This window comes from Blautia sp. HCP28S3_G10, assembly GCF_052065235.1.
In the GTDB taxonomy this organism is placed as follows: Bacteria; Bacillota; Clostridia; order Lachnospirales; family Lachnospiraceae; genus Blautia_A.
Genome location: NZ_JBQHUL010000003.1, coordinates 112,253 through 169,923 on the forward strand (window position 1 = coordinate 112,253; position 57,671 = coordinate 169,923).

At 41.3% G+C, this 57,671-nt stretch carries 48 protein-coding genes and 1 pseudogene (2 of these 49 running past the window's edge); 43 read left to right on the top strand and 6 right to left on the bottom strand.

Going from position 1 to position 57,671, the window contains the following annotated elements:
• From ACTNB8_RS02765 to ACTNB8_RS02805, 9 genes are all read left to right on the top strand, one after another.
• Positions 1–97 carry the final stretch of an ADP-ribosylglycohydrolase family protein gene (locus tag ACTNB8_RS02765; protein ID WP_441052081.1) on the top strand. Its footprint begins 1,997 nt before the window's first position, so 97 of the gene's 2,094 nt are visible here — the last part of the coding sequence; its start codon lies off the left edge, out of view; its stop codon occupies positions 95–97.
• Between the two features lies 1 nt (position 98).
• Complete coding sequence (locus tag ACTNB8_RS02770) at positions 99–986, top strand: carbohydrate kinase family protein (RefSeq protein WP_441052083.1); 888 nt, start codon at positions 99–101, stop codon at positions 984–986.
• Positions 976–1,887 (top strand): nucleoside phosphorylase, encoded by a 912-nt coding sequence (locus ACTNB8_RS02775; RefSeq protein WP_441052085.1) that lies wholly within the window; start codon positions 976–978, stop codon positions 1,885–1,887. Before ACTNB8_RS02770 ends, ACTNB8_RS02775 begins: the two co-directional genes overlap by 11 nt.
• Positions 1,888–1,919: 32 nt before the next feature.
• Complete coding sequence (locus ACTNB8_RS02780) at positions 1,920–3,059, top strand: SIS domain-containing protein (RefSeq protein WP_441052087.1); 1,140 nt, start codon at positions 1,920–1,922, stop codon at positions 3,057–3,059.
• Between the two features lie 21 nt (positions 3,060–3,080).
• Positions 3,081–3,494 (top strand): secondary thiamine-phosphate synthase enzyme YjbQ, encoded by a 414-nt coding sequence (locus tag ACTNB8_RS02785; RefSeq protein ID WP_441052089.1) that lies wholly within the window; start codon positions 3,081–3,083, stop codon positions 3,492–3,494.
• A gap of 18 nt (positions 3,495–3,512) precedes the next feature.
• On the top strand, positions 3,513–4,460 hold the full coding sequence (locus tag ACTNB8_RS02790; RefSeq protein ID WP_441052091.1) for a nucleoside hydrolase: 948 nt from the start codon (positions 3,513–3,515) through the stop codon (positions 4,458–4,460).
• Between the two features lie 13 nt (positions 4,461–4,473).
• Positions 4,474–5,583 carry a nucleoside 2-deoxyribosyltransferase gene (locus ACTNB8_RS02795; RefSeq protein ID WP_441052093.1) on the top strand — a complete coding sequence of 370 codons (1,110 nt, stop codon included), beginning with the start codon at positions 4,474–4,476 and terminating at the stop codon, positions 5,581–5,583.
• Positions 5,584–5,792: 209 nt separating this feature from the next.
• On the top strand, positions 5,793–6,494 hold the full coding sequence (deoD, locus tag ACTNB8_RS02800) for a purine-nucleoside phosphorylase (RefSeq protein WP_441052095.1): 702 nt from the start codon (positions 5,793–5,795) through the stop codon (positions 6,492–6,494).
• A 43-nt stretch (positions 6,495–6,537) separates the two neighbouring features.
• Complete coding sequence (locus ACTNB8_RS02805) at positions 6,538–7,707, top strand: phosphopentomutase (RefSeq protein WP_441052097.1); 1,170 nt, start codon at positions 6,538–6,540, stop codon at positions 7,705–7,707.
• A gap of 57 nt (positions 7,708–7,764) precedes the next feature.
• Here ACTNB8_RS02805 and ACTNB8_RS02810 read toward each other — a convergent pair whose 3' ends face one another.
• Complete coding sequence (locus ACTNB8_RS02810; RefSeq protein ID WP_441052099.1) at positions 7,765–9,738, bottom strand: GGDEF domain-containing protein; 1,974 nt, start codon at positions 9,736–9,738, stop codon at positions 7,765–7,767.
• A 402-nt stretch (positions 9,739–10,140) separates the two neighbouring features.
• Between ACTNB8_RS02810 and ACTNB8_RS02815 the strand changes: the two genes are divergently transcribed.
• The 6 genes from ACTNB8_RS02815 (at position 10,141) to ACTNB8_RS02840 (ending at position 16,063) form a co-directional block, all read left to right on the top strand.
• Complete coding sequence (locus tag ACTNB8_RS02815; protein WP_441052101.1) at positions 10,141–10,614, top strand: DUF2284 domain-containing protein; 474 nt, start codon at positions 10,141–10,143, stop codon at positions 10,612–10,614.
• A gap of 100 nt (positions 10,615–10,714) precedes the next feature.
• Positions 10,715–11,362 carry an L-rhamnose mutarotase gene (locus tag ACTNB8_RS02820; protein WP_441052103.1) on the top strand — a complete coding sequence of 216 codons (648 nt, stop codon included), beginning with the start codon at positions 10,715–10,717 and terminating at the stop codon, positions 11,360–11,362.
• A 14-nt stretch (positions 11,363–11,376) separates the two neighbouring features.
• Positions 11,377–12,210: a carbon-nitrogen hydrolase family protein gene (locus ACTNB8_RS02825; RefSeq protein ID WP_441052105.1), complete on the top strand. Its 834-nt coding sequence runs from the start codon at positions 11,377–11,379 to the stop codon at positions 12,208–12,210.
• Positions 12,211–12,350: 140 nt separating this feature from the next.
• On the top strand, positions 12,351–13,853 hold the full coding sequence (locus tag ACTNB8_RS02830; protein ID WP_441052107.1) for a S1C family serine protease: 1,503 nt from the start codon (positions 12,351–12,353) through the stop codon (positions 13,851–13,853).
• Between the two features lie 271 nt (positions 13,854–14,124).
• Complete coding sequence (locus ACTNB8_RS02835) at positions 14,125–15,090, top strand: nucleoside hydrolase (RefSeq protein WP_441052109.1); 966 nt, start codon at positions 14,125–14,127, stop codon at positions 15,088–15,090.
• A gap of 13 nt (positions 15,091–15,103) precedes the next feature.
• The gene (locus ACTNB8_RS02840) at positions 15,104–16,063 is read left to right on the top strand and encodes an exonuclease domain-containing protein (protein ID WP_441052111.1); all 960 of its coding nucleotides are present in this window, start codon (positions 15,104–15,106) and stop codon (positions 16,061–16,063) included.
• On the opposite strand, the gene ACTNB8_RS02845 is transcribed toward ACTNB8_RS02840, so the two are convergent.
• Positions 16,046–17,284 carry a D-alanyl-D-alanine carboxypeptidase family protein gene (locus ACTNB8_RS02845; protein ID WP_441052113.1) on the bottom strand — a complete coding sequence of 413 codons (1,239 nt, stop codon included), beginning with the start codon at positions 17,282–17,284 and terminating at the stop codon, positions 16,046–16,048. The two genes, ACTNB8_RS02840 and ACTNB8_RS02845, sit on opposite strands and share 18 nt — an antisense overlap.
• Before the next feature lie 880 nt (positions 17,285–18,164).
• On the opposite strand from ACTNB8_RS02845, the gene ACTNB8_RS02850 reads away from it, so the two are divergent.
• The 3 genes from ACTNB8_RS02850 to ACTNB8_RS02860 all read left to right on the top strand — a co-directional run bounded on the left by ACTNB8_RS02850 (position 18,165) and on the right by ACTNB8_RS02860 (position 24,176).
• Positions 18,165–18,302, top strand: a complete 138-nt coding sequence (locus ACTNB8_RS02850) for a hypothetical protein (protein WP_441052115.1) — start codon at positions 18,165–18,167, stop codon at positions 18,300–18,302.
• 172 nt (positions 18,303–18,474) lie between these two features.
• Entirely contained in the window at positions 18,475–21,627 is a 3,153-nt protein-coding gene (gene ileS / locus ACTNB8_RS02855) for an isoleucine--tRNA ligase (protein ID WP_441052117.1), read from the top strand.
• 92 nt (positions 21,628–21,719) lie between these two features.
• A complete protein-coding gene (locus tag ACTNB8_RS02860; RefSeq protein WP_441052119.1) occupies positions 21,720–24,176 on the top strand; it encodes a glycogen/starch/alpha-glucan phosphorylase in 2,457 nt (818 codons plus the stop codon).
• A 179-nt stretch (positions 24,177–24,355) separates the two neighbouring features.
• On the opposite strand, the gene ACTNB8_RS02865 is transcribed toward ACTNB8_RS02860, so the two are convergent.
• A complete protein-coding gene (locus ACTNB8_RS02865; protein ID WP_441052121.1) occupies positions 24,356–25,276 on the bottom strand; it encodes an AraC family transcriptional regulator in 921 nt (306 codons plus the stop codon).
• 241 nt (positions 25,277–25,517) lie between these two features.
• On the opposite strand from ACTNB8_RS02865, the gene ACTNB8_RS02870 reads away from it, so the two are divergent.
• From ACTNB8_RS02870 to ACTNB8_RS02880, 3 genes and pseudogenes are all read left to right on the top strand, one after another.
• Positions 25,518–26,753 (top strand): galactokinase, encoded by a 1,236-nt coding sequence (locus ACTNB8_RS02870; protein ID WP_441052123.1) that lies wholly within the window; start codon positions 25,518–25,520, stop codon positions 26,751–26,753.
• A 149-nt stretch (positions 26,754–26,902) separates the two neighbouring features.
• The gene (locus tag ACTNB8_RS02875; RefSeq protein ID WP_441052125.1) at positions 26,903–27,973 is read left to right on the top strand and encodes a glycosyltransferase; all 1,071 of its coding nucleotides are present in this window, start codon (positions 26,903–26,905) and stop codon (positions 27,971–27,973) included.
• Positions 27,974–28,041: 68 nt separating this feature from the next.
• Positions 28,042–28,509: pseudogene (locus tag ACTNB8_RS02880) on the top strand (collagen-like protein); the annotation flags it as partial.
• 96 nt (positions 28,510–28,605) lie between these two features.
• Here the strand turns inward: ACTNB8_RS02880 and ACTNB8_RS02885 are convergent.
• Positions 28,606–29,346: a lysophospholipid acyltransferase family protein gene (locus ACTNB8_RS02885; RefSeq protein WP_441052127.1), complete on the bottom strand. Its 741-nt coding sequence runs from the start codon at positions 29,344–29,346 to the stop codon at positions 28,606–28,608.
• A 140-nt stretch (positions 29,347–29,486) separates the two neighbouring features.
• Between ACTNB8_RS02885 and ACTNB8_RS02890 the strand changes: the two genes are divergently transcribed.
• The 9 genes from ACTNB8_RS02890 (at position 29,487) to ACTNB8_RS02930 (ending at position 38,266) form a co-directional block, all read left to right on the top strand.
• Positions 29,487–29,891 (top strand): protease complex subunit PrcB family protein, encoded by a 405-nt coding sequence (locus ACTNB8_RS02890; protein WP_441052129.1) that lies wholly within the window; start codon positions 29,487–29,489, stop codon positions 29,889–29,891.
• 119 nt (positions 29,892–30,010) lie between these two features.
• Complete coding sequence (locus tag ACTNB8_RS02895; RefSeq protein ID WP_441052131.1) at positions 30,011–31,567, top strand: DUF3794 and LysM peptidoglycan-binding domain-containing protein; 1,557 nt, start codon at positions 30,011–30,013, stop codon at positions 31,565–31,567.
• 125 nt (positions 31,568–31,692) lie between these two features.
• Positions 31,693–32,562, top strand: coding sequence for a 4-(cytidine 5'-diphospho)-2-C-methyl-D-erythritol kinase (gene ispE / locus ACTNB8_RS02900; protein ID WP_441052133.1), 870 nt, complete (start codon positions 31,693–31,695; stop codon positions 32,560–32,562).
• Between the two features lie 38 nt (positions 32,563–32,600).
• Positions 32,601–33,290, top strand: a complete 690-nt coding sequence (locus ACTNB8_RS02905; RefSeq protein WP_441052135.1) for a GntR family transcriptional regulator — start codon at positions 32,601–32,603, stop codon at positions 33,288–33,290.
• Positions 33,291–33,449: 159 nt separating this feature from the next.
• The gene (locus tag ACTNB8_RS02910; protein ID WP_441052137.1) at positions 33,450–34,946 is read left to right on the top strand and encodes a spore germination protein; all 1,497 of its coding nucleotides are present in this window, start codon (positions 33,450–33,452) and stop codon (positions 34,944–34,946) included.
• The gene (locus ACTNB8_RS02915; RefSeq protein ID WP_441052139.1) at positions 34,943–36,607 is read left to right on the top strand and encodes a GerAB/ArcD/ProY family transporter; all 1,665 of its coding nucleotides are present in this window, start codon (positions 34,943–34,945) and stop codon (positions 36,605–36,607) included. The genes ACTNB8_RS02910 and ACTNB8_RS02915 overlap by 4 nt, the downstream gene beginning before the upstream one ends.
• A gap of 89 nt (positions 36,608–36,696) precedes the next feature.
• Positions 36,697–36,936 (top strand): hypothetical protein, encoded by a 240-nt coding sequence (locus tag ACTNB8_RS02920; RefSeq protein ID WP_441052141.1) that lies wholly within the window; start codon positions 36,697–36,699, stop codon positions 36,934–36,936.
• 34 nt (positions 36,937–36,970) lie between these two features.
• Positions 36,971–37,792 (top strand): glutamate racemase, encoded by an 822-nt coding sequence (murI, locus tag ACTNB8_RS02925; RefSeq protein WP_441052143.1) that lies wholly within the window; start codon positions 36,971–36,973, stop codon positions 37,790–37,792.
• Between the two features lie 27 nt (positions 37,793–37,819).
• Positions 37,820–38,266: a DUF1934 domain-containing protein gene (locus ACTNB8_RS02930; protein ID WP_441052145.1), complete on the top strand. Its 447-nt coding sequence runs from the start codon at positions 37,820–37,822 to the stop codon at positions 38,264–38,266.
• Positions 38,267–38,317: 51 nt separating this feature from the next.
• On the opposite strand, the gene ACTNB8_RS02935 is transcribed toward ACTNB8_RS02930, so the two are convergent.
• Positions 38,318–38,761, bottom strand: coding sequence for a hypothetical protein (locus ACTNB8_RS02935; RefSeq protein WP_441052147.1), 444 nt, complete (start codon positions 38,759–38,761; stop codon positions 38,318–38,320).
• A gap of 380 nt (positions 38,762–39,141) precedes the next feature.
• Between ACTNB8_RS02935 and ACTNB8_RS02940 the strand changes: the two genes are divergently transcribed.
• From ACTNB8_RS02940 to ACTNB8_RS02990, 11 genes are all read left to right on the top strand, one after another.
• Positions 39,142–40,524: a polysaccharide deacetylase family protein gene (locus ACTNB8_RS02940; RefSeq protein WP_441052149.1), complete on the top strand. Its 1,383-nt coding sequence runs from the start codon at positions 39,142–39,144 to the stop codon at positions 40,522–40,524.
• A gap of 17 nt (positions 40,525–40,541) precedes the next feature.
• Positions 40,542–41,855, top strand: a complete 1,314-nt coding sequence (gene tig, locus ACTNB8_RS02945) for a trigger factor (protein ID WP_441052151.1) — start codon at positions 40,542–40,544, stop codon at positions 41,853–41,855.
• Positions 41,852–42,955 (top strand): N-acetylglucosamine-6-phosphate deacetylase, encoded by a 1,104-nt coding sequence (nagA, locus tag ACTNB8_RS02950; protein ID WP_441052153.1) that lies wholly within the window; start codon positions 41,852–41,854, stop codon positions 42,953–42,955. Before tig ends, nagA begins: the two co-directional genes overlap by 4 nt.
• Positions 42,956–43,107: 152 nt before the next feature.
• Positions 43,108–44,403, top strand: a complete 1,296-nt coding sequence (locus ACTNB8_RS02955; RefSeq protein WP_441052155.1) for a polysaccharide deacetylase family protein — start codon at positions 43,108–43,110, stop codon at positions 44,401–44,403.
• Positions 44,404–44,598: 195 nt separating this feature from the next.
• Positions 44,599–46,485, top strand: a complete 1,887-nt coding sequence (gene glgB / locus ACTNB8_RS02960) for a 1,4-alpha-glucan branching protein GlgB (protein WP_441052157.1) — start codon at positions 44,599–44,601, stop codon at positions 46,483–46,485.
• A 161-nt stretch (positions 46,486–46,646) separates the two neighbouring features.
• A complete protein-coding gene (locus ACTNB8_RS02965; protein WP_441052159.1) occupies positions 46,647–46,880 on the top strand; it encodes a polya polymerase in 234 nt (77 codons plus the stop codon).
• Between the two features lie 283 nt (positions 46,881–47,163).
• Complete coding sequence (locus tag ACTNB8_RS02970) at positions 47,164–48,276, top strand: CobW family GTP-binding protein (RefSeq protein ID WP_441052161.1); 1,113 nt, start codon at positions 47,164–47,166, stop codon at positions 48,274–48,276.
• Between the two features lie 14 nt (positions 48,277–48,290).
• Positions 48,291–49,241: a TIGR03943 family putative permease subunit gene (locus tag ACTNB8_RS02975; RefSeq protein WP_441052163.1), complete on the top strand. Its 951-nt coding sequence runs from the start codon at positions 48,291–48,293 to the stop codon at positions 49,239–49,241.
• Between the two features lie 12 nt (positions 49,242–49,253).
• Positions 49,254–49,832 (top strand): aminoacyl-tRNA hydrolase, encoded by a 579-nt coding sequence (gene pth / locus ACTNB8_RS02980; RefSeq protein WP_441052165.1) that lies wholly within the window; start codon positions 49,254–49,256, stop codon positions 49,830–49,832.
• Positions 49,829–53,143, top strand: a complete 3,315-nt coding sequence (gene mfd, locus ACTNB8_RS02985; protein ID WP_441052167.1) for a transcription-repair coupling factor — start codon at positions 49,829–49,831, stop codon at positions 53,141–53,143. Before pth ends, mfd begins: the two co-directional genes overlap by 4 nt.
• Before the next feature lie 111 nt (positions 53,144–53,254).
• Positions 53,255–54,700, top strand: coding sequence for an FKBP-type peptidyl-prolyl cis-trans isomerase (locus ACTNB8_RS02990; protein ID WP_441052168.1), 1,446 nt, complete (start codon positions 53,255–53,257; stop codon positions 54,698–54,700).
• Between the two features lie 50 nt (positions 54,701–54,750).
• On the opposite strand, the gene ACTNB8_RS02995 is transcribed toward ACTNB8_RS02990, so the two are convergent.
• Positions 54,751–55,920: a DUF4317 domain-containing protein gene (locus tag ACTNB8_RS02995; RefSeq protein ID WP_441052170.1), complete on the bottom strand. Its 1,170-nt coding sequence runs from the start codon at positions 55,918–55,920 to the stop codon at positions 54,751–54,753.
• Between the two features lie 351 nt (positions 55,921–56,271).
• On the opposite strand from ACTNB8_RS02995, the gene ACTNB8_RS03000 reads away from it, so the two are divergent.
• Together ACTNB8_RS03000 and ACTNB8_RS03005 are read left to right on the top strand one after the other, a co-directional pair.
• Positions 56,272–57,273: a substrate-binding domain-containing protein gene (locus tag ACTNB8_RS03000; protein WP_441052205.1), complete on the top strand. Its 1,002-nt coding sequence runs from the start codon at positions 56,272–56,274 to the stop codon at positions 57,271–57,273.
• Between the two features lie 81 nt (positions 57,274–57,354).
• On the top strand, positions 57,355–57,671 hold the beginning of the coding sequence (locus ACTNB8_RS03005) for a sugar ABC transporter ATP-binding protein (protein ID WP_441052172.1). The gene runs 1,189 nt beyond the window's last position; the window shows 317 of its 1,506 coding nt (coding positions 1–317); the start codon lies at positions 57,355–57,357; its stop codon lies off the right edge, out of view.

The following is a 57,671-nucleotide window of genomic DNA, read 5'->3' on the forward strand; positions in this document are numbered from 1 at the left end:
AACCACTAATGATGATACTTACTCATGTGGTGGGGCAGGTTTTACCATTTCCAGAGGAACCATGACCTGTGACAGCTTTATCGTACAGGGAGAATGAGATGAAATATATAATTGCTTCAACAGCAGTAACAGATGAGATTCATTTTGCTGACGGAAAAAGAGTGGAAAAAGTGGCCGGAGGTGCCGGAATCTATGCACTGTGCGGCGTGAAACTCTGGTGCGATGATGTAATGCTTGCCACAGGAGTAGGCGCGGATTTTCAGGGAATTTATGGTAAATGGTATGAAAAAAACCATATATCAATGGAGGGACTGATCATTAAAGATGAAAAAACACCTCACACAGTGATCAATTATTTTGAAGACGGTGAGCGTGAGGAGATCCCGCTTTATGGTGCAGACCACTACAAAAAGATTGAGACAGTACCGGAAGATCTGAAACCATACTTTGAAAGCGCAAAAGGAATTTATATTTTTAAAAACAGTAACGCCGAATACTGGAAAAAAATCATCGAATATAAGAAGAATTCCAGTACAAAGGTCATGTGGGAGATTGGAAGTGACGCAACCTGTCCGGAAAATTATCAGAATGTAAAAGATATTGCAAAGCACATGGATGTTTTTTCCATTAATCTTACAGAATCCAGAAACATGATGGGAAAAGATGATCTGGAAGAAATCATAAAAGAATATCAGAGTTTTGATATTCCGCTGGTTTTCCTGAGAAGAGGGGCGGCCGGAGCAGTGATGATAACATCTGAGGAAGTAACTTATGTACCTTCTCAGAAGAATGTAAATGTTGTTGATCCAACAGGTGGCGGAAACAGCTCTTCAGGAGCAGTTCTCTATGGTTTCTGCGAGGGATTTTCGCCGGAAAAATGCGGGATCATGGGAAGTATCTCCGCAGCAATGTGCCTTGGACAGTACGGGGTACCGGAAAAAATAACAGAAGAGATGAGACAGGAGGCGCTGAGCCGTGTTAAGTGACAAAATAAGACAGAAAGAATCTATAAAAGAGATTCATGAAAGATACAGCTATTACAACAATGTTCCGGAAAGAGGTCTTGTGATAAATAAAAGACCGGCGATGACGCAGATCGACCACGAAAAAGTCGGAGATTATGTACTTCTGACTGTCCGTGATCCACTGTGTGCATATGATGAAGACCCTGCAAAGAAGATAGCAGGACGTCTGGAAAATGCTGAACTGATCGGAAATTCAGGAATGTTTACCAGTTACAGTGGAACATATAAGGGGGCGAAGATCACTGTGGTAAGCGGTGGAAGCGGCTCTCCTGAAATGGAACTGATCCTTTATGATTTCATGGAATATACAGATGCGAGCACTTTTCTGAGAGTTGGTGGTTCCGGTGGTATAGGTGATGATGTTCGTCCGGGAGATGTTGTTATCGCAAGCGGTGTTGCAAGAGAAGAAGGAATGACGAAAGCCTATGTTCCGGCAGCTTATCCTGCAGCAAGCCATTATGAAGTTGTTGCGGCTATGGTACAGGCAGCGGAGACTCTGAAAGCACCGTATCATGTAGGAGTAACTTTATCTGTGGACAGCGACTTTGTTGGTGGTGGAAGACCAGGTGTAGGCGGTTACATGCAGCCATGGAATATTGAAATTGCAGGGATTTATAACCGTGCCGGAATCCTGAATGGCGACAGAGAATCAGCGGCTATTGTCACACTGTCAGCACTGTTCGGAAGACGTGGAGGTTCCATCTGTTCTGTTGCAGATAATCTTTGTACAGGAGAGAAATTTGAGGCAGGCGGCGGCCATAATTATGCGATTGATATTGCACTTGAAGGCTGCGCTGTACTGAACAAAATGGATCAGAAAAAACGTGAACTGGGAAAAAACAACTGGTTTCCGGAAATATAAAGTTAAGAAACAGAGAGATGAGGAAAACAATAATGAGTAAATATGATAATGCAATGAGCCGTCAGGTTGAAAGTCTTCCGGATCTTATTGAACAGCAGTATGAAGATCTGGAACCAAAAACACGAACAGTGCTTTCTTTCCAGGAGATTTTTAATATTCAGAGAATCGTTCTTACAGGCTGTGGAGATTCCTATGCAGCAGCAATGGCTACAAAACATGCATTTGAAATGCTGACTTCTATTCCGACAGAAGTTGTACCTGCCATTGAGCTGAGTCGTTTTTACTGCGAAAAACATATGGGTATTGACTGTCGTAATCCACTTGTGATCTCAGTAAGCAATTCCGGAACAGGTGCAAGAGTTTCCGAAGCAGTACAGAGAGCAAGAAAATATGGCTGCTATGTACTTGGTGTGACAGGGAATCTGGATTCTCCGCTTGCAGAATATTCAGACAAAGTGCTGGAGCTGGATATTCCGGGATTTGAAAGTGCACCTGGAACAAGGAGTTATCTTGTAAGTGTTATGTCTCTTCTGCTTCTGGCAATCCGATGGGCTGAGGTATGCGGAAAACTGACCCAGGATCAGGCAATGGATTACCGCATGGACATCAGAAATCAGGGAAAACTTCTGAGAGAACTTCTTCCGGAGATGGAAACAAAATGTGAGAAGCTTGCAGAAGAATGGAAAGATTTCCCGTGCTACGATTTTATCGGAGCAGGTTTTGATTATGCTACAGCATGGTTTGGACAGGCCAAAATTCTTGAAGCAACCGGAAAATTTGCAATGCATATCAACTCTGAAGAATGGTTCCATCTGAACTTCTTTGCGAGAGATGCAAAACATATGGGAACAGTCGTAGTTGCCAATACTACAAATCCGGCTATGAGCAGAAATCGTGAACTGCTGAAATATGCGAATGAACTTCACAGACCGCTTGCCGTTATCACAGACGGAGATGCTGCTGACTTCAATAATGAACCTGCAGAATACATCAAAGTTCCGGCACCGAAATATCCGATCTCGATGCCACTGACGCATTTTGTGCCTGTATGCCTGCTGGCAAGTTATATTTCTGTACTGATCGGCGAGAAATATGGAAGAGGATGCGAAGGTGACTGGTCATTCTGTGATGGCGGCTATTGCGTAAAAAACAGTGAGATCATTGTGAAATAGGGAAAAGGAGAGCATTGCAAAATGGCAGTTTTAAAAAATATAAAAATCTCAACAACTTATAATGAAGTACATGACATCACAGCAGATGTAAAAAAAGTAGTAGAAGAAAGCGGAATCCAGGAAGGAATCTGCATTGTCCACAATATGCATTCTACTGCCGGGCTTGCAGTTTTTTCTCCGTGGGATCCGGACGGATTTGTTGACCTTGATGAAGAGATCAGAAGACTGGTGCCTACCAGAATTGATTTCAAACATCAGCATGATACACCACAGGATGCAGCAGGTCATATCAAGTGTGCTTTACTGGGAGTAACAGAGACATTTATCGTACATAATGGAAAATTACTCCTGGGTGGTTCCCAGGGAATCTATTTCCTTGAATTTGACGGACCGAGAAACCGTGAATTTTATGTAAAAGTAGTTGAAGACAAATAAAAGAGGGAGGATATTTATATGAAGAAAATAATTCTTGACTGTGATCCGGGTATGGATGATTCCATGGCGATCATTATGGCTGCAAAATCTCCGGCAGTTGATCTGCTTGCTGTAACAGCAGTAAACGGAAACTATCCGGTAGATGTAACAAGTACAAATGCAAGAAAGATCATGGAACTTCTTGACATCACAGATATTCCGGTAGCAAGAGGAATGGAAAAACCGATCGTAAGAGAATCACCGAAAGATCCTTTTACACATGGAGTTGACGGACAGGCAGAAAACTTCCTTCCGGATCCGAAGCTTCCGTTAAGTGAGAAACATGCAGTAGATCTGATCATTGATCTTGTAAAAGAGAACCCGGGTGAGATTACTCTGGTTGCAACAGGCCCTATGAGTAATGTTGCCATGGCTATCACAAAAGCTCCGGAAATCAAACCGATGATCAAAGAAATTGTTGCTATTTCAGGTGCATTTGGATTAAATAAGTACGCATTTTTAAATGCGACAGGTGATACTCCGCAGAGTGAATGGAATGTTTATGTAGATCCTGAGGCTGCAAAAATTGTTTATGAGTCAGGTATTCCGCTTGTTGCACTTGGACTTGATGTAGCTACATATTTTGATGTCAATTTCACAGATGATGATATAAAACTTCTGGATGAAAGCGACAAAAAAGAAGCAAAATTCCTTCGTCAGGCGATTCGTTATAATGGAAACAGAGGATTTGATGCATACTGTACAGTAATTGACTGTATGGCAGTTGCGTATGCAATTGATCCGACACTGGTAGAGACAATGAAAGTCAGAGTTGGTGTAGAAACAAAAGACGGACTTACCCTTGGAATGACTGTCGTTGACAGAAGACATCATTTCGTATGGGAACAACTTCCGCTGATCGAGATTGGCTGCAATGCAGATTATGGACGATTCCTGAAATTACTTCTGGGATTGGTTCTGGAATAGGAGAGAAATACAGATGTACAGATATCAGCATGGTTTATTCAAAAAAGAAGCAATTTATATAGCAGGTCCGGAATGCTTTTATACTTATGGATATGATGCGCTTGCGGCAATGAAGGCACGTGCACATGCACTGGGATTCGGTGTTACACTGCCGAATGACCATCCTCTTGATATGGAAAATCCTGACAAACAGAAAAGAGCAGACAGTATTTTCGCAGATCTTGACAAGGTAATGAAAGAAACAACTGTCATTATTGCAGACCTGGAAGCATATCGTGGAGCAGAGCCGGACAGTGGATCTGTATATGAACTGGGAATGGCATATGCAAAAGGGGCAAGATGTTACGGATATACAAGGGATAAGAGAAGTCTTGCAACAAAGAATCAGCAGTCGTATCTGAAAGACGGAAAAGTATATGACGAACGTGGAAATATGATGCCGTATGCGGAGCTGCCTTTTTCACCTACGATCATTGGTTCAACCAAGATCGTAGAAGGTGATTTTGATGACTGTCTGAAAATGCTCATGACAGATATTGAGGAAGAATATAAATTCAAAGCAGGACGTGCTGTTCTGACGGATCATTCCCGCCATGTGACAGAAAAAGATAAAAAGAGACCACTGATCTATTTGTCCGGTTTTGAAAGATATGATGCAGATGGAGTGGAAGTTTTTGAAAAAATGAAAGAAATCTGTGCAGAATATGGATATGAAGCAATCTCCCCACTGGATCATGCACCGGGAGTTATGGACACAGACTCTGATAATCCATATATGAAAGCCATGAATTTATTTGACAGATTCCAGCAGCATGTAAGAAATTGTGATATTATTATAGCAAACCTGAATGACTATCGTGGATATGAGATCAATAATGATGTTGCTTTTGAATGTGGTATGGGATTTGAACTTGGCAAGAAGCTTTACGGTTACATGGATAACACAGATAAGCTGACCAACCGCATTCCTAGTCTGGGTGCAGACAGAGAGTATCGTGACCAGACAGGAAGTAACGTGGAAGATTTTGATTATCCTGCAAACCTTATGTTTGGAAGTTCAATGAAGATTTTTGAAGGCAAATTTGAAAGTATCATCAAGAAAGTCATTGAGGACGTGCAATAAAAGTCCTGGACGGCAGCCATGAATGAACTATGCTTGCATAGGTGAATTCATGGATATCGGACAGGTTAAACCTCATGAGTAAGTATGGCGATAGCCAGGATTACGAATGAGGTGGGCAGTTGTGGGAGTGCTATCAGCACGAAGCAACTGACCTTTTATTCATAGTAATGTCGCTGACAGGCGACATGTCCTAAAAGGAGGAAAATTTTATGAGTACACCACATAATAATGCCAGTGCAGGAGAGATTGCCGAAAAAGTACTTCTTCCGGGAGATCCCATGCGGGCAAAGTTTATCGCAGAAAACTTTCTTGAAAATGCCGTATGTTACAATGAAGTACGTGGTATGTATGGATTTACAGGCATTTATCGCGGCGAAAAAGTATCTGTTCAGGGTACAGGAATGGGAATGCCCTCCATGCATATTTATGCCAGTGAACTGATGCAGGTATATGGTGCGAAGAAACTGATCCGTGTTGGAACCTGCGGAAGCTTCAGAGAAGGAATCAATCTGAAAGATGTGATCATTGCAATGGCATCTACAACAGATTCCGGTATGAATAAAGACCGTTTCGGAAATATTTCCTTTGCACCGACAGCAAGCTTCAGACTTCTGAAAGCAGCATATGATAAAGCAGAAGAACTGAAGGTAAAAGCTGTGGTAAGTAATATTTTTACAAGTGATAAATTCTATGATGACCGTGGAAAAGAAAAAAATGCTCTTCTTGCATCTTATGGTGTGGCAGCAGTTGACATGGAAACCTGCGAACTTTATACACTGGCAGCAAAACATGGAGTGGATGCACTGACAATGCTTACAGTCAGTGATAATCTTCTGACAGGAGAGAAATGTACTGCTGAAGAAAGACAGACAACATTTAATGACATGATACGTGTGGCACTGGAGATTTAAACTGGTGCATATAAATGATTTTGGGCAGCTGGAGGAGGATATTATGAAGCGGCGTGTTTTTTTGGTCGTGCTGGACAGCTTTGGCATCGGATATGAACCGGATGCTGCTGATTTTGGGGATGTTGGCAGTAATACACTGTCATCTGTCATAAAGTCTGAGTTTTATCATACACCAAATATGAAGAAGCTTGGTTTCTTTAATCTTGACGGTGTTGAAGTTGGGGAAAAAGAGGAGAATGTGGCAGGAGCTTATGGAAGGATGCGTGAGAAATCCAGAGGAAAAGATACAACAGTGGGACATTGGGAAATTGCCGGCCTTGTGTCGGAAAAACCTCTTCCAACTTATCCGGACGGATTTCCGAAAGAAATTCTGGATGAATTCAGTGCGCAGACAGGGCGTAAGGTTCTGTGCAACAAACCATATTCTGGTACAGAGGTTATCAAAGATTATGGAAAAGAGCAGGTAGAGACAGGAGCACTGATCGTCTATACTTCAGCAGACAGTGTGTTCCAGATCGCAGCTCATGAAGATGTGGTACCTCTGGAAGAATTATATGACTGCTGCAGGATCGCAAGAAAAATCCTGGTGGGGGAACATGGAGTCGGAAGGGTTATTGCAAGACCTTTTACAGGTGAATATCCAAATTATGTGAGAACAGCAAACCGTCATGACTTTTCACTTGTACCACCGGCAGATACTATGCTTGACGTACTGGAGCGAAATGGATTTGATACCATCAGCATAGGTAAGATATATGATATTTTTGCAGGTAAGGGAATTCAGAAGAGCACTCCGACAAAAGGCAATACAGACGGTATCGGACGCTGGTTTGAACAGCAGAAAGAAGAGTTCGACGGAATCTGTTTCCTGAATCTTGTTGATTTTGATATGCTGTATGGTCACAGAAATGATGTGGACGGATACGCAAAAGCAGCTACTGAATTTGATGAAGCATTAGGGAAATTTATGGTACAGATGAGAGATGAAGATATTCTGATCATCACGGCAGACCATGGCTGCGACCCTGGATTCAGGGGTACAGACCATACGCGTGAATATACACCTATGCTGATGTATGGCAAAGAGGTCAGGGCCGGTGTCAATCTTGGAACAAGACCATGCTTCGGAGACATAGGACAGACAATCCTGGATATTTTCGGAATCAATGAGAAGCTGCAGGGTGAAAGTTTCTGGGCTGAAGTAAGAAAATAGACAGAGCAGGTAAAAGCCGGGACAGATGTGTGACCATCTGTTCCGGCTTTAATACGGTCAGGATTCCTGTTCCGGAGAATAGAAACATACCTGTTCAGGATCCTCCTCCCTGATCTGTTTACGTGCATGATTGGCAGCATCAATAGCCACCGAAGAACTGAGACAGTCAGGCATAATCTGGTAGATTCCGGTTCTTAGCTTAAGATCTGAACCTGGAAACATGGTTTCTGTCATATCAGCAAATTTTCGGTTGATATCATGTATGATCTGAGCACTCCGAGCTGTTTTCGTAAAACGCATAAACAGAATAAACTGATCAGCGACCACACGGGTAAAATATCCATTCGCATCAGCAGGCATTGTGGTAAGGATATAATTGGAAAACTCTTTCAGAACCTGATCACCGGCAGTATAGCCATATTTCTGGTTGAAATATTTGAAATTACGAAAATCTGTATAGATCATAAAATAGGAATCTGCATAGCCGCCGACAATGATTCTTTCTGTTTCTTCCTTGAATCTGGCGAAGGACAGAAGACCGGTCAGAGGATCATACCCCGGAGCGGAAACAGTTGGATTGACACTGTTAAAAGCATATCGTTTGGACATATGTGCAGAAATGATTTTTGAAAGTTCACCGAGCTGTTTGCGATCTTGTTTGGACCAGAATCTCGTAGCTGAACATACTACATAGGAGATGGCGCCGGTATATTTGCCTTCGCAGTACATGGCAGCACAAAGCACAGTTCTGGCACCGCCTTGCATAAGAAGTTTCTGAGCTCCTTCGGAATACATGTTCATGTTGTTGTGTTGAAGTACAGTAGTTCCATATTCGTCGTAACTGCGGAAAAGTGTCAGAAAATCATCTTCTGCGAAAACGGCCGGTTCATTGAGAACCGGAGGTATATTCTCACGGAGCCACTGGTACTGTCTGCTGGTGTTTTTGGTCTGGAGATCAGTCTGGATAATAGTAACTCTGTCCAGTTGAAAACGTATTCCGATGACTTTCAGCAGCATTTCCAGTGCTGAATCAAAACTGTTCTGCTTTTCAAACAGCTCAAAAGCAGTAGCAATGATATCGTTTCGCAGATATCTGCTGTCTATGGAATCTTCTGCCTCGGGAGCCGGAGATTTTAGTTCAAAGCGTCTGAGATTATCGCAGAAAACATAACGGTTTCTGCCGTGGATCTTTGCCTGATACAGTGCCCAGTCAGCGTTTTCAAAAAGCTGGTCATAGGAATAGCCGGCAATGTTTTCCGGAAGATAACAGATACCTACACTGCAGGTGATGAAAAACTCCGGTTTTGAAAATTTAAGTTTACGAATCATATGAATGAAATTCATTGATTTTTTTATCAGGTCCTGATGTGAAATCTCCTTCAGAAAAACAACGAATTCATCTCCGCCTGCCCGTACCAGGATATCTTTGGAACGGAAAAAAGTACGCATAAGTTCTGCAAACCGGGTCAGGACTTCATCACCAAAAAGATGCCCGTAATTGTCGTTGATATTTTTGAAATAGTCCATATCAATAACCATCATACCACAGGAAGAATAAGGGTCTTTTTCAGATAGATATTCACTGATAAGAATTTTACCGGTCTGTTGGTTATAGAGTCCGGTAAGTGAGTCTTTCTGCGCCTTTTCCTGAAGAATCTGTTCTTTTTTTCTTACTTTTGTTATATTTCTCATGGAACCAAGCAGAATGGAATCTGTCCCTTTGGGGAGTGTGTCTATGGAAATATTATGATACTCTCCTTCCGGAGTCTTTTTAACACGAATTTCAACAGGTCCCGGAATTTTTTCTTCGAGAAGTTCCTGAAGTTTCCAGAAATCATCCCGATGTACAAGAGAAACTCTGGCGGTATTGCGCAGTACGCCGGAGATTATATCTATGTTTTTCAGACTCGCATCGTACACGTTCATTTCGTCTGTTCTCTGAGAATAGGTGAACAGATACATCTGCGTATGCTGCATCAGAAGTTTCAGGATGTTTATAAGATGTGTATCTGAGGAAAAGATATCTTTCATAAAATCCCTCCTTTACATATATCATACTTTTTCAGTCAGAAAGAATATTTACATTTTATCATGTTGGAATCAAAACGTATATAGTTACTGTTCACTTCGTTCACAGGAACTTGGTCAAAATCCATTCCAAATCACTTTCGGTGATGGGATTTTGACCCGTATGTCTCGGGATTTTGCCATATTCATGGCAAAACACTTCGCGGGATATTACCTGTGAAAGTTCACCGTATATACCATGATGAAATGGCAGATTACGTAAATTGACAAGGCATTATATTGAGCGATATAATAATGATGTTGTTGTAACAACTTATGGAGCGGAGAAAATTGTATGAAAAAAAAGTCCGGCTTCAGTGTGGAGAATGTACAGAATGGACAGATAGTATAGAAAGAAGGATATATATGGATCTGATAAAAACAGCACTGGAAATGGGATTTTCTGATGCAGCTGTAATGGATACAGATAAACTTGTATTTGTACCTGAGTACAGACAGTTCTGTGTGGATAATCTCTGTGGAAATTATGACCTTAATCCGGCATGCCCGCCGGAAAGCGGTACAGTAGAAGAAATGACAGCACAGGCGCTGAGATATCCGAAAACTCTGGTTCTGCAGACAATACAGCCTCAGTCAGAAGATGCCAGGAAAGCAAAACTGAACCAGAACAAGATGACAGAAAAACTTGCTGAAGAAATGAAAAAGGCAGGCCACTCAGATATACTGATCATGAGTGCTGGCCCATATAAACATAATTCCTGTATGTCTGCATACTGTGTAGATGCACAGAAGATGGCAGACGCTGTAGGAATGGACTGCTGGAAAAACGATGATATGAATCGATTTTTTTCACAGATTTTATTTTTTGAATGTTTATAAACAATCAGGATTCTTTACGGCATTGCTTTTCAGATTGAATGGTTTTACAATAATAAAAGACATAAGGGTAATGAACCGTTAAAACACAGGAGGCTTTTCTATGGAAAGACACGCATTTGCAATGAAGATTAAAGACGGAAAAATGAATGATTACCGTAAGAAACTGGGCGAAATCTGGCCGGAGCTGACAGCATTTCTTGACCGCAATGAAGTAAGCAATTTCAGCATCTGGAATGCGGAAAATCTTATCTTCGGATATTATGAAAATAAAGATGGTGCGAAGCTGAGTGCAGATGAAAAAGCAGCAGCAGATGCTATCACAGCAAAGATCGAGGATACTTTTGACTGGATTTCCACACCATACAAAGATATGCGGCTGATGTATCATAACTTTGGTATTGTAAGAGAAAATAAGGAACTGATCCGTCACAGAATGTTTATGACAAAACTGAAAGACGGCTGCGAAGAAGAATACAAGGCACGTCATGATGGATTGATTGCTCAGAGGGGAGACACTGTAGATCCAGGTCCGGACAGCAATTTCAGCATCTGGAGCGCAGGCGGCTATATCTTCGGATATGATGAGATCGATACTACCATGGAAGTAGAAGAAACTGTAGAGTCCAGAGAACAGACAGTTGAATGGGAAATGCGTCAGCTTGGTATCATGGACTGGATCACAAATGATGTAGACTGGATGACAGGTGACGTTCACGCAGATGTAAAACGTCTGGCATGGCATAACTGACCTGAGGAAAATATATGACTAAGATCAAAGTTGCAGCGTTACAGATGCCTACAGTAGCAGATAAAATGGAAAACCTGAATACAGTTGGCAGATATCTTAAAAATCTGAAAAATGCTAAACCGGATTTTGTGATTTTGCCGGAAATGTTCTGTTGTCCATACCAGACAGAAAATTTCCCGGTTTATGCAGAAGAAGAGGGAGGACCTGTATGGCAGCAGCTTTCTTCTTATGCAAAAGAGTATGGAATCTATCTGATCGGAGGTTCCATGCCGGAAAAAGATGTAGAAAGAAAAGTTTATAATACTTCATATGTTTTTGACCGTCAGGGAAAGCAGATCGGAAAACACAGAAAAGCACATTTATTTGATATTGATATTAAAGGCGGACAGAGTTTCCGGGAATCAGATACACTGACAGCAGGAGACAGAGATACTGTTTTTGATACGGAATTTGGCAAAATGGGTGTGATCATCTGCTTCGACATTCGCTTTCCGGAAATGGCGCGTATGACAGTAAATGATGGCGCAAAAGTAATTTTTGTTCCGGCAGCATTTAACATGACTACAGGACCTGCGCACTGGGAGCTTTCATTTAGAGCCAGAGCATTGGATAATCAGATTTATATGGTGGGCTGTGCACCAGCGCGTGATACCAGCGCAGGGTACATATCCTGGGGACATTCTGTTGTGACGGATCCATGGGGAAAAGTTATCAATATGCTGGATGAAAAAGAGGGAGTTCTGATGGCTGAACTGGATCTGGATTATGAAGATGACGTAAGAGATCAGCTTCCGCTTCTGAAGAGCAGAAGACACGATATGTATAAGCTGGAAAAATTTTGTAAATGATAAAGATATGGCATAACATTATATACACAGCGGATATTTAACAGATTGGTCACATTTTTCCCACAAAGTAAACACAAATATCCCCTATACTTCTAACCATAAAAAGAAAAGAAAACAGAAATTCCAAGGAGGGGATTTTGATGAATGATATAAACAATATAATGATGAACAATAACCATGATGATAATGATCCAAAAGAAAGAATGAGAAAGAAAGTTAAAAAGGCAGCAGGAATTGCTCTCTGTGCAGTACTTGCAGGCGGACTTGCAGCAGGTTCTTTTGAAGGAATCAATACACTTACAGGCTGGAACAGCAGTACAGTAGAAGCTGCATCAAACAGCGAGAACAAGACTCTGCTTCAGACAAAATCCAAAAAAAATAAAGATAAAGACTCTGATTCTAAAGAGTCTGATTCCAAAGATGAGAAATCAGAAGATACATCAGATGAAACAACAGCAAAAGGCAGTCTGGATGTTTCCGATATTGCCGCAGAAGGAATGAAATCCGTTGTTTCTATTACAACGAAATCTGTTCAGGATGTTCAGGATTATCTTGGATATTACGGATTTGGCGGAAGTCAGGGTTATACCACTCAGCAGGAGGTTGAAGGAAGCGGTTCCGGTATCATTGTTGGTAAAAACGATGACAACCTTTTGATCGCAACAAACTATCATGTAGTTGAGGGCGCTGATACAGTTTCAGTTACCTGCATTGACGGTGAGACTTATGAAGCAACTGTAAACGGCTATGATGAAGATAAAGACCTTGCAGTAGTTTCTGTATCGATTTCTGATATTTCAGACGATACGATGGATCAGATTGAAGTGGCTACAATTGGAAGTTCTGATGACCTGAAGGTTGGCGAGCAGGTTATTGCAATTGGTAATGCACTTGGTTATGGCCAGTCAGTAACAACAGGTATCGTAAGTGCAAAGAACCGTAAACTTGATGAGAATGGTCAGGCAGATGAAGATTCTGACGGAACAAACCTGATTCAGACAGATGCAGCTATCAATCCTGGTAACAGTGGCGGTGCGCTTCTGAACATGAAAGGTGAGGTAGTTGGTATTAACTCCGCAAAACTTGCTTCTACAGAAGTTGAAGGTATGGGTTATGCAATTGCAATTTCCGACGTATCTGATGTTCTTGAAAATCTGATGAATGAAACACCTAGAGACAAGGTTGACAACCATGGTGTTCTGGGAATTACCGGTATGACAGTCAGTGATGAGGCTTCTCAGTATTATGGAGTACCGGAAGGTGTTCTGGTTGCAGAAGTTACAAAAGACAGTGCAGCTGACAAAGCAGGCATCAAAGAAAAAACAATCATTACTGAATTTGACGGTAAGAGAGTCCGCAGTATCGACACTCTGGTAGATATGCTTCAGTATTATAAACCAGGTGAAGATGTAGATGTTACGATCGAGGTTATTGATGGCGACGGATATAAAGAAAAAACAGTTACTGTAACACTTGGAGAAAATAAAGATTCTAATAAGGAATCAAAAGATTCTTCAGACAGTCAGGATTCACAGGACAGTGAAAGTCAGGCTGAGGAGAATGCAGACAGCCTTCTTCAGGACTGGGAGAACAATGCAGCAGACGGAACCTCTTATCAGAGATTCTTTGGTAATATGTGGTAATAATGTAATATATATAAACGGGAAAGGGCCGGCACTTAAGATGCGCCGGTCTTTTCTTTTGCATAAATGTCTGTTATACTGAAAAAAGATAGTAACTGTTCACAGGTAATATCCCGCGAGGTGTTTTGCCATGAATATGGCAAAATCCCGAGACATACGGGGCAAAATCCCATCACCGAAGGTGATTTGGAATGGATTTTGACCAAGTTGCTGTGAACGGAGTGAACAGTAAAAAAAGATATAAACGTGAGACGAAAGGCAGGTACCTGAAATGGAAAAAAGAAAAATTATTATAGACTGTGATCCGGGTGTAGATGATGCTCTGGCACTTGCCCTGACTGCAGCATGGAAAGACAGACTGGAAGTTCTTGCAGTGACTACAGTGAGCGGAAATCAGACAATAGAAAAAGTTACAGATAATGCTCTTAAACTTACTGAATTTTACGGACTTGATGTTCCGGTGGCACAGGGACTGGAAACTCCGATCATAAGAGAACCTCAGTATGCAGCGAACATTCATGGAGACAGTGGAATTGGTTATGCGGTGCTGCCTGAGACAGACCGTAAACCAGTGGAAAAAAAGGCTGTGCTTTATCTGTCAGATCTTCTTCTCGGACTTCCGGAAGGTGAAAAGATTACGATTGTTGCGACTGGTCCAATGACTAATATCGGTTTGCTGCTGAGACTTTTTCCGGAAGTAAAGGAACATATTCTTGAGATTATTTTCATGGGAGGATCTCTCTGTGGCGGAAATGTAACATTGTCTGCGGAATTTAATATTTATGTTGACCCTGAAGCAGCAGATATTGTGATCCATTCAGGAATTCCGCTGGTTATGTGTGGACTTGATGTGACAACACAGTGTACGTTGAAGCGAAATCATATTTTAAAAATGTGTCAGTCTGGAAATTCTGTAGCGCAGCTTTGTGGAGAAATGGTTGGATATGAGCTGGATAATACGGCAAGTGCTATCAGAGGTGAAGTTAATATACATGATGCAGTAACAATCATGTATCTGGTACATCCGGAGATTTTTACAGGAAAACGTATGATCCTGGATGTAGACTGTTCTGAAGGAAAATCAAGGGGAACAACAATGGGTGCTTTTTTCTGGTGGAAAAACGAAGAAAAAGATACCAATGCGCTAGTTTTAACAGATGAGGTTGATCAGGAAAAATTCCAGGAATACCTGATTTCTGCTCTTTATGAACTGGGAGCGTCGAAACAAAATAACTGAGAAGGACAGACACATGAACTATATTGTTTTTGATCTGGAATGGAATCAGAGCCCGGGCGGAAAAAAGTATTCTAACAGCCGTCTGCCTTTTGAAATCATTGAGATCGGTGCCGTAAAATTAAATGAACAGAGACAGAAAACGGACGTTTTTCAGCGCCTGGTGAAACCACAGGTCTATAACTGGATTCACGACAGCATTCATGAAGTGATTCATGTGGATTACAAAGATCTGGAAGAAGGCGATCCATTTCCACAGGTGGCAAGAGAATTTCTGGAATGGTGTGGGGAAGATTTTGCCTTTTTTACCTGGGGGAATCAGGATGTTATGGAACTTCAGCGTAATATGAAATATTATGGAATGCTTTCCATGCTGCCGGGTCCGGTCATGTATTATGATGTGCAGAAGCTTTTCGGCTTTCAGAATGGTGAAGTCCCACAGAGAAGAAGCCTTGAGTATGCTACAGATGTGTTGGGAATAAAAAAGGAAGATGATTTTCACAGGGCGCTGGCAGATGCTGTTTATACTGCACGTGTTCTGGAATATCTGGATATGTCTGTTGTCAGGGATTATCCTTCTGTAGATGTATATCAGAATCCACAAAAGAAAAAAGAAGAGATTTTTCTTTCTTATCCTGATCATGATGAATATGTATCCAGGGAATTTCCTAATAAAGAAAAAATTATGAGAGACAGAGAGATAACGAGTACAAAATGTCCGCACTGTCATCTTCCAGCCAAAAGAAAACTTCGCTGGTTTCAGAATAATTCCAGAGTGTACGAGAGTCTTTCGTTTTGTCAGAAACATGGATGGGTAAAAGGTAAGATCCGTATCCGTCATACGGATGAAGACGGGTATTATGCAGTAAAAACTTTGAAAAATATAGATGAAATAAAGGCAGAGGAACTCCGGCAAAAACGGGAGTCCCTCCGCCAGAAAAGACAGATAAAACGTCAATCAGAAAAGCATATCTGATAATAATTGTTGTTGAACATATCTGGCAGTTCCTACCGGGTAACCATTATAGCTGTAAGTAGTGGTCAGAAGTGGGAGTCCTGCCGGATTTTTTGTTATTTTGTTTGCTGTTGTCAGGATGCTGGTATCTGCTCCGTTGGGTAATGTTACAGATACTCTGTAACGGTCCGATTTAAACAGACAGGAATCATCAGAAGTTTTGATGATATTTTTTTCGGAAGGCAGCTGTCTGGTAGAGACAAGATTCTGGTTCTTGGATACTTTTACTCTGGTAAAATTATTGAAACCGTAATCCAGGAGTGCTTTTGTATCGGAATAAGCACCGTTTACGGACTGAAGTACTACAGCTACAAGATAGGTTTTATTGCCTTTGGCGTATGTTACAAGGGTATTTCCCGCTGCCTGTGTGTAACCGGTTTTGCCGCCCAGGACACCATCGTATGCATGATCCAGTCCTTTCATCATTTTGTGATGATTCAGAAGATAACGTGTTTCTGTAAATTTGTTTGTTGGTGGTATTTCGTAATATTCTGTTGTTGCAAATTTACGGAAGGTAAGGTTCTTCCATGCTGCCCGGGCAATCTTTGCCATGTCATTGGCTGTTGTGTAGTGTTTTTCGTCCGGAAGGCCGTTAGGATTGTTGAAATGGGTGCTGGTGCAGCCCAGCTGACGTGCTTTCAGATTCATCTGTTCTACAAATTTTTTTACTGAACCGGAAGTCTGTTCAGCGATCGCAAGTGTCATCTCATTGGCTGACTGGAGCATTACGGCCATAAGTGCCTGTTCTATTGTAAATTCTTCGCCTGTGTCTGCGTAGATACTGGAGCTTTGGGTATCGGTGATCCCGTGTGCAGCAGTTTCTGACATGGCGAATTTATCGCTGGTGTTAAGATTTTCACATCCCAGGAGTGCTGTCATAATCTTTGTGATGCTGGCAGGATACTGGGCTTTGTCAGCGTTTTTGGAGTAAAGTATTGTGCCGCTGACCATATCCATCAGTACTGCGGATTCGGCTTCAATCTGTGGTCCCTGAGGCCATCCCTCGATGGAATCCGTGTCAGCAGGCTGATTATAGAATGCTGTATGTGGGTCAGGAGTCGGGGTGGCTGTTACCAGGGGCGCACCATATTCGTCTGTGGCGTATACGGGGGCTGTGGAGGCTGTTATAAGAGCAGCGCACAGGAGGCTGCCGAGAATACGCCGGAAGTTCTTTATTTTCATATTTATACCTTTCTTGTGTTGGGGGAAAATATATGTGATTAATTTACAGAAATACATATATAGAAGAAACAGAAAAATATCTGTGATATAAAACAACATGAGATATCTGGTATAAGGTTTGCTTGTTCGAGATTTCTGAAATACTAAGAATATATGATTTTGTTAAAAGCGCAAACAAAAATAGCAAACTCGCTTCGCTCAGACAGAGCGATTTTTGTCTGCAACACAAAATCCTATACACTAAGTATTTCGACGAAATCCCTCAGGCAAACCGTAACCAGATAGTCTCAGTTGTTTTGCTCTCAGGTATTGACTGATTTCTTCAGCTATATGTTATCTGTAAATATAAGCAGCATATTTTGGGGTTACAATATACTTCCCATAATTATACTGTAATTTGTGATATGACACAAGGGGCGAAACTGGTATGGTGTTCCTGCCGGCGTCAGCCGGTGAACCAATTTCGGGGTGGAGGGGAGGTATATTGCATTATGTGTGAGAGAAATTATATACATGAATAGTCAGCTGGCGTATGCGGATAACAGAGTTGAATGAATGTCTGTGCAGATTTCGTTAATGAGATGCAGGCAAGCTGATGCCACCGAGCCGCTGTCTGAGCCGTAAGGCGAGTTGCAGGCGAATGGCATCAAATAAGCGCATGCATCGAATTAGAAATCCAGCAATATTCGTGAAACCTGTTATCCGCATACGACAGCGTGAATTATTCGTGAATTATAAACTTAATCCTCCCATAAACATCAATACCTCCCCTTCGGAGTCCCTGAATAATATGTTAAATCTGGCAAAAACCCTTGACATCTGCAAAAATAACACCGTATAATAAAACAGCACATAAATAAGAAATAAAGCAAAGACGTAGATGGAGACAGTAAATCGAAGAGAACGCCCCAGAGAGCCGGGAGAAGGTGAGAACCCGGTGTCAGTAAATTCGATGGAAAATCACTCCGGAGTTGCTTTCCCGAAGAACAGAGGCACAGACACTATGACAGAAAAGTAAGGAAAGACGGTGATTCCGCCGTTAAGTGGAACATGTATCGGCATTTTGGCCCGTACAGTGTATAAGGTGGTGCGAACCAGTAGATTACTTTCGTCCTTTTACAGGATGGAAGTTTTTTTTGTATAATGCAAAATTATACCTACCCTGACAATTATTTTAAGGAGGAATTATTGTGTATCAGAAAGTAGATACGAACCTGAATTTTGTTGATCGTGAAAAACAGGTAGAAAAATTCTGGAAAGAAAACCATATCTTCGAAAAAAGTATGGAAGACCGCAAAGACGATCCGACATACATGTTTTATGATGGACCGCCGACAGCAAACGGCAAACCACATATCGGACACGTACTGACACGTGTTATCAAGGATATGATCCCGAGATACCGTACAATGAAAGGTTATATGGTACCACGTAAAGCAGGATGGGATACCCATGGACTTCCTGTAGAACTGGAAGTAGAAAAGAAACTTGGTCTGGACGGAAAAGAACAGATCGAAGAATACGGAATGGAGCCATTTATCCAGCAGTGTAAAGAAAGTGTATGGAAATACAAAGGAATGTGGGAAGATTTTTCTTCAACTGTTGGTTTCTGGGCTGACATGGATAACCCATACGTAACATATCATGATGATTATATTGAGTCCGAATGGTGGGCACTGAAAGAAATCTGGAACAAGAAACTTCTTTACAAAGGATTCAAGATTGTTCCTTACTGCCCACGTTGTGGAACACCTCTTTCTGCACAGGAAGTATCTCAGGGATACAAAACTGTCAAAGAATGTTCTGCTATCGTTCGTTTCAAAGTTGTTGGAGAAGATGCATACTTTCTGGCATGGACAACCACACCATGGACACTGCCTTCCAACGTTGCACTCTGCGTAAACCCGGATGAAACTTACTGTAAAGTAAAAGCAGCAGACGGATATACTTATTATATGGCAGAGGCACTTCTGGACAAAGTTCTTGGTAAATTTGGTTCTGAAGATAAACCGGCATACGAAGTACTTGAAAAATATGTTGGTAAAGACCTGGAATACAAAGAATATGAGCCGCTTTTTGCATGTGCAGGAGAAGCAGCTGCAAAACAGAAAAAGAAAGCTCATTTTGTGACAGCTGACAGCTATGTAACAATGAGCGACGGTACAGGTATCGTTCATATTGCACCTGCATTTGGTGAAGATGACAGCCGCATCGGACGTAACTATGATCTCCCATTTGTACAGTTTGTAGATGGAAAAGGTGATCTGACAGCAGAGACTCCATATGCAGGAATCTTTGTAAAGAAAGCTGACCCGATGGTACTTCAGGATCTGGATAAAGAAGGCAAACTTTTCGATGCTCCGAAATTTGAGCATGATTATCCACACTGCTGGAGATGCGACACACCACTTATCTACTATGCACGTGAATCCTGGTTCATCAAGATGACAGCAGTCAAAGATGACCTGATTCGCAACAACAACACTATCAACTGGATTCCGGAAAGCATCGGTAAAGGGCGTTTTGGTGACTGGCTTGAGAACGTTCAGGACTGGGGTATTTCCAGAAACCGTTACTGGGGAACTCCACTGAATATCTGGCAGTGTGAATGCGGACATATGCATTCTATCGGAAGCCGTCAGGAACTCTTCGAGATGAGCGGTGATGAAAAAGCCAAAACAGTAGAACTTCATCGTCCATATATTGATGAAATCACTCTTAAATGCCCGGAATGCGGTGGAACCATGCATCGTGTACCAGAGGTTATTGACTGCTGGTTTGATTCAGGAGCAATGCCTTTTGCACAGCATCATTATCCATTTGAAAACAAAGAACTTTTTGAAAAACAGTTCCCGGCAGACTTTATCTCCGAGGCTGTAGACCAGACAAGAGGATGGTTCTATTCTCTGCTGGCTGAGTCCACAATCCTGTTTAATCAGGCTCCATATAAGAACGTTATCGTTCTTGGCCATGTACAGGACGAAAACGGACAGAAAATGAGTAAGTCCAAAGGAAATGCAGTAGATCCTTTTGATGCTCTTGAAAAATATGGTGCAGATGCTATCCGTTGGTATTTCTACATCAACAGTGCTCCATGGCTGCCGAACCGTTTCCATGGCAAAGCCGTTCAGGAAGGTCAGCGTAAATTCATGGGTACGCTGTGGAATACTTATGCATTCTTTGTACTGTATGCAAATATTGACAATTTTGACCCAACTAAATATACTTTAGATTATGACAATCTTCCGGTTATGGACAAATGGCTTTTAAGCAAGCTGAATTCCGTAGTAAAAACAGTAGATGAATGTCTGGGTAACTACAAGATTCCGGAGAGTGCAAGAACACTTCAGGATTTTGTTGATGAGATGAGTAACTGGTATGTAAGAAGAAGCCGTGAACGTTTCTGGGCAAAAGGTATGGAGCAGGATAAGATCAATGCTTATATGACTCTGTATACTGCACTGGTAACTATTTCCAAGGCAGCAGCTCCTATGATTCCGTTCATGACAGAAGAAATCTACCAGAACCTTGTAAGAAGCGTTGACAAAGATGCTGTCGAAAGTATCCATCTCTGTGACTTCCCGAAAGTAAAAGAAGCGTGGATCAACAAAGAACTGGAAGATGACATGGAAGAACTGCTGAAGATCGTTGTTCTTGGACGTGCTGCAAGAAATACAGCAAATATTAAGAACCGTCAGCCGATCGGAACCATGTATGTAAAAGCTGAAAAAGAAATGGGACAGTTCTACACAGATATCATTGCAGATGAACTGAATGTAAAAGAAGTTGAATTTGCAAAAGATGTAGAATCCTTTATTTCTTACAGCTTTAAACCACAGCTTCGTACTGTTGGACCGAAATACGGCAAACTTCTGAATGGTATCCGTAAGGCACTGTCAGAGATCAATGGAACAGAAGCTATGAACGAACTGAGATCCAAAGGTGTCCTGACACTGGATATTGACGGAAACAAGGCAGAACTGACTGAAGAAGACCTGCTTATCGAGACTGCACAGACAGAAGGTTATGTAACAGAAACAGATGGAGATGTTTCTGTAGTCCTTGACACAAATCTGACACCGGAACTGATCGAAGAAGGTTTTGTACGTGAGATTGTCAGCAAGATTCAGACAATGAGAAAAGAAGCGGGATTTGAGGTTATGGATAAGATTCACATCTATGCAAAAGATAATGAACGCATTCTTGAACTCATGAAGAATCACAAAGAGGAGATCATGTCCGAAGTACTTGCAGAGGATGTTACTCTGGGAGAAACAGAAGGATATGTAAAAGAATGGAACATTAACAAAGAACCAGTTGTTCTTGGTGTTGCAAAAATGTAATGAAGTCATGCCCGGCATATAACCGGGCATGATTCGCTAAATTGGGGGTAATAAAAAGGCGCAGCACTGCTGCACAACAAGGAGGAAATGTGATGATCGATAAACAGTTTAAAAAAGAAGCTTTCAAAAAAAGTGTAAAAGAAAACGTTAAATTCCTTTACCGCAAAAAACTGGAAGAAGCTACTCAGGAGCAGATCTTTCAGGCTGTATGCTACACCGTAAAAGATGTTATCATTGATAACTGGCTGGGAACACAGAATGCATATAAAGAACAGGATCCAAAGACTGTTTATTATATGTCAATGGAATTCCTTATGGGTCGTGCCCTTGGAAATAACCTGATCAACCTTACTGCATACAAAGAAGTAAAAGAAGCACTGGATGAACTTGGACTGGATCTTAATGTGATCGAGGATCAGGAACCGGATCCGGCTCTTGGAAACGGTGGACTGGGACGTCTGGCAGCATGCTTCCTGGATTCCCTTGCAACTCTGAATTACAGTGCATATGGATGTGGTATCCGTTATCGTTATGGTATGTTCAAACAGCAGATCAAAGACGGATATCAGGTAGAAGTACCGGATAACTGGCTGAAAAATGGATATCCATTCGAACTTCGTCGTCCGGAATATGCAAAAGAAGTACATTTTGGTGGATACGTTGATGTAGAATATGATCCTGCAACAGGTTCCAACAAATTCGTACACAAAGGATACCAGGCAGTAAAAGCAGTTCCTTTTGATATGCCAATCGTTGGTTACAACAACAAAATTGTAAATACTTTAAGAATCTGGGATGCAGAGCCAATTGTTGATTTTGAGCTTGATTCCTTTGACAAAGGTGATTACAAAAAAGCTGTTGAGCAGGAAAACCTTGCCCGCAATATTGTAGAGGTACTTTATCCTAATGATAATCATATGGCAGGTAAAGAACTTCGTCTGAAACAGCAGTATTTCTTTGTATCTGCAAGTCTTCAGGCAGCAATTGACAAATATAAGAAAAACCACAAAGATATCATGAAGCTTCACGAAAAAGTTACTTTCCAGATGAACGATACTCATCCGACAGTAGCTGTAGCAGAGCTTATGAGAATCCTTATGGATGAAGAAGGTCTCGGCTGGGATGATGCATGGTCAGTTACAACTAAGTGTGTAGCTTATACAAACCATACAATCATGGCTGAGGCACTTGAAAAATGGCCAGTTGAGCTGTTTTCCAGACTTCTTCCACGTGTATATCAGATCATTGAAGAGATAAACCGTCGTTTTATTCTTGATATTCAGGCTAAATATCCTGGAAATTATGATAAGATTAAGAAGATGGCAATTCTCTATGATGGACAGGTAAAAATGGCACACCTTGCAATTGTTGCAGGTTATTCTGTAAACGGCGTTGCAAGACTTCATACAGAGATCCTCAAGAAACAGGAACTGAAAGATTTCTATGAAATGATGCCTGAGAAATTTAACAACAAAACAAACGGTATTACCCAGAGACGTTTCCTTCTTCATGGAAACCAGCTTCTTGCAGATTGGGTAACTGACCATATCGGACCGGAATGGATTACGGACCTGTCCCAGATCAGCAAACTGAAAGTTTATGTTGATGATGAAAAAGCTCAGCAGGAATTCATGAACATCAAATATCAGAACAAAGTACGTCTGGCAAAATATATCCTGGAACACAATGGAGTAGAGGTAAATCCACGTTCTATCTTCGATGTTCAGGTTAAGAGACTTCATGAGTACAAACGTCAGCTTCTGAATATCCTTCATGTTATTTATCTGTATGATCAGATCAAGAAACATCCGGAAATGGATTTCTATCCGAGAACATTTATCTTTGGTGCAAAAGCTTCTGCAGGTTATGCACGTGCAAAGAAAATCATTAAACTCATCAACTCTGTAGCTGATGTTGTGAATAATGATGCGTCTATTGAAGGTAAACTGAAAGTTGTATTCATCGAAAACTACCGTGTATCTAACGCTGAGATGATTTTTGCAGCAGCAGATGTCTCCGAACAGATTTCTACTGCAAGTAAAGAGGCTTCCGGTACTGGTAATATGAAGTTCATGCTGAACGGTGCTCCGACTCTGGGAACCATGGACGGTGCAAACGTAGAGATCGTAGAAGAAGTAGGACAGGAAAATGCATTTATCTTCGGTCTTAGCGCAGATGAAGTTATCAACTATGAAAACAATGGAGGATATGATCCGAGAGTCATCTACAATACAGATGATGAGATCCGTCAGGTACTGACAGAACTTGTAAACGGTACATTCTCCAGTGATACAGAGCTGTTCCGAGATCTGTACAATTCTCTCCTGAACCAGAACGGCGGAGAAAGAGCAGACCAGTATTTCATTCTTGCTGATTTCCGTTCTTATGCAGCTGCTCAGAAGAAAGTAGAAGAAGCATATAGAGATGAAAAAGGCTGGGCTCGTATGGCTATGATGAACACTGCATGCGCAGGTAAGTTCACATCAGACAGAACTATCCAGGAATATGTAGATGATATCTGGCATCTGGATAAAGTTTTTGTGAAATAAAATATCTGAAATGATTCATAACCCTTATGAATGGTGGCGACACTGTTTATAAGGGTTATTTTTTAAATAAAAAACTGACAACATTCGACATAAATAAAGTACAAATTGTGCCATTGCATCAACAAATGGCTGTATGAGAATCTTAAAAAATTATATGGGATCTGAAAAGATCTGTTAAATCAACTTATATCCGGGAGCGTTATGGATGAAAGATGCCGGATGCTTCTGGACTTCCTGTACTCCCTCGGGCTGATGCCTTTTACCCGTGTGAAGACTTTGGAGTAATAATTGGGATCGTTAAAGCCGGATTTTCCGGCGGCAAGTCCTACGGATTCACCGGCATTCAGATATTCAAGACTGCGCTCAATCCGATATTCCTGCAGGAAAGAAAACAATGTAGTATTCATATGTCTTTTGAAAAGCCTCGTGCATTCACTTTCACAGAGATGTACATGGTCAGAGATATCCTTTAAGGAAATATGATTCATATAATTCTGCTCAATATAAGTAATGATTTTTTTGAAGCGTTCATATTCTACGAGATCTGTATTTGTAGAAACAGGCTGAAGTGGAAGATGCTCTGCCAGGAGCCGCCACATGCTCTGCAAACATATGGAAATATCAAGTTCGTAGAATTCCGGGCGTTTTTTATCCAGGGTAATAATTTTCAGCATATAGTTACGAAAGGAAGCATGCCAGGACTGTGACTGGTCAATAAGAATAGAACAGACCGAAAGATTCTGAATGACCGGTTCTACGTACTTTGTGTAGATGGTACTCTGATAAAATCCATAGATCAGTTTCGGATCAAAGGTAACCGGAATATAGGAACAGTCCTCGTGATTTTCCATCAGACCTGCATGAAGGACATTGGAATTATTAAAAATAATATCTCCTTTTTTCAGATGATAAGTAAGATTATTTATCTTATAACACATGGAACCGCTTTTGATATAGGTGATCTCGATCTCTGGATGCCAGTGCCACATAAAAGAACCTGATTCATATTGAGAAAGGGTGTGGTAGCTGACAAGGAACGGAAAATGGTCATTGCCATGTTTTTTTAATTCTTTCTGAAACTGGTTTGTGACGATCTGCATGTGATTCCCTCCGGATAGACTACTATTCGCATAAAATTACTTTTATTATACATAAAAATGCATATAAAACGCAATATTTTACCTGTTTTTCGCAGGTTATTTAAGGTAATAAAAAAGAAAAATAATATAATATGATATAGAGATGTACAGAAAGAAAATATTGTGAGATAATAAAAACAGAGGAATTGTTTACAATTCGCAGAACAGTCAGTTATCGTAAATATATCAAAGGAGAGGGAAAATGAATTTACCAGAAAAAGAGAATCTTCAGAAAATCTATGGGGAAACAGAAACCAGTACTGCACGTTTTCAGAATCTTGCAGATCAGTTTGCAAAGATTTACGGACATGATCATGCAGAATATTTTACATCACCGGGAAGAACTGAGATCATTGGTAACCATGTAGACCATAATGGGGGAAAGGTTATTGCCGGAAGTATCAATCTGGATACTATTGGGGCAGCTGCACCGAACGGAACACAGGAAATCCATATTACCAGTGAAGGATACAGAGATGAGATCGTGGTAGATCTTACGAAACTGAGCAAAAACAATTACGGAAAGGGAACACCGGCACTTGTGGCAGGAATGATGGAAGGCGCACAGAAAAACGGTTTCAAAACTGCCGGATTTGATGCTTATGTGAGCACAAATGTAATTGCAGCAGCAGGTGTCAGCTCTTCTGCATCATTTGAGATGCTGGTCTGCACGATCATCAATTACTTCTTTAACGAAAACAAAATGACATATACAGATTATGCAAAAGTTGGTCAGTATGCAGAGAATGTATACTGGGATAAAGCTTCCGGAATGATGGATCAGATGGCTTGTGCAGTAGGAGGTCCGGTACTTTTTGATTTTGCTGACAGAAACGATCTGAAATACAGCAAACTTGATTTTTCTTTTGGAAAGTTTGGTTACAGACTTGTGATCGTTAATACCGGAAAAGGACATGCAGATCTCAGCCGTGAATATTCTGAGATTCCGGAAGAGATGAAGGCAGTTGCAAAAGAACTTGGAGTGGAACTTCTGCATGAAATAACACAGGAAGAACTTCTGAAACACTGCAATGAAATTGAAGATGACAGAGCTGTTCTTCGTGCACTTCATTTCTTTGGAGAAAATGCCCGCGTAGAAGAAGCCGTTGAAGTTATCGAAAAACAGGAATACAACAAACTGTTAGAGCTTATGAATGAATCAGGCAGATCTTCATGGGAACTTCTTCAGAACTGCTATACAATGAAGGACTGTCACGAACAGAAGATCACACGTACACTTGCACTGACAGAACTTTTCCTGAAAAAAATCGGCGCAGGTATCTGCCGTGTTCACGGTGGTGGTTTTGCAGGTGTCATCATGACAATCGTTCCGGAAAAAGAAATGCAGAATTATGTTGATTATATTGCACAGTTTGTTGGCAGAGATAACGTTTATCCAATGGATATTCGTGCTGTCGGAGCTGCACATATCGGATAAAAGCTGTATGGTCGCAGGCTGATCAGACATCATTTTGTAATCAGTATCATAAGGTATCGTAAGAACAGAGATAGAGGAATCTGTTTTTATGGTACCTTTTTTGGTCTGGCTGAAGAAACTTTTCGAATTCATAAACAGAGAGGGCGCAGATGGTCACAGTAAGTCTTTGCATGATCGTAAAAAATGAGGAAAAAGTACTTGGCAGGTGTCTGGATTCTGTTGGGAAAATCGCAGATGAGATTATTATAGTTGACACCGGCTCGACAGACAGGACAAAAGAAATTGCGGCGAAATATGGTGCAAAAATTTTCAATATGGAGTGGCAGGAGGATTTCTCTCTGGCCCGGAATCTTTCTTTTTTAAAAGCTGAAATGGATTACTGTATGTGGCTTGATGCAGATGACATTATCAGGGAAAGTGAAATGCTAAAACTGCTCCGATGGAAAGTGGAAACAGATGGATCAGCTGACGTACTGCTGGTCAGATATGTGGCAGCATTTGATGAAAAAAGAAATCCAACTCTTGTCTATTATCGCGAGAGGCTTATAAAAAACAACAGTGGTTTCAGATGGCAGGGACGGGTGCATGAAGCAATACAGGCGAGAGGTAAAGTTGAATATCTGGATTGTGAAATAGAACATCACAGTATAAAAACAGAATATTCCAGAAGGAATCTTTCCATATATGAAATGATGGAGAAGAAAGGAGAACCCTTTTCTGCAAGGGACAGATTTTATTATGGAAGAGAGCTGTTTTACCACAGGAAGTATGGGGAAGCGGTGGATAACTTCCTGAAATTCTTGAATTTATCGGAGGGATTTGTGGAAAACCAGGTAGAAGCGTGCAGGCTGGCAGCGAAATGCTGTTATGCACTGAAAAAAGATGCAATGGCGCTGGAGTTTCTTTATCGTGGACTGACGTACAGGCTACCTTCCGGAGAACTCTGCTGTGATATAGGACAGCATTTTTTTGAAAGAAAAAGGTGGGAACAGGCTGAGTTCTGGTACAGAAATGCGCTGCAGGTACCAGAAAAAACAGAGGCAGGTGGTTTTACAGAAAAAGACTGTTATGGATATATTCCCTGTATCCAGTTAAGTGTCTGTCATTACTGGCTGGGTGATATGGAAAAAGCCCGGGATTATCACAGACGCGCAGGAAGATACAAACCTTATGGAAAAGAATTCCTGAAAAATCAGCAGTACTTTGAACAACCGTTGTAAGTAACGGGAACAGTAATATTTGATCGTGCATATGTTAAATAGTGAAAACTCTTAACAGGAGCATATATATGGATTTTTTCAGAAAAAACAGAGAAGCTGACTGCGAGAGCCAGAGTTGCTGTAACTGCGGCTGCCCCGGTCCGACAGGCCCTATGGGACCAAGAGGATGTCCGGGAGCGACAGGCCCGCAGGGCCCACAGGGATTGCAGGGAATTCAGGGTCCGGCAGGTCCGCAGGGAATCCAGGGAATTACCGGAGCAACTGGCCCGCAGGGAATCCAGGGAATTACCGGAGCAACAGGTCCGCAGGGAATCCAGGGAATTACCGGAGCAACCGGCCCGCAGGGAATCCAGGGAATTACCGGAGCAACAGGTCCACAGGGAATCCAGGGAATTACCGGAGCAACAGGTCCACAGGGAATCCAGGGGGTTACCGGAGAAACGGGAGCGACAGGTCCAACCGGCCCGGCAGGCACCGTAACACCGGCAGCTGCTGTGGCAGATGCTGCAAGTGTGGAAGATGTAGTTGAACAGTTTAATGTGCTGCTTGCAAATATGAGAGAAGCGGGATTATTGGCGAGATAGAAGAAAAAAACGGTATAGCAGGCGATATGACCTGTTATACCGTTTTTTTTATACCAGTTCTTTATTTTTTCTGAGGGTTTCCAGAATAATATTTCTGGTGTATTCACCCAGATGTTTCTGATCTTCTTTAGACAGATCCTTCACATAGATTGGTTTTCCATATTCAAGAACAACATGTGTGGATTTGATCTTTGGCATATGTGCCTCAAAAATTTCAGCAGTGTTATTGATGGACATTGGAATGATGGCACAGCCACTCTTGGTGGCTATTTTGAAGCTTCCTTCATGGAACGGGAGCAGTTCTGTTTCGTCCGCACTTTTGCTTCTGGTTCCTTCTGGGAAGATGCAGATGGAAATGCCGGATTTGACTTTTTCAATAGCTGTAAGGATGGTTTTCAGTCCCTGCTTGATATCTTTGCGGTCAAGGAAAAGGCAGTGAAGATAACGCATCCAGTTGGAAAGAAGTGGATAATGTTCCATTTCTTTTTTGGCGATGTAGCCGGTTCGGATCGGGCAGCGGCTGTAAGTCAGTACGATGTCAAAGTAGCTGCGGTGATTGCCGATGTAAAGGACAGGAGTATCTTTTGGAACATTTTCTTCTCCAATCACGGTGACTTTGGTTCCGGCAACCCACAGGATAAATTTGAAAACAGTCTGAATGATACGAAGAGAACTGATTTCTTTCGTCTGAGGTGAAAACTTTCCGATGATCCATTCGATGATCAGAATGGGAATGGAAAGAATAAGAAAACCGATTACAGTGATCGCAACAAGTATAAACCGGATCATGATAAATTCCTCTTTCTGTTTATTTTGCAGTACAAAAGATTGGAAACTGCGATATCTTTTTAATTATATCATTAAAAAAAATAGTTGCAATAATTCTTTTGGCTTCCACATAGAATATGTATATATGAGGTGAAATAAAAATGAAGAAAACGGTTATATTGTGGTTGTGCATGATGGTAATAACGATTATGACAGGATGCCAGATGATAAAAATTGAAGAAGGAAACAGAACACCTCTTGAATATACGATTGTAGAAAACAATGCGATTCCGGAAGAGGCAGCCAGTCTTATAGAGGAAAAAAAGGCTGCGGAATTTCAGATGACATATCAGAGAGGAGAGGATTTATATCTGATACGGGGATATGGAAAACAGATGAGCGGAGGTTACAGTATTCAGGTTACAGATCTGTCAGTTTCGTCCTCGGCAGTTTTTTTCTGTACAAAACTTGTGGGTCCGGATGAGGAAACTGTGGGAGGAGAACCATCTTATCCGTATATTGTTGTAAAAACCGGATACAGAGATGTGCCTGTTGAATTTCAGTAGATCAGATGTGAGATGACTCCCACCTCTTTATGTGGCGAGGAGCAAATTAGTATCAGTGGTGGGAGTCAATCCCCCATCTGATATATTAATAAGCGGATTGTATAGAAGGAGGTATTGTGGTGGAACTGAAAAAAGAAGATGTACAGGTATTGCGAAAAAAAAGTGAAGCGACGACGCAGGTGACTTTTGATGTTGATTATAATGTTCCTGATGTAAAGCCTGATATTGGCAGGATGATCCAGAATAAAGGAAAAATTTCCGTGGATGAGGTACGTCTTAATGATGGTCATGCTTTTCTGAAGGGAAACCTTCATGTTGATCTTCTCTATGTGGAAGATGGTGAAGGAAAGGTATGCAGTCTTACAGCTGTACTCCCGATGGAAGAAACTCTGAATCTTGAGGGAATTGCAAATGGTGATAAAATGTGCCTGAAGTGGGAGATTGAAGACCTCAGTCTGCATCTGATACATTCACGGAAGCTAAACATAAAAGCAGTTGTTACACTGGCGGCTTCCGTAGATGAACTGACAGGAATCCGTCTTCCCGAAAACACGGATGATGACACTGTTTCTGTAAAAAAGAAGCAGATGAAACTTCTGAGTCTGTCAGTACATAAAAAAGATACATTGCGTCTGAAAGAAGAAATAACACTGGCATCGAATAAACCTAATATTGCGGAACTTCTATGGTATACGATGGAGATTCGGGGACTGGATCTCAGACCGGAAGATAATACGATAAAAGCCAAAGGTGAACTGGCTGTTTTTGCTATGTATACAGGTGAAGATGAAGATAATGCAGTCCAGTGGCTGGAACATTCAATTCCTTTTTCAGGGCAGGTGGAATGCAGTGGCTGTACTTCGGAAATGATACCGGACATAGAATCAGCAGTGATCAATCAAAGCCTGGAAGTAAAACCGGATGCAGACGGAGAAGAAAGAATCCTTCAGGCAGATGTTGTGCTGGAACTGGATATGAAAATGTACAGAGAAGAAAATCATGAGGTGATCCTGGATATTTACACACCATTCAGACAGTGCATACCGGAAGGCAGGCCCGAGATACTGGAAAGCCTTCTTATACGGAATTTTTCAAGATGTCGTTTGTCTGATCGTATAGAGGTAAAGGAAACACAGGGCAAAATTCTTCAGCTCTGTCACAGTCAGGGCAAAATAAAAACGGATAAAACAAAGATCATAAAAGATGGGATCCAGGCAGAGGGCGTTTTACTTCTCAAGATTCTATATATTGTGGGAAATGATGCAATGCCGTTTTATTCTATGGAAGCAATGATTCCTTTCAGTCATGTAGTGGAAGCCAGAGGAATAAAGGAAGGATGCAGATATCATCTTCATACGGAACTGGAACAGCTGTCTACTACAATGCTGGACAGCAATGAAATCGAAATCCGTGCAACTGTAGGACTGAATGTGCTGGTCATCTGCCCACAGGAAGAAATGATCATAGATAAAGTAAAAGAGGAGCCTCTTGATAAAGAAAAAGTCAGGAGTATGCCAGGCATTACGGTTTATATAGTAAAATCAGGAGATACACTGTGGGACATTGCGAAGAAATTTTACACGACTGCGGAAGAAATATGCAGGGTAAATAATATTGAAAATCAGCAGATATCGGAAGGTCAGCCGCTCCTGTTGATTAAAAAAGTACAGGAATGATACTTGAAATTCATGTTATAATCAGATAAAATACAGGTAAAGTTATATTGTATACAAAGTACAAAGAAACATAATGAGAGTTGTTGTGACTACAACTAAAATTTCCAAAGATAGAGGGTATGCTTATGCGTCTTCGTGCAATGGCAAAAATTAATCTGGGTCTGGATGTACTCCATAAAAGAGAAGATGGATATCATGAGGTCCGTATGATCATGCAGACAATTCAGATGTATGATGTGTTGGATATAAGAAAGAGAAAGGAGCCGGGAATTTCTCTGTCCACTAATCTTCCGTATATTCCGTCTGATGAGCGGAATCTGGTATATAAGGCTGCGAAGCTTCTTATGGATGAATTTCAGGTAAAAGAAGGCATTGATATGAAGCTTACAAAATTCATTCCGGTCGCAGCAGGAATGGCAGGTGGAAGTTCTGATGCGGCTGCAGCTTTTGTAGGTATAAACCGTATGTTTCAACTGGGGCTGAGTGAGCAGGATTTGATGGACCGTGCTGTTCAGATTGGTGCAGATGTGCCGTATTGTATAATGAGAGGTACAGCTCTGGCTGAGGGAATTGGTGAAAAACTGACCAGGCTGCCGCAGATGCCGAGATGTTATGTACTGGTAGGTAAACCGGGAATTAATGTTTCCACAAAACTTGCCTATGAAAATCTGAATCTGGAATCTGTCAGTGAACATCCGGATATAGATGGCATGATATCTGCTATTGATGAGAGAAATCTGCATGGAATTACTTCCAGAATGCAGAATGTATTTGAACCAGGCATTATCCGCAGTTATCCTGTTATACAGGAAATCAAAGACCTGATGGAAAATGAGGGTGCTTTGAAAGCAATGATGAGCGGAAGCGGGCCAACTGTATTTGGTATTTTTGACAATCGTGCTAAAATGGAAAAAGCAGCAGATAAGCTCCGCAAAAGCCATCTTGCAAAAACTGTTTTTGCAACTACAATATATAATCGAAAACAGAGGATCTGAGTAATGTCCGGGAGCAACGAAGAGGAGGAAAATAACAAATGATAAATGATTTTTCAGTTGATATGGATGAGTATCTGCCTTTACGTGATGTTGTTTTTAATACACTTCGTAAAGCAATTCTGAAAGGAGAGCTGAAGCCGGGCGAAAGACTGATGGAGATTGCTCTGGCAGAACGTCTGGGAGTAAGTCGTACTCCGGTACGTGAAGCTATGCGTAAGCTGGAACTGGAGGGGCTGGTAGTAATGATTCCCCGAAGAGGGGCGCAGGTTGCCAATATTACAGAAAAAGATCTGAATGATGTTCTTGAGGTGCGTATTGCACTGGAGAATCTTTCTATAGAGAATGCATGTGCAAGAATGACAGAAGAGCAGCTTGCCGAGTTGAAAAAGGCAGGAAGATACTTCGAAGAGACGATCAAAGAAGGAAATCTGGTTAAACTTGCAGAAGCAGATGTGGCTTTTCATGAAGTAATCTACAAGGCCTCTGATAACAGAAGACTTAATCAGGTGCTGAATAATCTTCGTGAACAGATCTACAGATATAGAGTAGAATATCTGAAAGAAGAAGAAACAAGGAATGTTCTTGTAAAAGAGCATGAGGAGATATATGAGGCAATAAAAAACCGTGATGTAAAGAAAGCACAGGAGATCAGCTTTCGTCATATTGAAAATCAGAGAGAGGCAATTATCCGCTCTATCAGGGCAGAAGCAGATACCCGCAGTAAATAATAAAATTGTAATTCAGCAACATAAAAACAGCATAATCCGGATATCCTAAAAGAGATGCATGTAAAGTGTATCTCTTTTTTTATGATACCAGGATTGAGGGAATGCGTAGCATGGAACAATCCGTGGGTATCATATTTCTCATATACCAGGGAGGCTGTAATGGTTAAGAAGATAAAAATCTCAGATAATATAAAGGAAAATGAAAAATATATACGTGAGAGGTGCAGAAACTGTGCGGATATTCTGATACGTCCCATGCGTCTTGGTGAGGAAAATAAGATTGACTGCCTGATGGTTTATATAGAAGTTGCGGTTTCAAACATGATGCTGGACGATTCTGCGCTGGGAAAAATGATCAATCATTTCTGGGAGATTGCACCAGATCAGATACAGGAGTTTGTCAGAAATAACAGTCTTGGAATTGCAGATGTAAAAAAGCTTGAAGATATGGAAGAAGCAATCCGTGCACTTCTAACAGGTAATGCAATATTTTTTATTGACGGATATAATAAGGCAATGAAAATTTCCAGCAAAGGTTATCCATCGATGGGAGTATCTGAAGCGGAATCAGAAAAGGTTCTTCGGGGATCCAGAGAGGGCTTTTCAGATTCTGTAAAAACAAATTCTGCGCTTGTGAGAAAAAGAATCCGGGACACCAGGCTGAAGGTAGAGGAAACCACAGTTGGGCTCAGGTCGGGAACTACGGTACAGGTTCTGTATATAGAAGATATTGTGAACGAGGAACTTCTTGAAAAAATAAAGAACAGAATGGAGGAATATGTGGTAGATGGTATTCTTGACAGTGGTATGCTGGAGCAGATGACAGATGAAAACTGGATTTCACCGTTTCCACAGTATCAGACAACAGAGAGACCGGACAGAGCCTCGCTGGAACTGCTGAATGGAAAAGTAGTCCTGCTCTGTGACAACTCGCCGGAAGCACTTATTCTTCCTGGAACATTCAATGGATTTATGGAAAGCAGTGAGGACTGGTATCATCATTTTGAGATGGCCTCTTTTCTCAGAATGCTCAGATATCTTGCACTTGTAACAGCAACTCTGCTTCCTGGGCTCTATCTTGCCGTGATAAGGTTTCACACACAGATTCTTCCGGGGAATTTGATTCTGTCTTTTGCAGAAGCAAGAGAAGGGGTACCATTTTCGAGCGTAACAGAACTGGTTTTTCTGGAACTGTCATTTGAATTGATAAGAGAAGCCGGTGTGAGAGTACCTGGAGCACTTGGGAATGCAATTGGAATCGTAGGCGGATTGATCATAGGGCAGGCAGCTGTAAGTGCAAATCTGGTAAGTCCTATAGTTGTAATGATCGTAGCGTTGACTGCACTTGGATCAATGGTGATTCCCGATGAAGAATTTGCATCAGCGTTTCGTCTTCTGAAATATATGTTTCTTTTTCTGGGAGGTTTTCTGGGAATGTATGGCATTGTCCTTGGGGTTTATATGATGGTGGCGCATCTTGCGGGACTCCTGAGTTTTGGCCTTCCCTATCTTTCGCCCTTTGTGAGAAAAGAATCCGCAGGAAGTACGGGGGAAGGTATTCTGCGGATACCGTTTCTGAAAAGAATACGAAGACCGGCGTATGCAAGAAAGCAGCAAAGTATCCGATTAAAGAAAAAAGCGGAGGAGAGAGAATGAAATATGCGGAAAACAACAGAATTTCTCACAGGCAGCTTTACAGACAGATTATTCTTGCACTTACAGCGCCAATTCTTCTGACTTTGCCTGGAAAAAGAGAATTTACAGGTGTGTCTGGGATTTGGGGCGTGATGATGGCTATGGTACTGTTGACAGGCTATGTTTTTGTACTTATGAGAGTATCCTCGTATTGTATGGACCCAGTCAGGTTTATGGGAACTATCCTGGGAAAAACGACAGGTGTCTTTTTTCTTTTGTATATTATTTTTTCGGTAATTTTTCTTCTGGATCTTCTGGTAGATATTGTCCCGGTGTGGCTGGTAAACGGTATAGATAAAAATATACTTTCATTTCTGGCAGTTATAGTCTGCAGTTTTGGAACACACAGAGGAATGCAGAAAAGAGGAAGAATGGCAGAAGTGTCGGGTGGTATTTTTATTGGGGGAATACTGCTTATCCTTGTGTTTGCACTGGGACAGTGCAGAGGTGATTATCTGAAAGAGACAATTACAGAAGTTCCGTGGTCTCTGAAGTATAGTTTACGCAGCTGCTACAGTCTGCTCTGTGGAATGGCCGGACTCAGTCTTCTTCCTTTCATTATGAAAGAAGTAGAAAAAAGATCAACTGCGGGCAAAACAGTTCTGTATGGCATTTTTTCACTGGGGCTGATTCTGACAGGAACAATTATTATTCTTCCGGCGGTATTTGGATGGAAAAGATTAGAACTGGAAGAATTTCCCATACTGCCGCTTATGGCCGGTGCTGATTTTCCGGGAAATGTACTTGAACGGTTTGATGCATTATGGATGGGGTTGTTGCTTTACGGGATTTTATTCACAATAGGAAGTCTTTTTTATTACGGGAATCAGGTATGTACCAGAACGCATCTGGGAACTGGGAGATGGTGGATCCCTGTATTGACTTATATATTATTGCTTGTGGATTTTAAAGACCGGGAAACAGGAGAATTGTACAGAATCTATCTTGAAAATATATTTATACCGGGAGTTCTTATTTTATGGGGAATCATGTTGCTGCGGGGATCTGGAAAACGCAGGAAAAAAATTGTGCCGGCACTTTTCATACTGTTTTTTGTACTGGGATTCAGCGGATGTGCGGCAATAGAACCGGAAAAAAGAATGTATCCGCTGGCTCTGGGAGTTCAGAATGCAGATCAGGGAATAAAACTCAGTTATGGAATGCCTGACCTTCCGCAGGCAACAGGACAGAAAAAAGAAGAAACAGGCATCAGTGAAACTGTGTTAACTATAGAAGGCAGAAATTTTAGTGAAACGGATCGGATTTATAACCGGTCGCAGGAAAAATATCTGGATCTGGGACATCTGCAGGTGCTTTTGTTTGGAAATAATTTTATTGAAAGTGAAAACCGGGAAGCATTTCTGGAATATATTCATCAGAAGCCTGCCGTAGGTGAAGATATTTATGTTTTTCGTACAGAAGATCCACAGGCGGTACTGAGCTGGGACAGCGGAGGAACATCTACGGGGGAATATCTTCGTGGTCTTATGGAAAACAGGCTTCCAGGTGAACAGAGGACAGGTATTACGCTGAGAGATGTGTATTATCAGTGGACTCAGAATGGAACCATGCCGGCGTTTCCGGAAATCCTGCTGAAAGGAGATGAGATAGAAATAGAATGAATAAAAGCCTCCTGTGATGTCAATAATCCAGACAGAAGGTGTCATGTCAGGAAGTGACATGGCAGGATTGAAAAAATCGGGAGGCATAAATGAGAAAGTTCACAGAAAACAAAAAAGAAAGAATTCGAATATCAGTTCTGGCAGGGATGCTTGCAGTTATCTTATTTAATGGAAGTTACGGAGGTAATCAGCATGATATGGTGGCATGGTGGGGAACCATCTATCCTCGTTTCTGTTTTGCAGAAGAAACAGAAAAAGAGGAAGACGCAGCAACAGACACCAGACCAAAGATTTCCTTCTGGCTTGCGAAAGCACTTGATAGGTGGTAAGATGAGGGGAAGAAAAAAGAACTGGAGAATATATATGAAAATAGATAAAACTTCGCCGGTAGGTGTGTTTGACTCCGGAGTAGGCGGGCTTACCGTAGCAAGAGAAATCATGCGTAATCTGCCCTCTGAAAAGATCGTATATTTTGGAGACACGGCGAGAGTGCCTTATGGAAGTAAATCAAAAGATACAATCATCCGTTATTCCAGGCAGATCTGCCATTTTCTGAAAGAACAGGGAGTGAAGGCAATTGTGATCGCCTGCAATACTGCCAGCGCATTTGCACTTGATGCAGTGAAAGAGAATTCAGAGATACCCGTACTTGGTGTCATTGAGTCCGGAGCCAGAGTTGCTGCAAAGGAAACTGTAAATAAAAAAGTAGGTGTGATCGGAACTGTCGGAACGATAAGCAGTGGGATTCATGCAGAATATCTCAGAAGGCTGAATCCGGAGATTACCGTGATTGGTAAAGCATGCCCGTTGTTTGTACCGCTTGTTGAAGAAGGGTGGCTTCATGATCCTGTGACAGTTGAGGTTGCCACAAGATATCTGAAAGAACTGAAGCAGAAAGAAATAGACACACTGATTCTTGGCTGTACACATTATCCGCTGATCCGTTCAACAATACGGGAAGTTATGGGAGAAAAAGTAAGACTGGTAAATCCTGCATATGAAACAGCATTGGAACTGAAAGAACTTCTTCAGAAGATGGATCTTTTGAATACAGAAGAGAAACAGGAAGATTTTCCATATCGTTTTTATGTCAGTGACCTTGCTGATGAATTTAAGGATTTTGCCAATTCTATTCTTCCGTATGATGTGGAGATGACAAAGAAAATAGATATAGAAAAATATTGACACAGATAATACATTCAGGAGGATCAAATGGAAAAAGAAGTATTAATACATGTACGTGGCCTTCAGATGATGGAAACAGATGACAGGCAGGAACCGATCGAGATTGTTGTACCGGGTCAGTATTATTTTCGTAATGGAAGCCATTATCTCAGATATGAGGAAATGCTTGATGAGACATCAAAACCTACAGTGAATTATATCAAGATGTCCCCTCAGGGTGTGGAAGTTCGAAAACAGGGACTTGTGAATGTACATATGGTGTTTGAACAGGGCAAGAAAAATATGACATTTTATTCTACTCCATATGGAACCCTGCAGATGGGAATTGCTGCAACAGGTCTGGAACTGGAAGAAAAAGAAGACGGAATCAACATGAAAGTAGATTATGCTCTTGAGATGAATGAAGAGCATGTAGCTGACTGCTATCTGACTGTCCAGGCACAGTCAAAACATTCATCAGAGTTTACACTGTAATATGACTGACGAAAGAAAACCCCGAAAAGTTAAGCCTTTCGGGGTTTTTTGCTATTTCTTGAATAATTTTTTGAAGAAGCCTTTTTTCTTGGCCGGTGGTGTGTCGAGTGAACCGCGGATACCGCGAACACCAACGATGTATAAACCACTGACTTCAGCTTTTACTTCTTTTTTTACCGGAATCTGTTCAAAAATCTTCTCATCTGCGATCAGTACGGAAATCTTAGGTCCGACTTTAGCTTTGACGATTGGAAGTTTGGAACGGCGCATAAGCTTCGGAGCCTGATCGATAACCATCTGTGGAAGTCCGGATTCTTTCAGTGGTAACCTTTTTTTATCAATGATCAGCATGGAAACAGTCTGTTTTGCAGCTTCAATCTGTGCCTGCTGTTCTTCTTGCTTCTTCTGAGCCTTTTTTCCGAAGAAATAAAGAGCAACCAGAGCAATGATCAGAATGACCAGAATAACAAGAAGGACGATGGTAAGTGTACTCATAGATACCCTCCTCAATGTGTAAATTTTCGTGACAAATATAAACAGAACAATGTGTACTGTCTCAATAATGTCCGTACGCTTTTCATACGCAATACATTCTATCATTATTTTGGAGAAAAGGCAAACAAATTATTGGCAAGAAAAGTCGTGGCTTCTCGAAGAAGGACATGATATAATAATGGAACACACGGTTAACTGTGAGGGTATTGAACAGTTACGATATACGAATGTAAATGATGAGATGTGGGTATACTGGATACTGTAAACAAAACAGTAACCTTATAATTACAAAAAAATCCGGTTGAAGAGGTAGTATAATATTATCGGAAACCCGTATCAGCCTGGGGAGGCAAATGATAAGAGAGAGGGGAATTACCATTATGAAGAAACGGTCTGTGATACTTGCGTGTGTTCTTGCAGCTGCGGTAATATCCGGGAGTATATATACACCGGAAATCCGGACAGTAATAAAAAAAGAAGTATCAGCATCACAGGAAAAAGCAGATACTGAGAAACAGGAAACACCATCGGATGACAGTGAAGCGCAGGAGGCTGCAGCTTCCGCTGAAACATCAGATCAGTCAGTACTGGATCAGGCAAATATAATGCATGCCCAGTATAATTATGATGAAGCGATTAAATTATTGAAATCCCAGTCTGATTTTGATTCCAACAAAGATTATATGGATCTTGCAGCAAAGTGTCAGATTGCGAAGTCTTCTCTTGTGGAGTATCCGCTGGAACAGATCACACATGTGTTTTTCCATACACTGATTTATGATACCAGTAAGGCTTTTGACGGAGATGCCAAGTCTGGCAATTACAATCAGGTAATGACAACAGTCAGTGAATTTAACAAGATCATTCAGATAATGTATGATAAAGGTTATGTACTGGTAAGTCCTCATGATATGGCGCATGTAAATGAAGACGGAACTATGAGCAGAGGTTCCATAATGGTTCCGGAGGGAAAAATCCCCTTTGTTCTTTCACAGGATGATGTAAGTTATTATCATTATATGGATGGAGACGGCTGCGCTTCCAAACTGATTCTTGATGAAAACAGACAGGTTAAAAATGAGTATATAGAAGATGACGGAAGTGTTTCTGTAGGAGATTATGATCTGGTACCTCTTCTTGATGATTTTATCAGAGAACATCCTGATTTTTCCTATCACGGACGTAAGGGTATCCTTGCAATGACCGGTTATAACGGTGTACTTGGTTACCGTACAGATATTGCCTATAAGACAGGTGAAAATCTCCAGGATGACCAGAAAAAGTTTCTGGCAGACAACCCTGATTTTGATTATGATCAGGATGTTGCAGAAGCAACAAAAGTTGCAGATGCTATGAAAGCTGAGGGATGGGAATTTGCCAGTCATACATGGGGGCATATGAATGCGACGGAGCGTTCAGCAGAAGATCTTCAGACTGATGATCAGAAGTGGAAATCCTATGTGGCGCCGATTCTCGGTGACACAGACATGGTTATTTTTGCCTTTGGTGCAGATATCGGAGACTGGGAGGGATATTCTTCAGATAATCCGAAGTTCCAGTATTACAAGAGTGCCGGGTATAATTATTTCTGTAATGTGGATTCCAGTCAGTATTTTGTTCAGATAACAGATCAGTATTTCCGTCAGGGAAGAAGAAACCTGGATGGATATCGTATGTATTATAATCCTGATATGCTGAGTGATCTTTTTGATGTATCAGAAGTATGGGATTCTTCCAGACCTACACCGGTACCATCGATGTAATTGAAAGGAGTTTTATTATGAAGAAAAAAACAGTTGCTGCAATTTTAGTAATGTGTATGGTGTTGTCTGCTTCTGCATGTGGAAAAGAAGCCGCAAAAGACACCAAAAATGAAAAAACTACAGAAACTACAGATAAAAAATCCGAAGAGAAAGCTGAGAAAGATGATAAAACCAGTAAAGAAGCTTCTCTGAAACTGGTAACAGTAGATGACATATCAGATTATGTGACAATCGGGGAATACAAGGGACTGACACTGAACAGAATCTCGCAGGAAGTAACAGATGATGATGTACAGGCAGAAATCGACTATGACCTTGAAGATAAAGGTGAAGAAATAAAAGACGGAACAGTTGAATCTGGTGATACCGTCACAATAAACTTTACAGGAACTATAGATGGAAAAGAATTTGACGGTGGTTCCGCAGAAGACTATCAGCTGACAGTAGGTGAAGGAAGCATGATCGATGGTTTTGAAGATGGAATTATCGGCATGAAAGACGGGGAAACAAAGGAACTGGATCTTACTTTCCCGGAGGATTATTATGATGATTCTGTAGCGGGTAAGGCTGTGGTGTTTAAGGTTACACTTCAGAAATTTACACGTAAGGCAGAACTGACAGATGAGTGGGTAGCTGCAAATACAGATTACAAGACTGTAGATGAATACAAGAATTCTGTCAGAGAACAGCTGCAGAAGGATGCAGATACTTCAGCTGATATAGATCTTTATGATTCAGCATGGACAGAGGTTCTGTCTGCATCGGAAATAAAGAAATACCCGGAAGCAGATGTTAATACAGCAATAGAGGAATACAAAGCCCAGACAGAGCAGTATGTGCAGGAAGCAGGAATAGAGATGAGCGATTTCCTGGAGGCACAGGGAATTTCCGAAGATGAATATGATGATGAATGTAAGACGTATGCCGAGAGTAAAGTTGAGCAGAATCTGATCGTTCAGGGAATCATGACAGAGGAAGGACTGACAATTGAGGACAATGAGCTTGATGAACTGAAGGATCTGCTTTGTCAGGAATATGGTGCTTCAAGTATAGATGAACTTGTAGAGTATTATGGACAGCATGATGTTGATGAGTCACTTGCACTTCTTCGGGTGCAGAAATTTATTGTTGATCAGGCAACTGTAGAAGAAAAGACAGGTTCAGACGATGATCTGATCGCAAATGAGGACACAGATACTGATGAAGACAGTGATGCAGATATGGAAATTGTAGATGAATCACTGGAAGAAGATACAGGAGACGAAGCTACAGAGGACGAAAGTGAGGATGCAGAATCTGAGGATAATACAGACGATGCGGTAGAAGGATGATCATAAAAAACGGACTTGTTTTTCAGGAAGACGGGACATTCAGCAGAAAGACAATTTATATAAAAAATCATAAGATCGTAGAATCAGAGAGTCAGCTGGATGACAAAACAGTAATAGACGCAGAGGGCCTTATGGTTATTCCAGGACTGGTTGATATTCACAGTCACGGAGCTGCCGGATGTGATTTTTCGGATGGAGATCGGGAAGGACTGAAAACAATTCTGAAATATGAAAAAAAATCAGGAATTACCTCTTATTGCCCAACATCCATGACGCTTCCAGAGGAACAGCTTGTTCGCATATTTGAGACTGTTCAGAATATAGAAGGTGCTCCTGATGAGGCTGTGGTGCGTGGGATTAACATGGAAGGACCTTTCCTTGATCCCGCCAAAAAGGGAGCTCATGTGGAGGAATGGATTCAGAAGCCTGATGTGGAATTTATGCGAAAATTAAATCAGTATTCCGGAAACAGAATAAAACTTGTAACTCTTGCGCCGAATATGGAAGGAGCTATGGATTTTATTAAGAAGATGCATGAAGAGATATGCATTTCGCTGGGACATACAGCGGCTGATTATGACTGTGCTTCCGAGGCTATGGGGCTTGGGGCACATCATGTGACACATCTTTATAATGCCATGCAGCCATTAGGTCATCGTGCACCGGGACTGATCGGAGCTGCAATAGATGATCCTTCCTGCATGGTGGAACTGATCTGCGATGGTTATCATATTCATCCTTCAACTATCCGTGCGACTTTTCGTCTGTTTGGCCCTGACAGAGTAATACTGATCAGTGATTCCATGAGAGCAGCAGGAATGAAAAACGGTACGTATGAACTGGGTGGACAGGAAGTCACGGTAAAAGACCGTAAAGCAGTACTGAATGATGGAACACTGGCTGGTTCAGCAACAAACCTTTATGGTTGTATGTGTAAATCCATTGAATTTGGTATTCCGATTGGTACTGCAGTAAAAGCTGCAACTGTAAATCCTGCAAAGAGTATTGGAATTTATGAAGAAGTGGGTTCACTGGAACCCGGGAAAGAAGCCGATATTCTTCTTGTATCTGATAAAATGGAATTAAAAAAAGTTATATAAAGCCTCCCCATGGTTACTGTGAACGGAGTGAACAGTAACTCCCCTATGAAACAATTAAGAAACAATTAAGGAATCATCATTGTATTTCAGAGTTAAATGGGGTATTATAAATTAAATAGAAGAAAAATTGTAAGATAAAGCAGGTGAAAACAATGGATAAGAGGGTGTTGTGCGAGAGAATGCGCAAAAAACAACAGCAGATAAGACGACGTAAGATGATGCGTCTGGGCGCATATGTAGCTGCGATTATACTGGTTGTTGTTTTTGTAATAAGGGGGATTATTTTTCCTGTAGTAAACAGAATTGGAGGATCTTCACCGGAAAAACCGGCAGAGGTTCAGGCAGAGACAGACGAGACAACTGCTGATCCAAATGCGGCTATAAGAATTCCACTTAAAGGCAAGAGCAGTCTTGTCAAGGCATCACAGCTGACAGCTGGCTGGCATGAAGATGAAAACGGCAAATGGTATCAGAATACAGACGGTACATATTATGCCGGCGGTTTGCAGACGATAGATAATGTTACATATTCCTTTGATGATAACGGATATATACAGACAGGCTGGGTTACAAAGGGCTTCGATGATTATTATTTCAACGATGATGGATCTTATGATCCGACAAAACACAAACCAAGACTTGCGCTGACATTTGATGATGGTCCGGGAGAGTATACAGATGAACTTCTGGATTGCCTGGAAGCAAATAACTCACATGCAACATTCTTTATGCTGGGACAGAACGTTGTGAACTGGGAAGCAACAGTACAGAGAATGGTAGATCTGGGGTGTGAGATTGGAAATCATACCTGGGATCATCCGAGTCAGACGTTGCCTAATATGTCGATTGATGATGTCAAGGCGGAATTTCAGAAGACGGATGATGCATTAGTTCAGGCCTGCGGACAGGCAGCCACAGTTGCCAGAGCACCTTATGGAGCTGCAAATCAGGATATCTATGATGCAGTACAGAAGCCATTCTTTATGTGGTCTCTGGATACAGAGGACTGGAGTCTGATGGATGCAACTGCAGATTATAATGCGGTTATGAATGGTGATCTGACAGACGGTTCCATTATTCTGATGCATGATATCCATGAGCCTTCCGTACAGGCGGCATTGAAACTGATTCCTGATCTTGTTGCACAGGGATATAAGCTTATGACAGTCAGTGAGCTGGCAGAGGCAAAAGATGTAACACTGCAGAATACTACATATTCTCAGTTCTGGGACAGCCAGCTTACAGCAGGTAATGTTCCGGGATATAACGGCACAGTTACATCTGAGGATGGAAGTACAGACAATACAAGCTCAGGTGACGGAGATGTCAGTGATGGCGATGAATCAGGAGAAGACGTATCTGATGGTGGAGATGACAGCAGCTACGATGATTCTGAAGGCGATTATTCAGATGACAGCGGTGATTACAGTGACGATGAATCCGAATAAAATCACATAACATAAACAAAAGAGGACAATCTGACAATTACGTTGGAAATGTCCTCTTTTTGTTATCTTACATTGACGAAAAGAGTGCAGATTGGTATAATGTGTCTATAAAATTACTGAAAAAACTGCAAATAAATGTGCAGAATAAATAAAGAATGAATTTGCAGTCAGTAATAATTAAGGGAGGAGTTTTGGATGGCAGCGAAATTACAGTTTTCAGAATTAGATCAATATCTGTTTGGACAGGGTACCCATTACGATATATATAAGAAACTGGGAGCACATCCGACTACACAGGGGCGTAAAAAAGGTGTTTATTTTGCTGTATGGGCACCGAATGCAAGGTCTGTATCAGTTGTAGGAGATTTTAATGACTGGAATCCACAGACGAATCCAATGCAGAAATTGGGCCCGATTGGTGTTTATGAATTGTTTGTTCCTGAGGCAAGAATCGGAGATCTTTATAAATTTTATATTATTGGATATCATGGAGAAGAAATATATAAAGCAGATCCATATGGAAATGAAGCGGAACTTCGCCCGGGAACCGCTTCCAGAATTACTGATATTACCAGTTATAAATGGAAAGATTCCACATGGATGAAGAAAAGACCTGAATTCAATGAGAATACAGATGCCATGTCTATTTATGAAGTACATCCAGGATCATGGAAAAAACATCCGGCTGAGAACGAAGATGATCCGGGATTTTATAATTACAGAGAACTGGCTCATGAACTGGCTGCTTATGTAAAAGAAATGGGCTATACACATGTAGAACTGATGGGAATTGCAGAGCATCCTTTTGACGGTTCCTGGGGATATCAGGTGACAGGATATTATGCACCTACATCTAGATATGGAACTCCGGAAGATTTTAAATATATGGTGGACTATCTTCACAGAAACAAGATAGGTGTTATCCTTGACTGGGTACCGGCTCATTTCCCAAAAGATGCGCATGGACTTGCCAATTTTGACGGTACAGCAGTATATGAGCATGAAGATCCGCGCCAGGGCGAACATCCGGACTGGGGAACCAAGATTTATAATTATGGAAGACCTGAGGTGAAGAATTTTCTTATTGCGAATGCGCTGTTCTGGGTTGAAGAGTGCCATGTAGACGGTCTTCGTGTAGATGCAGTTGCTTCTATGCTGTATCTGGATTATGGTAAGCAGGATGGACAGTGGGTTGCCAATAAATATGGTGATAATAAAAACCTTGAAGCAATTGAATTTTTTAAGCATCTGAACACAGTTGTTCTTGGCAGGAATCATGGAACTGTAATGATTGCGGAAGAGTCTACAGCATGGCCAATGGTAACCGGAAAAGCAGAAGACGGAGGACTTGGATTTTCGCTGAAATGGAATATGGGCTGGATGAACGATTTCCTTGAATATATGAAACTTGATCCATATTTCCGAAAAGGTGACCACAACAAAATGACATTTTCCATGACATATGCTTACAGCGAGAAATATGTCCTTGTAATTTCACATGATGAAGTAGTTCATCTGAAATGTTCCATGTTGAGCAAAATGCCGGGATATCCGGATGACAAGTTCAAAAATCTCAAAGCAGCGTATGCATTTATGTTTTTCCATCCAGGCAAGAAACTTCTTTTTATGGGACAGGAATTTGGACAGCTTCGTGAGTGGAGTGAAGAAAGAGAACTGGACTGGTATCTTCTTGGAGAGGAAAACCACCAGGATCTGCAGTCATTTGTGAAGACGCTGCTTCATACATACAAAAAATATCCGGCACTTTATGCAGGTGACAGCACACCAGAGGGATTTGAGTGGATCAATGCAGATGATGCTGACAGGAGTATTTTCAGTTTCGTCCGTAAATCTCCTACCAAACGTAATAATCTTCTGTTTGTTGTCAGTTATACACCGGTTGAGAGAAGTGATTACCGGGTCGGTGTTCCGAAGAAAAAACAGTATAAACTTATTATGGATGAACATGGATTACTGGAAAAACCTCAGATTTACAAAGCAGTGGAACAGGAATGCGACCACAGGGAATATTCCATCGGCTATCCATTGCCGCCTTATGGCGTTGCGGTTTTTGTATATTGATGAATGAAACTGCAAATTGCATAATCATTTTGCATATTCTTAAATATTATTTTACAATTAAACCATTGCAATTTGTGAAAGGATAGGTTATACTGAACGCGAATTGAGGAAAGATTGTAATTAATATTTACAGGATAGAAAAACCTGAAAGGAGAATAAAAATGAAAGTATCTCACATTAAAGACATTGACAAATTTTTTGAAGTAGTTGACAGTTGCAAAGGTAAAGTAGAACTTGTTACAGGTGAAGGTGACAGACTGAATCTTAAATCCAAACTGTCCCAGTATGTATCTCTTGCAAATATTTTCTCAGGCGGAGAAATCCCGGAACTTGAGATTGTTGCATACGAAAAAGAAGACATTGATAAACTTCTGGGCTTCATGATCAACGGCTGATTAAGTAAGAATAGTGACTGTGACCGTTATGAACAGTTACATAATAAGTGGGGGCGTGACTGGTTCATGTCCCCATTATCTTTAGAGCCAGGGGGCCTGGTGTACAACGCTGAACAGGGTGGTACACCAGACTTCCTGGTCAAGTTGCGTTATGATACCAGAATTGTGGGAGTGCAAGGCACGAAACAATTCGTAGGTATTATAGTTAGGGATTTTTAATCCCAGCATGATAACAAAAAGTTAGCATAATAAAACATAAACAGAAAGAGAGGAATCACAGGTTATGAATAAAACAAAGATTGATATTATTTCCGGTTTTCTTGGAGCAGGAAAAACTACTCTTATCAAAAAACTTCTCAAAGATGCTTTTAAAGATGAACAGGTAGTATTGATTGAAAATGAATTTGGCGAAATCGGTATTGACGGAGGTTTTCTGAAAGAAGCAGGAATTGAAATCCGTGAAATGAATTCAGGATGTATCTGTTGCTCTCTGGTTGGAGATTTTGGTGCATCTTTGAAAGAAGTTATCAGTAAATATCATCCGGACAGAATTCTTATCGAGCCATCAGGAGTAGGAAAACTGTCTGATGTTATTAAAGCAGTACAGGGCGTTGAAGAAGAAACCGGTCTCGTACTGAACAGTTACACAACAGTTGTTGATGCTAAAAAATGCAAAATGTACATGAGAAATTTCGGTGAATTCTTTAACAACCAGGTAGAATATGCCGGAGCAATCATTATGAGCCGTACAGATATTGTAGATGAAGCAAAAGCCCAGGCAGCCATGGAACTTCTCCGTGAGATCAACAGCAAAGCTGCAATCATTACAACTCCTATCGAAAAACTGGATGGAAAGAAGATCCTTGAGGTTATGGAACATCCGGTTTCTCTGGAACAGGAACTTATGGAAGAAGAGGAAGTATGCCCGGAATGCGGACATGTTCATGAACATGGTCATCATCATGACCACGACCACGAAGAACATGAACATCATCACGATCACGACCACGAAGAGCACGAACACCATCATGACCACGAAGAGCATGAACATCATCACGATCACGACCATGACCACGACCATGAATGCGGATGTGGACATGATCATCACCATCATCATGCTGATGAAGTATTTACAAGCTGGGGCCGTGAAACAATTAAAAAATATACAAGAGATAACCTTGAGAAAATGCTGGCGGCACTTTCCGCTTCTGATGAATACGGAACAATCCTCCGTGCAAAAGGAATGCTTCCCGCAGAAGACGGAACATGGATTTATTTTGATATGGTGCCGGAAGAAACAGAGATACGTGAGGGAGCGCCGGAATATACAGGCCGTCTCTGTGTAATCGGTTCCAAACTGAAAGAAGATAAGCTGGCAGAACTGTTTGGCTTATAATGGAGGAAAAACGAATGGATGAAATCAGAGTTCCTATTTATTTAATGACAGGATTTCTGGAAAGTGGTAAGACCTCTTTCCTGAATTTCACCCTGCAGCAGGATTATTTTTATACAGAAGGCAAAACTCTTCTGATTCTCTGCGAAGAAGGAGAAGTAGAATATGATCCGGCTGTACTTGAAATGAGCAATACAGTTGTGGAAGTTATTGAAGATGAAGAAGATTTTACTACAGATCGTCTGGCAGCCATGGACATTCTGCATCAGCCGGAGCGTGTCATCATAGAATATAACGGAATGTGGCTGGTAAGCAATTTCGAAAAAATGCAGCTTCCGGAAGGCTGGGGAGTTGAGCAGCAGATTACCTGTGTAGATGCAAGCACTTTCCAGGTGTATATGGCCAACATGAAATCTATCTTTATGGATATGATAAAGAATACAGACATGGTTATTTTTAACCGCTGTAAAGAAGGCGATCCTCTTCCGACTTACAGAAGAGGAATCAAGGTTGCAAACCAGAGGGCTGAGGTTATTTTTGAGGATGAAGAGGGTGAACTGGGAGATATTTTCCAGGACGAAATGCCATTTGACATTAATGCGCCTGTTATTGATATTCTGCCGGAAGATTATGGCATCTGGTTTGTAGATGCAATGGATCATCCTGAAAATTATGAAGGAAAAACCGTAAAATTTAAGGCAAAGGTTATGAAACCAAGAGGAATGGGAAGCAAGTTCTTTGTTCCTGGAAGGACGGCAATGACCTGTTGTGCAGATGATACTACTTTTCTTGGATATGTCTGCAAAAGTGCTTATGCACCGAAACTGGCAGTCGGACAGTGGGTTGAGGTTACTGCAAAAGTTGGAATTGAAAACCGTATGGAATACCAGGGAGAGGGCATTGTGCTTTATGCAGATCATGTGGAAATCTGCGATCCTCTGGAAGAGGAAATGGTATACTTTAACTAGTGAGGAAAAGACATGTATTTGATCGTAGGCTTGGGAAATCCCGGAAGACAGTATGAAGCTACAAGACACAATATGGGATTTGATGTAATAGATAAACTTGTGGAGGAGTACAGGATTCCTCAGGGCGGTGTTAAGTTTAATGCCATGTACGGAAAAGGAATTATCGGGGGGCAGCAGGCTCTTCTGATGAAACCTCTTTCTTATATGAACCTCAGCGGTGGACCGGTTCGTGATATGGCGAATTATTTTAAAATCGATCCGGAAACAGAAATGATCGTTATTTATGATGATATTGATACTGAACCGGGAAATCTGCGTATCCGTAAACAGGGAAGTGCCGGTGGACATAATGGAATCAAAGATCTTATAAAACAACTTGGAACACAGAAATTTATCAGGATCAAAGTTGGAGTAGGTGCAAAACCGCAGGGCTGGGATCTGGCAGATTACGTGCTTGGTCGGTTTGACAGTAAAAGTAGAGAACTGGTTGAGGATGCGCAGGAACGGGCCTGCAAAGCAGTAGAAATGATTCTCAGTGATGGACCGGATGCGGCCATGAATGAGTTTAACAGAAAATCGGGGGTTGTATGAAAGCATTTTTGCAGCCTCTGCAAAATCTTGCAGAGATGGAAGCAATTCAGAAACAGGCAAAAAAGAATCGTGGAATTCTGCAGATAAGTGGTTGTATGGAGTCCCAGAAAGCTCATATGATGTATGGGCTTTCCGGGCTTTTTCCATATCATCTGATTATTGGTGCAGATGAAAAAGAAACTAAGGATCTTTTTGAAGATTATCGTTTCTACGATAAATCTGTCTGCTATTATCCTGCCAGGGATCTGCTTTTTTTTCAGGCAGATATTCATGGAAATCTGCTGATACGGCAGAGAATGAAAGTTATTCAGGCTTTACTTTCCGGAAAGCCTGTTACTGTTGTTACAAGTGTGGATGGATGTATGGATTTTGTTGCGTCTCTGGAATCAATACGAAGTCAGCTGATTCACTTTCGTAATGACAGTACACTGGATATTGACGAACTGAAAGATGCACTTGTAAACATGGGATATGAACGAGTGGGACAGGTTGAGATGCCGGGACAGTTTTCCGTTCGTGGGGGTATTATAGATATTTACTGTCTTACGGAAGAAAATCCATGGCGAATTGAACTGTGGGGAGATGAAATCGATTCTATCAGAAGCTTTGATTCGCAGAGCCAGAGATCACTGGAAAATCTTGAAGAGATCACGATTTATCCGGCAGCAGAACAGCCAACGGAAAACGGAGTATCATTTCTGGAATATTTTCCGGAAGACCAGACCATGGTGTTCCTGGACGAACCGAACCATCTGGTAGAAAATGCGGAAGCGGTTGAAGATGAATTTCGTCAGAGCTGTAGAAACCGTGAAGAAAAAGGAACACAGAATCTTTCTGAAAAATGGATGTGCAGCTGGGGAGAACTCTGTAAGAAACTAAACAGCCGGAACTGCGTATCTTTATCTGCACTGGAACCAAAAAAAGGCCGTTGGCATGTGACAGAGCATTTTTATCTGACAGTAAAATCAATGAGTTCCTACCAGAGCAGTTTTGAATTTCTGGTAAAAGACCTCAGAAATTATAAAAAGCAGGGATATCAGACGGTGCTTCTGTCCGGTTCAAGGACGAGGGCAGAAAGACTGGCAAAAGACCTTCAGGACGAGGGTTTGAGTGCTTTTTACAGCACAGATTCAGAACGTGTGCTGGATCCGGGAGAGATCATGGTTGTATATGGTCATGCCAGGAAAGGTTTTGAATATCCTCTTGTAAAATTTGCTGTTATTACTGAGACAGATATTTTTGGCAAAGAGCAGAAAAAACGCAAAAAGAAAAAAGAATATAATGGAAAAAGAATTCAGGATTTTTCAGAGCTGTCAATCGGTGATTACGTTGTTCATGAGAAACATGGGCTTGGAATCTACCGTGGCATTGAAAAAGTTGAAGTTGATAAAATAGTCAAAGATTATATCAAGATTGAATACCGTAATGGAAGCAATCTCTATATTCTTGCAACGCAGCTGGACTCGCTTCAGAAATATGCAGGAGCAGAAGCTGCAAAAACACCGAAGCTAAACAGACTGGGCGGACAGGAATGGAAAAAGACGAAGTCAAGAGTTCGGGGAGCGGTCCAGAATATTGCCCGCGAACTGGTGGAACTTTATGCAGTTCGTCAGGAAAAAGAAGGTTATGTCTGCGGACCCGATACAGTATGGCAGAGAGAGTTTGAGGAAATGTTTCCATATGAAGAAACAGAAGATCAGCTGTCTGCAATTGAAGATACGAAGCGTGATATGGAAAGTACCAAGATTATGGATCGTCTGGTATGCGGTGATGTTGGTTACGGAAAGACTGAAGTAGCACTTCGTGCGGCATTCAAAGCAGTTCAGGAAAGCAGGCAGGTAGTCTATCTGGTACCGACCACCATACTTGCACAGCAGGTTTATAACACTTTTGTTCAGAGAATGAAAGAATTTCCTGTACGTGTGGATCTTCTCTGTCGTTTCCGGACACCAGCCCAGCAGCAGAAGACGATTGCTGATCTGAAAAAAGGTCAGGTGGATATTGTAGTAGGCACGCACAGAGTGCTTTCAAAAGATGTGGTATACAAAAATCTAGGTCTTCTGATCATTGATGAAGAACAGCGGTTTGGCGTTGCGCATAAAGAAAAGATAAAACAGCTGAAAAAAGATATTGATGTTCTTACTTTGACAGCAACTCCCATTCCCAGAACTCTTCATATGAGTCTGATCGGTATCAGAGATATGAGTGTACTGGAGGAACCGCCCATGGACAGAGTTCCTATCCAGACTTATGTTATGGAATATGATGAGGAGACTGTAAGGGAAGCAATAAACAGAGAATTGCGCAGGGGAGGACAGGTTTATTATGTTTATAACAGAGTAAACGATATTGCGGATGTGGCACTTCGTCTGTCGAAACTTCTCCCTGACGCAAGGATTGATTTTGCACATGGACAGATGAGTGAACGTGAGCTGGAATCAGTTATGTATGCTTTTATAAATGGAGATATTGATGTGCTGGTATCAACAACAATTATAGAAACCGGTCTTGATATATCCAATGTAAATACCATGATTATTCATGATTCTGACAGATATGGACTTTCACAGCTCTATCAGCTGAGAGGACGCATCGGTCGTTCTAATCGTACGGCATATGCATTTCTTATGTACAGACGGAATACCATGTTGAAAGAGACAGCAGAAAAAAGGCTGTCGGCTATTCGTGAATATACGGATCTGGGAAGCGGATTCAAAATTGCCATGCGTGACCTTGAGCTTCGTGGCGCGGGAAATCTTCTTGGTGCAGAACAGCATGGACATATGAATGCCGTAGGATATGATCTTTACTGCAAAATGCTCAGCGAAGCAGTCAAAGAAGCAAAAGGTATTCATACAATGGAAGACTTTGAGACAACGATTGATCTTAATATGGATGCATTTATTCCAGATTCTTATATCAGCAATGGATATCAGAAACTGGATATTTACAAAAGAATTGCGGGTATAGAAACGCAGCAGGATTATGATGATATGTTGGAAGAACTTCTGGACAGATTTGGAGAGCTTCCGAAAGCTGTTATGAATCTTCTGACAATTGCGAAGATAAAAGCGCTCGCCCACAGATCTTATGTGACGGAGATCAAACAGCTTGGAAAAGATATGCGTATCACCCTTTATGAAAAAGCAAAACTGAATCCAGCAGGTATGCCTGTACTTTTGCAGAAATACAGACGTGGACTGCAGTTCAAAAATGAACAGGAGCCGAAATTTATTCTTACACCGGAAGGGAAAGTTCTTGACAGTCTGATAGAATTTTTGCAGGAACTGGAGAGCATGGTAGAAGAGTAGAAGTAATGAGCGGAAATAATATTTGTGATAATTTTATGATTTATCTTGCCCTTAAAGCAAAAAAAGATTATACTTTTGATTATATGAAATCTGGCAACAATGGAGGAAAAGATGAAAAGAGCGATAAAAAGAACAGCCGTTACTGCACTGGCAGGTGTTATGGCTGCAGGAATGCTTACAGGTTGTGGAAGTAAAAAATTAGACGGAACCAAAACCGTTGCGACAGTTGACGGAACTGATGTTCCGATTGGAATATTAAGCCTCATAACACGTGAAAATCAGGCGCAGGCAGAAGCAATGTATGCAAGTTTTATGGGTGGACAGAGTTATTCCATCTGGGATTCAGATACTGAAGACGGAAAGACATACGGCGAGCAGGCTGTAGAAGAATCTCTGAAGGATCTTGAGATTATGTACATTCTTAAAGAAAAAGCTGCTGATTACAAAGTCGAAGTAACAGATGATGATAAAGCAGCGATCGCAGAAGCAGCTTCTCAGTTTATTGCAGCAAACAGTGAAGATACTCTGAAAGAACTTGCTGTATCAGAAGACCAGGTTAAAACATATCTGGAACTTGTAACTTATAAAGAACGTATTCATGATTCTATTGTTGCAGATGTAGATACAAATGTTACAGATGAAGAAGCACAGCAGTCTTCTTTTAGCTATGTCAGCATTAATACTTCTGATCTCAGTGATGATGAGATCAAAGCCAAAAAAGAAGAAGCTCAGAAGATTCTGGATGCTATGAACGAAAATCCGGATGCTGATCTGAATGAAACAGCGAAATCCGTAGATGATTCTTATTTCTCACTGGATGGTACATTTGATGCAAATGCATCAGAAGATGAGGACAGTGATGAAGAAGACAGCACTACTACTTCAGGCGGTTATCCGGAAGAAGTCCTGAAAGTTTTAAGAACTCTTGATGATGGTCAGATGGGACCTGATGTTATTGAGACAGATACAGGATTCTATGTTGTTCAGCTGAAAGAAAAGATGGATAAAGATGCAACAGAAAGCAAAAAGAAATCTATTGCAAGTACGCGTCAGGAAGATTTTTATAAAGAAACAACAGAGAAATGGCTTGATGAAGCAGATGTAACTGTTGATAAAAAAGTTCTCAAGACTCTGAAAGTTACAGACAGTCATAAGTTTTCGATTGTGACACCTACACCGGAAGTTACAGAAGAAGCTACAACAACACCAGAAGTAACTGAAGCTGCAGAAGCTACAACAACACCGGAAGCAACAGAGGCAGCAGAAAAACTTAATACAGATTCTTCCCTTGAAGTAAAAGATGGAGATACTGTTAATATTGATTATGTAGGTAAGATTGATGGTGAGGCATTTGATGGTGGAAGTACTGATGGAAGTGGTACAGATCTTGTTATCGGATCAGGAAGCTATATTGATGACTTTGAAGATCAGCTGATAGGTTCTCATCCTGGAGATAAAGTAGAAGTTACAGTTACATTCCCAGATGATTATCAGGCAACAGATCTTGCAGGTAAAGAAGCTGTATTTGATGTTACAGTAAATGGAATTTATGAATAAAGTAAATATAGAAAAGCCCATGGCATGATGCCGTGGGCTTTTTCGGATTATCAGATTTCGGAAGACTCAGCATCTTCATCGGGGTACTCGCTTCCTTCACCTGTGGAAACGTGGATTCCGTTGATCTCTACATCACATTCCATCGGGATTACCAGGCATCGGCGGCCATCGATCACTCTGGTCTCAACCAGTTCGGCCCTGTCCGGATCTACGTGGATCACTACATCGGGAGTTTTGATTTCCATACGACGGGTATTGGTTATATTTGCTGCCATAAGGGAGGCGTTTTCTCCTGCAGTGGCTTCATAACACTGATCAAAAGTTTCAAGTTTTTCTTCTTCTATGCCACATTCTTCAAAAAGCCGTTTCACTTCCGGTTTTGTCAGAACAGCGGGTTCCGGAGAGTCTTTCTGGGACTCGACCCATTCGTTTAATTTTTCATGAATGTTCATGACAGTATCATAGGCACAGTCCTCGCCAAGAGTTTCCTCAACCAGCGCATTGAAAGAGTCACGCTGTCCACCGGCAGACAGAGGAGTCACACAGCCAAAAAGTTCATCTACAAAAGTGCTTCTCAACTGTTCTGCATTTTTGGAATAGTAGAGAAGTCCGTGAATATCTGTGCTTCTGTCATTAAATACAGGAAACAGGAAACCAAGATCCGGCATTTCCACGATCCAGTCACGGATGCGGTCTTCGATATTGTTGGTTTCAGCATTATAGCAAAGTCCTGCTTTGGACAGATTTACAGGGCAGATGCTACAGAGAATATGATCATAAATTTCATCAGAAGCATCGAACATTTCCTGGCCGTCACTGGATTTGCCGGGAACATCATAAACTGCATGAATCAGGATAATATAATAATTTTCGCCATAGTCATAGGATTCAATGACTTTGTCGTAAAATTCATCGAGAATGGTATCATCCTGAAGTTTACTTCCTCTTAAACGAAGAAGAAATTCCTGTGTGCCACCCTCTTTTTCCTGTTCAAGAGGGAATTCCATGTTAATAAGGTTTTTTCCGAGAGTTCCGGAAAGAGTTTTTTTGAAGATTTCAAAGTATTTAAACATTTCTTCTTCTGAAAGAGAAAGAAAAGCTTCTTTTAATTTTGTTTTTTTGTTTTTTTCGCCGTCAACATAGCAGCCACAGATACGTGTAATGGCGCAGTTGCTGGGAGAAAACTGCTTTTTGATCTCTGATATTTCTTTTTTGTTCATATGTTTTATCGCTCCTTATTGTCACAATATAGCATTTCTGCGTGGTGATATCAAGAAATTTTTCTGTATGAAAAGTACAGTAATAACTATAAAAAATTAAAGAATTTCATATAAAAACAAGTCGGGCATGGGCAAACTGCACAAAAATATAAATGAAAATTGTGCATAAATATTAAAAGTGATAATAAATTTATAGATAGACCCAAAAAAATTATATGTATTTTTTATAATCGCTCTGTTAGAATACAATCATCAGGCGGGGGGTAAACCGCATTAGAAAAAAGGAGGAAGTTTTTCATGAAAAGAAAAGTTTTAGCAGGATTACTTTGTGTAGCAATGGGCGTTACTACAATGACAGGAGCAGTTGGTGTATTCGCTGCTGACGATGCTGCAGAAACAACTGTAGATATGGATGGTGTTGACGTTGATAATACTAAGATTGGTATCAGTATTTATCAGTTCGCAGATAACTTTATGACTCTTTATCGTACAGAGCTGGTTCGTTATCTGACAGAAGATCTTGGATTTAATGAAAGCAATATCGTAGTACAGGATGGTAAAAATGACCAGGCTGAGCAGACAAACCAGATCAACAACTTTATCACAGATAAGGTTGACGTTATGATCCTGAACCTGGTTCAGTCCTCTTCCGCACCTCAGGTTACAGATATGTGTAACGATGCAGGAATCCCGGTTGTTTACATTAACCGTCAGCCAGATGAAACAGAATCTGACAGATGGGCTTCTGACGGAATCAAAGCTACTTACATCGGTGCAGATGCAAGACAGTCAGGAACATATCAGGGCGAAGAAATCCTTGAAACAGAAAACAAAGGTGATATCAATGGCGACGGCAAAGTTTCCTATATCATGGTTCAGGGTGACCCGGAAAACATCGATGCTCAGTACAGAACAGAATATTCTGTAAAAGCTCTTACAGACGCTGGTGTTGAAACAGAAGAACTTCTTCTTCAGAGAGGTGACTGGGATCAGGCTAAAGGACAGCAGATCGTACAGGACGCTCTGACACAGTTTGGCGATCAGGTAGAAGTTGTATTCTGTAACAATGATGCAATGGCACTTGGTGCTCTTCAGGCAATCCAGGCAGCTGGAAGAACTGTTGGCGAAGATATCTACCTTGTAGGTGTTGATGCTCTTACAGATGCAGTTCAGAACATCATCGACGGCAACATGACAGGTACAGTATTCAACGATTACTTCGGACAGGCTCATGGAGCAGCTGAACTGGCAGTTAAATATCTCAAAGGCGAAGAAGTTGATCCTGTAAACATGGTTGACTATGTAAAAGTAACTTCTGACAATGCAGCAGATATCCTTGAGTTAATCAAATAATTTTATTTGAGTCAATAATAATGTTTAATCTGGGTGTGCCGAAAGGGGCACACCCACTTTTGTGAGAAAGGAGAGAGTGGGATGGCAGAGTATAGATTGGAGATGCGCGGTGTAAGCAAAAGCTTTCCGGGCGTCAAGGCGCTGGACCGGGTAACACTTAAGGTCCGCCCGGGTACTGTACATGCGCTCATGGGTGAGAACGGAGCTGGTAAATCCACCCTCATGAAGTGCCTGTTCGGTATTTATCATATGGATGAAGGTGAAGTCTTCGTAGATGGAGAAAAGGTCAATATTAATAATCCTGATGAAGCATTACATAAAGGACTGGCGATGGTGCATCAGGAGCTGCAGCCTGTTCCGGAAAGAACAATTGCAGAAAACATGTATCTGGGCCGTTA

Bases quoted from the DNA above. Each gene is read 5' to 3' on its own strand.
- ACTNB8_RS02780 (WP_441052087.1), top strand. From the start codon at position 1,920: ATGAGTAAATATGATAATGCAATGAGCCGTCAGGTTGAAAGTCTTCCG.
- ACTNB8_RS02820 (WP_441052103.1), top strand. From the start codon at position 10,715: ATGGAAAGACACGCATTTGCAATGAAGATTAAAGACGGAAAAATGAAT.
- ACTNB8_RS02815 (WP_441052101.1), top strand. From the start codon at position 10,141: ATGGATCTGATAAAAACAGCACTGGAAATGGGATTTTCTGATGCAGCT.
- ACTNB8_RS02865 (WP_441052121.1), bottom strand. From the start codon at position 25,276: ATGCAGATCGTCACAAACCAGTTTCAGAAAGAATTAAAAAAACATGGC.
- ACTNB8_RS02805 (WP_441052097.1), top strand. From the start codon at position 6,538: ATGAAGCGGCGTGTTTTTTTGGTCGTGCTGGACAGCTTTGGCATCGGA.
- ACTNB8_RS02810 (WP_441052099.1), bottom strand. From the start codon at position 9,738: ATGAAAGATATCTTTTCCTCAGATACACATCTTATAAACATCCTGAAA.
- ACTNB8_RS02770 (WP_441052083.1), top strand. From the start codon at position 99: ATGAAATATATAATTGCTTCAACAGCAGTAACAGATGAGATTCATTTT.
- ACTNB8_RS02955 (WP_441052155.1), top strand. From the start codon at position 43,108: ATGGATAAGAGGGTGTTGTGCGAGAGAATGCGCAAAAAACAACAGCAG.
- ACTNB8_RS02835 (WP_441052109.1), top strand. From the start codon at position 14,125: ATGGAAAAAAGAAAAATTATTATAGACTGTGATCCGGGTGTAGATGAT.
- glgB (WP_441052157.1), top strand. From the start codon at position 44,599: ATGGCAGCGAAATTACAGTTTTCAGAATTAGATCAATATCTGTTTGGA.
- tig (WP_441052151.1), top strand. From the start codon at position 40,542: ATGAAGAAAAAAACAGTTGCTGCAATTTTAGTAATGTGTATGGTGTTG.
- ACTNB8_RS02850 (WP_441052115.1), top strand. From the start codon at position 18,165: ATGGAGACAGTAAATCGAAGAGAACGCCCCAGAGAGCCGGGAGAAGGT.
- ACTNB8_RS02970 (WP_441052161.1), top strand. From the start codon at position 47,164: ATGAATAAAACAAAGATTGATATTATTTCCGGTTTTCTTGGAGCAGGA.
- ACTNB8_RS02860 (WP_441052119.1), top strand. From the start codon at position 21,720: ATGATCGATAAACAGTTTAAAAAAGAAGCTTTCAAAAAAAGTGTAAAA.
- ispE (WP_441052133.1), top strand. From the start codon at position 31,693: ATGCGTCTTCGTGCAATGGCAAAAATTAATCTGGGTCTGGATGTACTC.
- ACTNB8_RS02965 (WP_441052159.1), top strand. From the start codon at position 46,647: ATGAAAGTATCTCACATTAAAGACATTGACAAATTTTTTGAAGTAGTT.
- ACTNB8_RS02910 (WP_441052137.1), top strand. From the start codon at position 33,450: ATGGTTAAGAAGATAAAAATCTCAGATAATATAAAGGAAAATGAAAAA.
- ACTNB8_RS02795 (WP_441052093.1), top strand. From the start codon at position 4,474: ATGTACAGATATCAGCATGGTTTATTCAAAAAAGAAGCAATTTATATA.
- ACTNB8_RS02885 (WP_441052127.1), bottom strand. From the start codon at position 29,346: ATGATCCGGTTTATACTTGTTGCGATCACTGTAATCGGTTTTCTTATT.
- ACTNB8_RS02870 (WP_441052123.1), top strand. From the start codon at position 25,518: ATGAATTTACCAGAAAAAGAGAATCTTCAGAAAATCTATGGGGAAACA.
- murI (WP_441052143.1), top strand. From the start codon at position 36,971: ATGAAAATAGATAAAACTTCGCCGGTAGGTGTGTTTGACTCCGGAGTA.
- nagA (WP_441052153.1), top strand. From the start codon at position 41,852: ATGATCATAAAAAACGGACTTGTTTTTCAGGAAGACGGGACATTCAGC.
- ACTNB8_RS02825 (WP_441052105.1), top strand. From the start codon at position 11,377: ATGACTAAGATCAAAGTTGCAGCGTTACAGATGCCTACAGTAGCAGAT.
- ACTNB8_RS02785 (WP_441052089.1), top strand. From the start codon at position 3,081: ATGGCAGTTTTAAAAAATATAAAAATCTCAACAACTTATAATGAAGTA.
- ACTNB8_RS03000 (WP_441052205.1), top strand. From the start codon at position 56,272: ATGACAGGAGCAGTTGGTGTATTCGCTGCTGACGATGCTGCAGAAACA.
- ACTNB8_RS02975 (WP_441052163.1), top strand. From the start codon at position 48,291: ATGGATGAAATCAGAGTTCCTATTTATTTAATGACAGGATTTCTGGAA.
- mfd (WP_441052167.1), top strand. From the start codon at position 49,829: ATGAAAGCATTTTTGCAGCCTCTGCAAAATCTTGCAGAGATGGAAGCA.
- ACTNB8_RS02995 (WP_441052170.1), bottom strand. From the start codon at position 55,920: ATGAACAAAAAAGAAATATCAGAGATCAAAAAGCAGTTTTCTCCCAGC.
- ACTNB8_RS02875 (WP_441052125.1), top strand. From the start codon at position 26,903: ATGGTCACAGTAAGTCTTTGCATGATCGTAAAAAATGAGGAAAAAGTA.
- ACTNB8_RS02930 (WP_441052145.1), top strand. From the start codon at position 37,820: ATGGAAAAAGAAGTATTAATACATGTACGTGGCCTTCAGATGATGGAA.
- ACTNB8_RS02790 (WP_441052091.1), top strand. From the start codon at position 3,513: ATGAAGAAAATAATTCTTGACTGTGATCCGGGTATGGATGATTCCATG.
- ACTNB8_RS02920 (WP_441052141.1), top strand. From the start codon at position 36,697: ATGAGAAAGTTCACAGAAAACAAAAAAGAAAGAATTCGAATATCAGTT.
- ACTNB8_RS02845 (WP_441052113.1), bottom strand. From the start codon at position 17,284: ATGAAAATAAAGAACTTCCGGCGTATTCTCGGCAGCCTCCTGTGCGCT.
- ACTNB8_RS02990 (WP_441052168.1), top strand. From the start codon at position 53,255: ATGAAAAGAGCGATAAAAAGAACAGCCGTTACTGCACTGGCAGGTGTT.
- pth (WP_441052165.1), top strand. From the start codon at position 49,254: ATGTATTTGATCGTAGGCTTGGGAAATCCCGGAAGACAGTATGAAGCT.
- ACTNB8_RS02940 (WP_441052149.1), top strand. From the start codon at position 39,142: ATGAAGAAACGGTCTGTGATACTTGCGTGTGTTCTTGCAGCTGCGGTA.
- ACTNB8_RS02935 (WP_441052147.1), bottom strand. From the start codon at position 38,761: ATGAGTACACTTACCATCGTCCTTCTTGTTATTCTGGTCATTCTGATC.
- deoD (WP_441052095.1), top strand. From the start codon at position 5,793: ATGAGTACACCACATAATAATGCCAGTGCAGGAGAGATTGCCGAAAAA.
- ACTNB8_RS02905 (WP_441052135.1), top strand. From the start codon at position 32,601: ATGATAAATGATTTTTCAGTTGATATGGATGAGTATCTGCCTTTACGT.
- ACTNB8_RS02890 (WP_441052129.1), top strand. From the start codon at position 29,487: ATGAAGAAAACGGTTATATTGTGGTTGTGCATGATGGTAATAACGATT.
- ACTNB8_RS02915 (WP_441052139.1), top strand. From the start codon at position 34,943: ATGAAATATGCGGAAAACAACAGAATTTCTCACAGGCAGCTTTACAGA.
- ACTNB8_RS02840 (WP_441052111.1), top strand. From the start codon at position 15,104: ATGAACTATATTGTTTTTGATCTGGAATGGAATCAGAGCCCGGGCGGA.
- ACTNB8_RS02830 (WP_441052107.1), top strand. From the start codon at position 12,351: ATGAATGATATAAACAATATAATGATGAACAATAACCATGATGATAAT.